The 57,671-nt window shown below is 70.3% G+C and carries 48 protein-coding genes, 2 tRNA genes and 1 other RNA gene (1 of these 51 running past the window's edge); 32 read left to right on the top strand and 19 right to left on the bottom strand.

Annotation, left to right across the window (positions count from 1 at the left end; translation table 11 throughout):
• The 5 genes from G555_RS0110135 to G555_RS21240 form a co-directional block, all read left to right on the top strand.
• Positions 1-456, top strand: partial view of a DUF7059 domain-containing protein gene (locus G555_RS0110135; protein WP_245581257.1) — the end only. Its footprint begins 1,023 nt before the window's first position; 456 of the gene's 1,479 nt are visible here — the last part of the coding sequence; the start codon falls outside the window, past its left edge; the stop codon is at positions 454-456.
• A gap of 70 nt (positions 457-526) precedes the next feature.
• Positions 527-2,425 (top strand): serine/threonine-protein kinase, encoded by a 1,899-nt coding sequence (locus G555_RS21245; protein ID WP_051208749.1) that lies wholly within the window; start codon positions 527-529, stop codon positions 2,423-2,425.
• Between the two features lie 39 nt (positions 2,426-2,464).
• Entirely contained in the window at positions 2,465-3,601 is a 1,137-nt protein-coding gene (locus G555_RS0110125) for a glycerate kinase (RefSeq protein WP_028708793.1), read from the top strand.
• Entirely contained in the window at positions 3,598-4,308 is a 711-nt protein-coding gene (locus G555_RS0110120) for a glycerophosphodiester phosphodiesterase (protein WP_028708792.1), read from the top strand. The genes G555_RS0110125 and G555_RS0110120 overlap by 4 nt, the downstream gene beginning before the upstream one ends.
• A gap of 460 nt (positions 4,309-4,768) precedes the next feature.
• The gene (locus tag G555_RS21240; RefSeq protein ID WP_051208747.1) at positions 4,769-5,290 is read left to right on the top strand and encodes an OsmC family protein; all 522 of its coding nucleotides are present in this window, start codon (positions 4,769-4,771) and stop codon (positions 5,288-5,290) included.
• A gap of 221 nt (positions 5,291-5,511) precedes the next feature.
• Here G555_RS21240 and G555_RS22290 read toward each other — a convergent pair whose 3' ends face one another.
• Genes G555_RS22290 through G555_RS0110100 form a run of 3 tightly spaced genes read right to left on the bottom strand, consistent with a single transcriptional unit; the run spans position 5,512 to position 8,718 of the window.
• On the bottom strand, positions 5,512-7,869 hold the full coding sequence (locus G555_RS22290; protein WP_028708791.1) for a WXG100-like domain-containing protein: 2,358 nt from the start codon (positions 7,867-7,869) through the stop codon (positions 5,512-5,514).
• A complete protein-coding gene (locus G555_RS19160; protein ID WP_036922391.1) occupies positions 7,866-8,180 on the bottom strand; it encodes a hypothetical protein in 315 nt (104 codons plus the stop codon). The genes G555_RS22290 and G555_RS19160 overlap by 4 nt, the downstream gene beginning before the upstream one ends.
• Complete coding sequence (locus G555_RS0110100) at positions 8,170-8,718, bottom strand: YbaB/EbfC family nucleoid-associated protein (protein WP_169337897.1); 549 nt, start codon at positions 8,716-8,718, stop codon at positions 8,170-8,172. Before G555_RS0110100 ends, G555_RS19160 begins: the two co-directional genes overlap by 11 nt.
• 88 nt (positions 8,719-8,806) lie before the next feature.
• Between G555_RS0110100 and G555_RS0110095 the strand changes: the two genes are divergently transcribed.
• Complete coding sequence (locus G555_RS0110095) at positions 8,807-9,703, top strand: 1,4-dihydroxy-2-naphthoyl-CoA synthase (RefSeq protein ID WP_028708789.1); 897 nt, start codon at positions 8,807-8,809, stop codon at positions 9,701-9,703.
• On the opposite strand, the gene G555_RS19155 is transcribed toward G555_RS0110095, so the two are convergent.
• From G555_RS19155 to upp, 4 genes are all read right to left on the bottom strand, one after another.
• A complete protein-coding gene (locus tag G555_RS19155; protein ID WP_084635162.1) occupies positions 9,697-11,637 on the bottom strand; it encodes a heavy metal translocating P-type ATPase in 1,941 nt (646 codons plus the stop codon). The genes G555_RS0110095 and G555_RS19155 overlap by 7 nt on opposite strands.
• Entirely contained in the window at positions 11,634-12,017 is a 384-nt protein-coding gene (locus G555_RS19150; RefSeq protein ID WP_036922389.1) for an ArsR/SmtB family transcription factor, read from the bottom strand. The genes G555_RS19155 and G555_RS19150 overlap by 4 nt, the downstream gene beginning before the upstream one ends.
• A gap of 72 nt (positions 12,018-12,089) precedes the next feature.
• Positions 12,090-13,406 carry a chloride channel protein gene (locus G555_RS19145; RefSeq protein ID WP_211223231.1) on the bottom strand — a complete coding sequence of 439 codons (1,317 nt, stop codon included), beginning with the start codon at positions 13,404-13,406 and terminating at the stop codon, positions 12,090-12,092.
• A gap of 174 nt (positions 13,407-13,580) precedes the next feature.
• Entirely contained in the window at positions 13,581-14,222 is a 642-nt protein-coding gene (upp, locus tag G555_RS0110075; protein WP_028708788.1) for a uracil phosphoribosyltransferase, read from the bottom strand.
• Between the two features lie 144 nt (positions 14,223-14,366).
• Here upp and G555_RS0110070 point away from each other — a divergent pair, with 144 nt between their 5' ends.
• Positions 14,367-14,999, top strand: a complete 633-nt coding sequence (locus tag G555_RS0110070) for a tRNA adenosine deaminase-associated protein (RefSeq protein WP_028708787.1) — start codon at positions 14,367-14,369, stop codon at positions 14,997-14,999.
• Between the two features lie 20 nt (positions 15,000-15,019).
• The gene (locus tag G555_RS0110065; RefSeq protein WP_028708786.1) at positions 15,020-15,481 is read left to right on the top strand and encodes a nucleoside deaminase; all 462 of its coding nucleotides are present in this window, start codon (positions 15,020-15,022) and stop codon (positions 15,479-15,481) included.
• Between the two features lie 116 nt (positions 15,482-15,597).
• Here the strand turns inward: G555_RS0110065 and G555_RS0110060 are convergent, their stop codons facing one another.
• Positions 15,598-16,977, bottom strand: coding sequence for a dicarboxylate/amino acid:cation symporter (locus G555_RS0110060; RefSeq protein WP_245581256.1), 1,380 nt, complete (start codon positions 16,975-16,977; stop codon positions 15,598-15,600).
• 471 nt (positions 16,978-17,448) lie between these two features.
• On the bottom strand, positions 17,449-18,147 hold the full coding sequence (locus G555_RS19140) for an SDR family NAD(P)-dependent oxidoreductase (protein ID WP_051208744.1): 699 nt from the start codon (positions 18,145-18,147) through the stop codon (positions 17,449-17,451).
• A 191-nt stretch (positions 18,148-18,338) separates the two neighbouring features.
• On the opposite strand from G555_RS19140, the gene G555_RS0110050 reads away from it, so the two are divergent.
• Positions 18,339-18,905, top strand: coding sequence for a TetR/AcrR family transcriptional regulator (locus tag G555_RS0110050; protein WP_028708784.1), 567 nt, complete (start codon positions 18,339-18,341; stop codon positions 18,903-18,905).
• 274 nt (positions 18,906-19,179) lie between these two features.
• Here the strand turns inward: G555_RS0110050 and G555_RS0110045 are convergent, their stop codons facing one another.
• Both G555_RS0110045 and G555_RS0110040 read right to left on the bottom strand, forming a co-directional pair.
• Positions 19,180-20,946: a glycoside hydrolase family 3 protein gene (locus G555_RS0110045; protein WP_028708783.1), complete on the bottom strand. Its 1,767-nt coding sequence runs from the start codon at positions 20,944-20,946 to the stop codon at positions 19,180-19,182.
• A gap of 1 nt (position 20,947) precedes the next feature.
• Positions 20,948-22,231 carry an MFS transporter gene (locus G555_RS0110040; RefSeq protein ID WP_051208741.1) on the bottom strand — a complete coding sequence of 428 codons (1,284 nt, stop codon included), beginning with the start codon at positions 22,229-22,231 and terminating at the stop codon, positions 20,948-20,950.
• 173 nt (positions 22,232-22,404) lie between these two features.
• On the opposite strand from G555_RS0110040, the gene G555_RS23215 reads away from it, so the two are divergent.
• Positions 22,405-23,022, top strand: a complete 618-nt coding sequence (locus G555_RS23215) for a TetR/AcrR family transcriptional regulator (RefSeq protein ID WP_028708781.1) — start codon at positions 22,405-22,407, stop codon at positions 23,020-23,022.
• Between the two features lie 397 nt (positions 23,023-23,419).
• On the opposite strand, the gene G555_RS0110030 is transcribed toward G555_RS23215, so the two are convergent.
• Positions 23,420-23,507, bottom strand: a tRNA-Ser gene (locus G555_RS0110030).
• Positions 23,508-23,643: 136 nt separating this feature from the next.
• Here G555_RS0110030 and G555_RS19135 point away from each other — a divergent pair.
• Entirely contained in the window at positions 23,644-25,182 is a 1,539-nt protein-coding gene (locus G555_RS19135) for a potassium/proton antiporter (RefSeq protein ID WP_051208739.1), read from the top strand.
• Between the two features lie 12 nt (positions 25,183-25,194).
• Here the strand turns inward: G555_RS19135 and G555_RS0110020 are convergent, their stop codons facing one another.
• Both G555_RS0110020 and G555_RS0110015 read right to left on the bottom strand, forming a co-directional pair.
• Positions 25,195-25,722, bottom strand: coding sequence for a LytR C-terminal domain-containing protein (locus G555_RS0110020; RefSeq protein ID WP_028708780.1), 528 nt, complete (start codon positions 25,720-25,722; stop codon positions 25,195-25,197).
• 38 nt (positions 25,723-25,760) lie between these two features.
• Entirely contained in the window at positions 25,761-26,054 is a 294-nt protein-coding gene (locus G555_RS0110015) for a type II toxin-antitoxin system VapB family antitoxin (RefSeq protein ID WP_028708779.1), read from the bottom strand.
• 74 nt (positions 26,055-26,128) lie between these two features.
• Here G555_RS0110015 and G555_RS0110010 point away from each other — a divergent pair, with 74 nt between their 5' ends.
• Entirely contained in the window at positions 26,129-27,793 is a 1,665-nt protein-coding gene (locus G555_RS0110010; protein WP_028708778.1) for a helicase HerA-like domain-containing protein, read from the top strand.
• Between the two features lie 44 nt (positions 27,794-27,837).
• On the opposite strand, the gene G555_RS0110005 is transcribed toward G555_RS0110010, so the two are convergent.
• Positions 27,838-28,653, bottom strand: a complete 816-nt coding sequence (locus tag G555_RS0110005; protein ID WP_028708777.1) for an HAD family hydrolase — start codon at positions 28,651-28,653, stop codon at positions 27,838-27,840.
• A gap of 295 nt (positions 28,654-28,948) precedes the next feature.
• Positions 28,949-29,869, bottom strand: a complete 921-nt coding sequence (locus G555_RS19130) for a ketopantoate reductase family protein (protein ID WP_036922386.1) — start codon at positions 29,867-29,869, stop codon at positions 28,949-28,951.
• 172 nt (positions 29,870-30,041) lie between these two features.
• Between G555_RS19130 and G555_RS19125 the strand changes: the two genes are divergently transcribed.
• Complete coding sequence (locus tag G555_RS19125) at positions 30,042-31,154, top strand: hypothetical protein (RefSeq protein WP_051208737.1); 1,113 nt, start codon at positions 30,042-30,044, stop codon at positions 31,152-31,154.
• Positions 31,155-31,269: 115 nt separating this feature from the next.
• Here G555_RS19125 and G555_RS22835 read toward each other — a convergent pair whose 3' ends face one another.
• Together G555_RS22835 and G555_RS0109985 are read right to left on the bottom strand one after the other, a co-directional pair.
• Entirely contained in the window at positions 31,270-31,440 is a 171-nt protein-coding gene (locus tag G555_RS22835) for a hypothetical protein (RefSeq protein WP_156887508.1), read from the bottom strand.
• 281 nt (positions 31,441-31,721) lie between these two features.
• A tRNA-Arg gene (locus tag G555_RS0109985) sits at positions 31,722-31,797 on the bottom strand.
• Between the two features lie 148 nt (positions 31,798-31,945).
• Here G555_RS0109985 and G555_RS0109980 point away from each other — a divergent pair.
• From G555_RS0109980 to G555_RS0109935, 11 genes are all read left to right on the top strand, one after another.
• Positions 31,946-33,817 (top strand): phosphoenolpyruvate carboxykinase (GTP), encoded by a 1,872-nt coding sequence (locus G555_RS0109980; protein ID WP_051208735.1) that lies wholly within the window; start codon positions 31,946-31,948, stop codon positions 33,815-33,817.
• A 172-nt stretch (positions 33,818-33,989) separates the two neighbouring features.
• Complete coding sequence (locus G555_RS19120) at positions 33,990-36,833, top strand: cation-translocating P-type ATPase (RefSeq protein WP_051208733.1); 2,844 nt, start codon at positions 33,990-33,992, stop codon at positions 36,831-36,833.
• Between the two features lie 73 nt (positions 36,834-36,906).
• Positions 36,907-37,003, top strand: an RNA gene (ffs, locus tag G555_RS21850) — signal recognition particle sRNA small type.
• A 42-nt stretch (positions 37,004-37,045) separates the two neighbouring features.
• Positions 37,046-39,274, top strand: a complete 2,229-nt coding sequence (locus tag G555_RS19115; RefSeq protein WP_156887507.1) for a DNA polymerase III subunit gamma and tau — start codon at positions 37,046-37,048, stop codon at positions 39,272-39,274.
• Between the two features lie 91 nt (positions 39,275-39,365).
• Positions 39,366-39,653 (top strand): YbaB/EbfC family nucleoid-associated protein, encoded by a 288-nt coding sequence (locus tag G555_RS0109965; protein WP_245581254.1) that lies wholly within the window; start codon positions 39,366-39,368, stop codon positions 39,651-39,653.
• A 3-nt stretch (positions 39,654-39,656) separates the two neighbouring features.
• Complete coding sequence (gene recR / locus G555_RS0109960; protein ID WP_028708774.1) at positions 39,657-40,262, top strand: recombination mediator RecR; 606 nt, start codon at positions 39,657-39,659, stop codon at positions 40,260-40,262.
• Positions 40,259-41,083: an HAD family hydrolase gene (locus G555_RS0109955; protein ID WP_051208730.1), complete on the top strand. Its 825-nt coding sequence runs from the start codon at positions 40,259-40,261 to the stop codon at positions 41,081-41,083. Before recR ends, G555_RS0109955 begins: the two co-directional genes overlap by 4 nt.
• A gap of 483 nt (positions 41,084-41,566) precedes the next feature.
• Complete coding sequence (locus G555_RS0109950) at positions 41,567-42,355, top strand: SDR family NAD(P)-dependent oxidoreductase (protein WP_169337896.1); 789 nt, start codon at positions 41,567-41,569, stop codon at positions 42,353-42,355.
• A gap of 39 nt (positions 42,356-42,394) precedes the next feature.
• On the top strand, positions 42,395-43,966 hold the full coding sequence (locus tag G555_RS0109945; protein ID WP_028708771.1) for an FGGY-family carbohydrate kinase: 1,572 nt from the start codon (positions 42,395-42,397) through the stop codon (positions 43,964-43,966).
• A 37-nt stretch (positions 43,967-44,003) separates the two neighbouring features.
• Entirely contained in the window at positions 44,004-44,714 is a 711-nt protein-coding gene (gene deoC, locus G555_RS0109940; RefSeq protein WP_028708770.1) for a deoxyribose-phosphate aldolase, read from the top strand.
• A gap of 110 nt (positions 44,715-44,824) precedes the next feature.
• The gene (locus G555_RS0109935) at positions 44,825-45,850 is read left to right on the top strand and encodes a sugar-binding transcriptional regulator (RefSeq protein WP_028708769.1); all 1,026 of its coding nucleotides are present in this window, start codon (positions 44,825-44,827) and stop codon (positions 45,848-45,850) included.
• Positions 45,851-46,046: 196 nt separating this feature from the next.
• On the opposite strand, the gene G555_RS0109930 is transcribed toward G555_RS0109935, so the two are convergent.
• A complete protein-coding gene (locus G555_RS0109930; protein WP_028708768.1) occupies positions 46,047-47,255 on the bottom strand; it encodes a trans-sulfuration enzyme family protein in 1,209 nt (402 codons plus the stop codon).
• 366 nt (positions 47,256-47,621) lie between these two features.
• Between G555_RS0109930 and G555_RS0109925 the strand changes: the two genes are divergently transcribed.
• From G555_RS0109925 to cas2, 8 genes are all read left to right on the top strand, one after another.
• On the top strand, positions 47,622-47,870 hold the full coding sequence (locus G555_RS0109925) for a hypothetical protein (RefSeq protein ID WP_028708767.1): 249 nt from the start codon (positions 47,622-47,624) through the stop codon (positions 47,868-47,870).
• Between the two features lie 346 nt (positions 47,871-48,216).
• The gene (locus G555_RS22280; RefSeq protein WP_156887506.1) at positions 48,217-48,384 is read left to right on the top strand and encodes a hypothetical protein; all 168 of its coding nucleotides are present in this window, start codon (positions 48,217-48,219) and stop codon (positions 48,382-48,384) included.
• Positions 48,385-48,576: 192 nt separating this feature from the next.
• The gene (locus G555_RS0109915; RefSeq protein ID WP_036922382.1) at positions 48,577-50,985 is read left to right on the top strand and encodes a CRISPR-associated helicase/endonuclease Cas3; all 2,409 of its coding nucleotides are present in this window, start codon (positions 48,577-48,579) and stop codon (positions 50,983-50,985) included.
• Positions 50,982-53,129: a type I-G CRISPR-associated protein Cas8g1/Csx17 gene (cas8g1, locus tag G555_RS19110; RefSeq protein ID WP_051208728.1), complete on the top strand. Its 2,148-nt coding sequence runs from the start codon at positions 50,982-50,984 to the stop codon at positions 53,127-53,129. The genes G555_RS0109915 and cas8g1 overlap by 4 nt, the downstream gene beginning before the upstream one ends.
• Positions 53,126-54,061, top strand: a complete 936-nt coding sequence (gene cas7g / locus G555_RS0109905; protein ID WP_028708765.1) for a type I-G CRISPR-associated RAMP protein Csb1/Cas7g — start codon at positions 53,126-53,128, stop codon at positions 54,059-54,061. The genes cas8g1 and cas7g overlap by 4 nt, the downstream gene beginning before the upstream one ends.
• 9 nt (positions 54,062-54,070) lie before the next feature.
• Positions 54,071-55,588 carry a type I-G CRISPR-associated protein Csb2 gene (gene csb2 / locus G555_RS0109900; RefSeq protein WP_028708764.1) on the top strand — a complete coding sequence of 506 codons (1,518 nt, stop codon included), beginning with the start codon at positions 54,071-54,073 and terminating at the stop codon, positions 55,586-55,588.
• A 3-nt stretch (positions 55,589-55,591) separates the two neighbouring features.
• The gene (locus tag G555_RS0109895) at positions 55,592-57,241 is read left to right on the top strand and encodes a CRISPR-associated endonuclease Cas4/Cas1 (protein WP_028708763.1); all 1,650 of its coding nucleotides are present in this window, start codon (positions 55,592-55,594) and stop codon (positions 57,239-57,241) included.
• A gap of 4 nt (positions 57,242-57,245) precedes the next feature.
• Complete coding sequence (cas2, locus tag G555_RS0109890) at positions 57,246-57,530, top strand: CRISPR-associated endonuclease Cas2 (RefSeq protein ID WP_028708762.1); 285 nt, start codon at positions 57,246-57,248, stop codon at positions 57,528-57,530.
• Positions 57,531-57,671 lie beyond the last annotated feature (141 nt).

Here is a 57,671-nt window from a genome sequence, read left to right as displayed (position 1 = left end):
GGCTGGCTGAACCTCCGGCGGACCGGCGTCGACGAGCCCGTCGTCCGCGTCGAGAGCTGGCCCCACCTCGTCCATCAGCCGGTCGGGCCGGCGATCTCCGCGTCGTTCGCCCAGGCACGCACGGCCCGCGAGGACCCCGCCACACTGCTGGGACGACGCTGGATCGTCCCCGCCGATGTGCAGCAGGAGACCCTCGGCCACCCCGCGGCCGCCGACCCCGAGGCGATCGTGCTGCGGTCGACCACCGGGTTCGGCCGCGCGTCCCGGCTGGACACCGCCACGGCGGCGTTCGTCAGCGCGAGCGACGGCGACCTGACCGCCGGTCAACTGGCCGCCGCCATCGCCGACCTGCTCGACGTCCCCACCGCCGAACTGGTGGCCGACCTGCTGCCCCGGCTGCGCGACCTGGCCGCCGACGGGCTCATCGTCCCGGCCCGCACCCCCGTGCAGGCCTGAGAGGCCCCTCAGGGACGCTTCACCTGGCTCGCCTACACTCGACAGAGTCCGTCCGCAGTCGGGAGGTCGCGTGGACGCTCTGGGTTTCGGGCCGCTCATCGCCTGGGTGCGTGGCGTGCTCGCCGACCTCCTCGGTCCGGATCTGGCGTGGCTCGCCCTGCCGCTCACGTACGCGGCGTACGGGTTCGGGCTCGCCGCCCTGCTGACCGCCACCCGCCGCACCTGGCGCCGCGTGACCGACCGCTGGATGCTGGTCCGCCGCCCGTTGCAGCGCATCTGGCACGACTACGGGACCCGCCACCCCGGACATGCGTTCGACCTGTCGCGCCGGCTGCTGCGCGAGACGAACGTCCATCCGCTCTCACCGCTCGCGGGTCTCGTGCAGTCCACACTGTGGTTCTTCGCTGCCCGCAACGCCCTCGTGCCATGGCAGGACGCGTCCTTCCGAACCACCGTCGGGCAGGCGCCGCCGGAGTTCTTCGGGCTGGACGCCGGTGCGGGCGTCTCGGGTCTGACAGCGTGGGTCGTGTTCCTCATCGCGGCCTTGCTCGCCTGGTTCACGTCCTGGTCGATTTTCGGCCAGGTGCGTGCGCGACTGCACCGCAGGGCCTGGTTGACGCAGCGGTTCCCCGCGAAGGGGACGACGCTCGTCCCGCTGCTCTGCGTCGCGGCGTACCTCGGGCTGCTCTACAGGCTGACCGTCTGGCTGCCCGCGCTGCCGACGGTCTGGGCGACGGCGATCCTCGCGCTGCTGCTCATCCCCGCCCAGGCCATGGCGCGGCGTCAGGACCGGCGCCGTGCCCCGTTGGATGTCCGGCTGCCCGACTGGGTGTGGTACGGCGCGCTGCCCGCGCCGCGCGCCAAGCCGCGGACGACGGTCACGCGATCCCCGGCCCGCGAACCCGCTGCCGTCACCGCCTCGTCCGGGGCGACGGCCGTCGAGGAGTTCGCGGAGCCGGAGCGGCCGAAGGCACCCACGCTGCTCCTGTCCGGAATGGTCCGGCGCGTCACGGAGGCGACCGGGCGGGCCCGTGTCACGGAGGCACCCGCGGCCCGAACCCCGGTCGCGCCCACCCGTGTCCTGCCCGCCGAGTGGGCGTCTCTGGCCCCCGTGCCGACCACGCTCGGGCCGCAGGAGCCCCGCACCCTCGGCCCGTACTCGATCATCGGACGCATCGGCTCGGGCGGAATGGCGATCGTGTACCTCGCCTCGAGCCGCCGTCACGACCGGATCGCGCTCAAGGTCGCCAACCCGCTGACCTCGGTGACCGATGCCGGCGAGCGCCTCGTCGCCGAGATCACCGCGCTCGCCCGCGTCGCCGACCCGGCGGTCGTCGAGATCCACGACGCCGGGATCATCGATGACCGGCCCTACCTCGCGATGGCGTACCTGCGAGGACCGTCCCTGCACGAGGCCGTGCGTGCCCTCGGTCCGCTCACCCACCGCGACGCCCTGTGGGCCCTCGGCGAGGCGCTCGCCCAGGGCCTCGCCGCGATCCACCGCGTCGGTGTCCACCGAGATCTCAAGCCGGCCAACGTCATCCTCACCGACGCGGGTCCGGTGATCGTCGACCTCGGCATCGCGAAGCTCCGCGGTGTCACGCTCGAACTCACCCGCGAGGGAACGACACTCGGCACGATCGGCTACACGGGGCCCGAGGTGCTGCGGGCGGAGAAGGCCACCCCGGCGTCGGACGTGTTCGCCTGGGGAGCCTGCCTGGCATTCGCCGCGACCGGCCGTCCCCTGTTCGGCGGGGACACGATCGCAGCCCAGTTGGACGCCGTCCGCACCGGTCGCGCGGAGGTCACGGTGCTGCGCGACCTGGAGGCGGTCGACCCGGCGCTGGCAGCCCTCGTGAAACGCTGCACGCGGCCCGACCCGGCGGCTCGGCCCGCGGATGGGAACGCCGTGCTGCGGGCTCTGCCGCGCGGAACCCGATGGCCGGCGCCCCCGGGTGCGCTCGCCTGAGGTCTGGACGGGTGCCTCGCGTGGCGAGAGACTGCCCATGTGAGGATTGTCGCCGCTCCGGACTCGTTCAAGGAATCCATGACCGCCGCCCGTGCCGCCGCCGCAATGGCAGCCGGCATCCACGACGTGGACCCGGGCATCGACTGCATCGAGATGCCGCTCTCCGACGGAGGCGAGGGGTTCGTCGCGACGGTCGCCGGACCGCTCGGAGCCGAGGTGCGGACAGTGCCGGTCCGTGACGCGCTCGGCCGCCCGCACGACGCACAGTTCGCGCTGTCGGGACGAGTGGCGGTGCTGGAGATCGCCGAGGCTGTCGGACTCGGGCAGATCGCGCCCGCCGACCGGGACATCATGGCGTCGGCGACGTGGGGCGTCGGCGAGCTCATCGCGGCAGCCCTCGACGCCGGCGCCGACGACCTCGTCATCGGCCTCGGCGGCTCGGCCACGTCCGACGGCGGGGCGGGGATGCTCGTGGCGCTGGGCGTGCGCCTGCTGGACGCCGCGGGCGAGCCCCTGTCGGGCACGCCCGCGTCCCTGGCCTCGGTGGAGAGCGTCGATGTCACCGGCCTCGACCGGCGGTTGCGCGAGGCGCGGATCACGATCGCCTCGGACGTCCGCAACCCGCTCCTCGGGCCGACGGGGGCCGCAGCCGTGTTCGGGCCGCAGAAGGGCGCCGACCCCGCCCGCGTCGCGACCATCGACGAGGCGGTCCGTCGGTTCGCGGACATCGCAGGCAGGATCGACGCGGCGGACGCTCCGGGCGCGGGCGCGGCCGGCGGGCTCGGCTTCGCGATGCTGGCGTTCCTCGGCGGCCGGTTCCGCCCGGGCATCGACGTGTCGCTGGACTTGTGCGGTTTCGACGCCGCCGTACGAACGGCCGACTGGGTGTTCACCGGCGAAGGCGGCATGGACGGGCAGACGCTGCAGGGAAAGGCGCCCTGGGGCGTCGCCCAGCGCGCCCGCGGGCTGGGGGCCCGCGTGGTCGGGTTCGCCGGAAGCCTCGGGCAGGGCTGGGAACGCCTGCTCGACGCCGGCTTCACCGCGATCCTGCCCATCTCGAGCGGACCGGCGGAGCTGCAGACGGCCCTGTCGCGGGGCGAGGCCGACCTGCGGCGGGCGGCCGCCGCGGCCGTCCTGCTGCTGCGCGAGCCGGCCGACCGGGAGGACGACCGATGACGCACGTGTGGGGTCACCGCGGCGCCAGCGGGCACGCCCCTGAGAACACCCTCGACGCGTTCGCGGCGGCGATGAAGGTGGGTGCGGCCGGGATCGAGCTCGACGTCCACCTGAGCGCCGACGGTCGTGTGGTCGTCATCCACGACGACACGCTCGACCGGACGTGCGGTGTCCCCGGGACGGTCGCCGCGATGGCTGCCGCCGATCTTGTGTCGACGTCCGCGGCCAACGGGATGAAGGCGTTCCCCGACGCCCGCATCCCGCTGCTGGACGAGGTGTTCGACCTCGTCGCAGGGACGTCGACGATCGTCAACATCGAGTTGAAGGGGCAGCAGCCCGAGCTTCCCGACACGGTCCACCGGATCGTCCGCGATCGGGGGGCGTCCGACTGTGTCGTGTACTCGTCCTTCAATCACTACCATCTGCGGGCGCTGCAGGATCTCGGCGCGGCGTCGCCCGTGGGCGTGCTCATCGACCAGCCGCTGTTCGAGCCGTGGGAGTACGTGGCGTCGCTGGGGGCCGAGGCGCTGCACCCGCCGTACCCGTTGCTCGCGCTGCCGGGGCTCGTCACCCAGTGTCATCGCCGCGGGATCGCGGTGAACGTGTGGACACCCGACACGCCTGTGCAGTGGGAGCAGGCGCGAGCGCTCGGGGTGGACGCGGTCATCACCAACCATCCCGCGGCGGCGGTCGGCGTGCTGTCCTGAGCAGCCCGGAGCGCGCCGCGGACGCGCGGCGTGTGACAGGCTCAACCACCGGGCCCCAAGTCGGTCCTTGAGCTTGTCGAAAGGACCCGAGCGCGCACGCTCCGTCACGCCTCGCGGCTCGGCGGCGCGACCCGGACGTCCAGCTCTCGGACACCGATTTTCCTCTCGCACCCCGAACGCCTACGGTGGTGAGCGTCTGCATGACGGCCGCGCGGTGTGCTCGGGCACGCAACGCGGCGGGCGCGATGGAGGACGCCATGTGTTGTTGTCGAATGATCGCCGCGGCGTGAGGCCGCAGGTGCATCGCCGCTGAGCGACGCACCGCCCCGGGCGGCACAGCGCCCGATCCTCCTCTCCTACGCCGCGTCCACCGGGATCACGAGTACAGAACCGTTCTCGTTTCCCTGTCGGGCCGCATTCCCGACACATCCCCGTACCGCGCAGACACAAGGAACACGACATGACCACCTACGCCACCGGCGCGGAATTCCTCGTCACGCCCGAGAAGCCCTCCGTCGTGGGGCGCAGCGACATCCTGCGTCCCCTGACCCCCACCGTCCGCGGCAGATCGGCCGGCGATCTCCGCAGCGAGGTCGACATCCGTCACAGGACGCTGACCGTCGCCCTGCCCCGCGAGATCGGCGGGGACGACACGGGTCCGTCGCCCTTCGAGTACGTCCTGGGCGGGTTCGCCGGCTGCCTCACGGCCGTGGTCCAGCTCGTCGCCCGCGAGCAGGGTGTCGCCCTCCGGGACGTGGACGTGCTCGTCACCGGCACCATCGATCCGCACGGGCTCCGCGGGCTCCGCCAGGACCATGCGGGCTTCCAGACGATCACCGGGCGGGTCCGGTTGAGCGGCGACATCGACGTCCACGAGCTCTCCGACCTCGTCACCGAGGTGGAGCGGCGCTGCCCGATCCACACGCTGCTGACCGCCGCGGGCGTCCCGCCGCAGTTGCGCTGGATGGTCACGCCCGTGTGACAATCCGCGCCCGGATCAGCGGCCGACAGCCACCACCGACCACCACCACACCTCAACGGAACAAGGTGTCACACCGAGCCCCGCGATGACCGTCGACCACAGCGTGACAACCCGCGCCCGGATCAGCGGCCGGCAGCCACCACCAGCCACCACCACATCTCAACGGAACAAGATGTCACACCGAGCCCCGCGATGACCGCCGACCACAGGCGGGTGGGCGTTCAGAGACCGCGGCCCGGCAGCGGGCCGGGCACGCGGTAGTCACGCTCCGTCTCGCGGACGTCGGTGAGTTCGGCGAAAGGCGCCCACTGCGGCAGCCAGTGTCCTTGGGCGATCTGTCCGAAACCCAGGCCCTGAGCGAGGTCGCGGGGCAGGTCGGCGTAGTCCACGAGGACGCTGTCCCCGTAGCGGTGCAGCAGTTGCACGACCGCGCCCCGCCAGGTCGCCAGCGAGGACACACCGACCATTCCGGCGATGTCGCCGTTGTGCACGACCAGTCGATGCGAGCCGTCCGGGCACGGGAGGAATTGCTCGGGCGCGCCGAGCCCGTGCACCACGAGGACGCTGTGGGTCTCGGTCAGCGTGACCGTCTCGTATCCGGAGCCGTCCTGCATCACGGCGTACAGGCCGTTGTCGACCTTGCGGCCGGGCGTCACCGACAGGTCCCCGTTCGAGCGTGACCACAGCCCGCTGCGCGCGTTGTACGTCGCCACATGATGCTCGCTCCCGTCCGCGTCGAGGCGCCAGATCTCGGCGAGGTGCGGGATCGCCAGCGCGGTGACGCCGAGGATCTCGAACTCCTCGATGGGGCTGTCGGCCGTCGCCCCGGGCGCGCCGCCGGTGCCCAGCCAGGGACGCACGTGGTCGCGCACCGCGGTCGCGAACAAGAGGTCGGGCCGCGAGACGTCGCGAGCGATCGGGACGACGAGATCACGCTGGCGGACCCCGTTGCAGCGCAGCACCTCGACGGACTCCATGGCCCGGTCGAAAGCCCGCGTCCGGTGCCCGCCCGCGTGCATGAGCGTGTACCCGAGGCCCAGCGCGTCGTAGAGCTGCGACGGGGCGACGAGGTGCGCCACCTGCGCCCTCCGGTAGACGAAGCCCCGCAGCGTCCGCACGGACCCGGTGATCATCGCGTCCCCCTCCCCGGGCGCGAGGACCTTCTGGAACACGATGTCCATGTCGATGGGCAGGGGCGCGAGCGGGACGTCGTCGACCCCGAACTGGGTCGGCTGCATCAAGGTCCGGTTGGGATGGATGGGCAGCCGCAGGTCGTGGAGCGCGCCGAGCAGCGGCGTGAGCGACATCGCCATCCCGGAGCCGAGGAGGCTCCCGCCGAAGTGGGCGGAGTCGTCGGCGCTGTTCGTGGACGACGGAGGCGCCGCATCGTGCCCGGTTCCCCCGGGACCGACGACGGCGCCCCGGTCAGCGGCTTCCTGCCCGCCGCCCGGTGTCACGGTGGACGCGGCCTGCTGCCCGGGCGGGATCGCACCGCCGGGCGACGCCGGGCCCGGGGCGCTCGGGCCGGTGGCACCCCCCGGCGGCGCCAGAAGACTGTCGATGCGGGACTGCGCGGCGGCATCGATGCCGTCCGCCACGGTCCACGGCGACGCTGCTCGCCCGTCGCCCGGCTGCATACCGGTCACGCCGCTGCCCGACCTGCTCGCCGAGGCGAGGTCGGACGGATCCGCCGAATCCCCCGGCAGGTCGTCCGCCGAACCGTCCATCCGGCCGGGGACGCCGGCTCCGCTGGTGGGCGCCGCGGCCGGGCCGGTCGGGGCGGGCGCCACCTCCTGAACGGCCACCAGATCGAATGCCCGCGCCGCTGCCGCGCTCAGCCAGGACGCCTCTCCGGCGACACCCGCGACCGGTGACGCGGGCCCGGACTGCATCCGGAGGTGCTCCTCGGCGCCGGTGATCTCGGTGGTGTCCACGGAGGTGTCGAGCAGATACAGGTCACCGCCGGCGTGGCGCTCCGCGTCCACCGGATCGCTCCCGGCCTCGAATTCCGCGGCACCTTCTCCGACTGCGGCCGCCCCGGCGGCCCCTGACATCCCGGCCACGGTGCGCCGGATGTCTGCCGGGAACTGCAGAGCGGAAAACCGATCCACCAGCGCCTTCTCGTACGACACGAGGATCGCGCGCGCCGAGAACTGCAGGCCGCGGAGCTGCACGGCGGCGACCTGCTGGGCCGCCGCGTCCGCCGAGCCGGTGGAGACCAGGCCGAAGGTCGCCTCGCCGAGCCGCAGCAGGACGACGTTCATGGCCAGTTTGGTCGCCCGCACCGCCTCGGCAGCGTCCAGGCACCCCTCCGCCAGCGTCTCGCACGCCGCGGCCGTCGAGGTCAGCAGGGTCGAGATGTTGCGCGCACGCGCCGACGCCGCACGGGCGTCCGGGCCCGACCAGGCGCCCGACAGTGTCCGGAACGCCGCGTCCAGGCCCTCGGCGTCACGGGAACACGATGCGGCCTGGCCGTGCCACGTCGCCGCGAGCGCATCGAGTCCGTCTTCGTCGGCTTGGGGAAACAGTCCTTCATAGACCCAACTCGGAACGCAGGCGGGGGCGGTCACCATGATCATCCGATGTCCCTCGCGGCCTCGATCTCGCTCTGTTCGAGGATCTCCTGGGCGGCGGCGGTCGCGAGCAGGTCGGCTCCGGCGTGGGCGAGTTGGTTCGCGTGCTCGACGGCGCCGATCGCCGCGTCCTGGGCGCTGGTCAGGTAGGCGGCTCCGAACGCCGCGCCGTATCGATCGGAACCCCAGCACACGCCAGCGGCGGCCAGCCCGTTGCGAAACGCCGCGACGGACTCCGCCGCCGCCTGGGCGAGCTCGTCGACCGACGCCCCCACCGACCGTGTAGCCCCCGGATCGAAGGAGATGTCACGGCTCATACGGGCCCGGCCCCTCCCCAGGATCGCGTTTCGCCCGCCGCGCGATGGGCTCGTCGGCGTGCGGGGCCGACTGTCCGCGGAGTCGGGAGATGAGTTCGGGCGGCAGCATACGCGTGACCTCGGGCATCCCGCCGAGGAAGTCGCCCAGCGGGTCGGGGATTCCGTCGGGGCCGACACCGGCGAGGTCTCGATACTGCGCGGCGGCGTCGTCCGCCGCGTCGGCTGCGGCATCCTTCACCGCGTCGCGCAGGCGCTGGACGGATCCGAAGCGGAGGACGGCGGGCGTGAAGTGAATGTCGACAAGGCACCCGGACGCGTCCACCGTCACGCGGACGGCGCCGTGTTCGGCCTCGCCGCGCCCCGCGATGCGTCCGAAGCCGTCGCGTACCCGCTGCGCCCGGTCCATCGCCGCGGCAAGGTCACGCTCGGCGTCCGCGGCGGCGCCGCCGAGTTCGGCGACGCGCCCGGGGAGGTCGCCGTGGACGTGCGCGGCAAAGTCCGCGAGCGGCGGCTCGGCGGGGTGCTCGGAGACGCTCACGGCCATCCTCCTGGTCACAAGTCAGGGCACCGTTCTATCAAGCCTCGGGGTCAGACGTCTCACAGCGCCACGCCACTACGGTGGAGTCATGACTGATCCGTGGCGCCCCGAGCTGTGGGAACCCGTTGCAGGGTTCGAGTTCACCGATATCACCTACCACCGTGCGCTGGACGTCCCGGCCGTGCGGATCGCCTTCGATCGTCCCGAGGTGCGAAACGCCTTCCGCCCGCAGACCGTCGACGAGCTGGCCACGGCGCTCGAGCACGCACGGACGAGTTCGGACATCGGCTGCGTCCTCCTGACCGGCAACGGCCCGTCGCCGAAGGACGGCGGCTGGGCGTTCTGCAGCGGCGGCGACCAGCGCATTCGCGGGCGCGCCGGGTACCAGTACGCGGACGGCGACACTGCCGAGGACGTCGATCCCGCCAGGCTGGGACGGCTGCACATCCTCGAGGTCCAACGCCTCATCCGGTTCATGCCGAAGGTCGTGATCGCTCTCGTCAACGGGTGGGCCGCCGGCGGCGGGCACTCGTTGCACGTCGTGTGCGACCTCAGCCTCGCCTCGCGCGAGCACGCGCGCTTCAAGCAGACCGACGCCGATGTCGGGTCGTTCGACGCCGGGTTCGGCTCGGCGTACCTGGCCCGTCAGGTGGGTCAGAAGTTCGCGCGCGAGATCTTCTTTCTCGGTGACGTGTACGACGCGGAGGCGGCCCACCGGATGGGCATGGTGAACGCCGTCGTCGACCACGCGGAGCTGGAGACGGTCGGGCTCGACTGGGCGGCGAAGGTGTGCGGCAAGTCACCCACCGCGCAGCGGATGCTGAAGTACGCGTTCAACGCGATCGACGACGGCCTGGTCGGACAGCAGGTGTTCGCGGGCGAGACGACCCGGTTGGCGTACATGACCGACGAGGCCGTCGAGGGGAGGGACGCCTTCCTGCAGAAGCGCCCTCCGGACTGGTCGCGGTTCCCCTACTACTACTGAGGCTGCGCTGCGGGCCGCCTCCCGGCCGGCGTCCGGCCGTTCTCGGGGTCCGCCGCGGCCCGGGGCACGAGGCGCGCGGAGTTGAGGATGAAGGCGGACTCGCTGGCGACGTGAACGATCGCGGCGAGCAGCGGTCCGAGGATGCCCAGCGCGGCGAGAACCATGCCGACGAGGTCCACGGCGATCGTCCCCACGACGTTGGTGACGATGATGCGGCGGGCCCTGCGGGCGGTTCGCACGGCCTGCACGAGGTCCCGCAGGTCGGAGCTGATGAGCACGATGTCGGCGCTCTCATGGGCGACGTGCGTGCCCGTCCCCATGGCGATGCCGACCTGTGCCTTCGCGAGGGCGGGGGCGTCGTTCACGCCGTCGCCGACCATCGCCACCCGCCGCCCGGCCCGCCGCAGTTCCTCCACGAGCGCGACCTTCTGGGTGGGCAGGAGGCCGGCGTGGACATCGTCGATGCCGAGGGCGTCGGCCACCGAGCGGGCGTTCGACGCGCTGTCCCCCGTCATCATCACGACCCGGAATCCCAGGCCGTGGAGCTGCTGCACGCATGGTGCCGCGGACTCCCGGAGCGAGTCCGCGAGGAGGATCGTCCCCGCGTAGGAGTTGTCGATCGACACGTGCACGGCCGTCCGCCCGGCGGTCGGCGCATCCGCTGAGGGGGCGTCCTCGACGAGGGCGCTGCTGCCGGCCTGGACCGACCGTCCGTCGACGGTGGCACGGATGCCGAGCCCCGGCCGGTAGTCGAAGTCCTGCGGAGTCCCGGCCGGAAGCCCCAGCGCCCGGGCGTGAGCCACGATCGCCTGCCCGATCGGGTGCTCCGAGTAGGACTCCGCGGTCGCCGCCACGGTCAGGATCTCGTCGGATGTGTGTCCGGGGGCGGCGCGGACGTCCGACACCGCGGGTGCGCCCACGGTCAGCGTCCCGGTCTTGTCGAACACCATCGTGTCGATCCCCGAGAGCGCCTCCAGGTGGGTGCCGTCCTTGACGAACGCTCCCGCACGGGCGGCTCGGGCGATGGCGGCGAGGACGGCCAGCGGGGTGCCCGCGGCGACGCCACAGGCCCCGGCGACGAGCACCACGGAGATGGTCGCGGTCGGGTTCCGCGTGAGGAGGTAGGTGACCGCTGCGCCGCCCAGGGCGATATAGACCAGCCACGCGGCGATCCGGTCGGCGAGGCGCTGGACCGGCGCCCTGGACTCCTGCGCGGCCTGCACCGCCGCCACGATCTGCCCGTAGGACGAGTCGGCGCCGACCCGTTGCGCACGTACCTCGACCGCTCCGTCCTGGTTCACCGATCCGGCGAACACCTCGCTGCCGACGCCGACGTCGACCGGCAGCGGCTCGCCGGTGATGCGGGACTGGTCGACCGACGTCCGGCCCTCCACGACCGTCCCGTCGACGGGGACCCGCCCGCCGGGGAGCACGACGACGACATCGCCGGTCGACACCTGGTCGAGCTCGACGGAGTCGACGCGGTCGCCGGTGCGGATCTGCACCGTCGAGGGGAGGAAACGCACCAACTCGGTGAGCGCATCGCGGCCGCGGTCCATGGAGAGGTCCTCAAGGATCTCGGCGGCGAGGACGAACACGGTGATGACGAGGGCTGTCACCCACTCCCCGATCGCGGCTGCCGCGGCGATCGCGATGAGCATCGAGAGTTCCATGCTCATCCGCCGTGCCCGGATGTCCTCCCATGCCTCGGTCAGGATCGGCCAGCATCCGACGACCAGACCGACCGCCGCGATGGCGACCAGGAGCCACCACGGAGTGGCCAGCCAGGAGACGAGCGCGCCCGCGAGCGCCAGCACGGCGACGACCCCAAGGCGCACGAGGTCGGCGCGATCGATGCGCCGCAGCAGATCGCCGAAGGATTCGGGCGCGTACTCGGCCGAGCCGGGACGCTGCGCGGGCCTGGTGGCGCTCATCGAGGTCCGTCCTGCTGCTCGACGGGGCTCTCGGCCCGATGGTGTCGCGGCCAGAAGTCGACCACGTGCTCTGCCTGGAAGACCGCCTGATGCACCAGTTCGCGTGCGTGTTCGTCGATCAGGCTGTAGTAGACGCGCGTCCCCTCCTGGCGGGTCTGCACGACCTTCGCCCAGCGCAGCTTCGCCAGGTGCTGCGAGACTGCGGTCGGCGCCTTCCCGACCTGGTCGGCGATCTCACCGACCGACAGCTCGCCCGCCTCCAGCGCCAGGATGATTCGGATCCGCGTCGCATCGGACAGCAGGGAGAACACTTCGGCCGCGAGGTCGACGTACTCGGCGTCGACCACCGCGACGAACGAGGGCTGCGTATCTGCATGCATGCGCATATATTAATTGGTAAGGCATCGCTTACCTCACCTGACTACGATGCGGACACCCCCGCCGGGGCCGGTTCAGGAGGCCAGCATCCGCTCGCGCAGCGAGTGATAGATCGGCGGCCCCTTCACGGCGGTCGCGGCGAGGACCGCGGCTGCACACGCGGCGAACATGACGGTGGTAAGAGAGGCGGTATTCGTCATCTCGACGATGAGGACGACAGCCGTCAGCGGCGCCCGCACGGTCGCGGTGAAGAAGGCCGCCATGCCGACGACGGCGAAAGGGACCGCGCTCCCTCCGACGACCCCCGCGGCAGCCGCTCCGCCGACCGCCATCACAGCGTCGTGGAAGAGGACGCCCAGCAGGGCTCCGAGCGCCAGCAGCGGCGCGAACAGCCCTCCCGGCGCTCCCGCGGCGTAGGAGAGCGGACCGGCGACGAAACGGACGGCGGCGTAGAGGAGAAGGGAGCCGACCGCGAGCTGCTGCCCGCCGAGCACCATCTGCGCGATGTCGTCGCCCCCGCCGCCGAAGAGGGGATCGATCCACAGCAACAGCCCGACGGCCGCCCCGATGGCGCCCGCACGCGCCGCGGCGGGCACGCGCAGCCGGTCGGTGCCGCGCAGCATCCCCATCACGACCGCGTTGTACCCCACGCCGAGCAACCCGACGAGCAACCCGAAGACCACATAGATCCACAGCGCCCCCAGCGGCGGTGCCGTGACCGCCGGGACCGAGAACACGAAGTGGCCGGGCTCGACGTAGCGCGAGACCCCCACCGCGACCGACGTCGTCACCAGGGTGAGAAGGACCACCCGCAGCCGGACGGATCGCGTCACCTCCTCCACGGTGAACAGCGCCCCGCCCACCGGGGCGTTGAAGGCGACCGCGAGGCCGGCTCCGCCGACGGTCGTGTACAGGAGTTTGCGTTCGTAGTCGCTGAGGCGAAACCACCGTCCGACCTCGGATCCGATGGATGCCCCCAGGTGGACGCTCGGCCCCTCGCGTCCGAGGACGAGTCCCGACCCGATCGCAACGAGCCCGCCGGCGAAGCGGGCCGGGATCACCCCGGGCCCCGGCAGATCGTGCTCCTCCCGCCAGACGGCCTCGACGTCCTGGATCCCGCTCCCGGCCGCGCGGGGAGTGATTCGCGCGAAGAACTGCCCGACGACCGCGCACACCGCGACGAAGACGACGGGGACGAGCCAGCCGAGGGCCGGGGGCAGGGTGCGCACCCACTCGAGCATCACCGCGCGCAGTTCGCCCAGCCGCTCCAGGCACCAGCGGAAACAGCCGCCGACGACCCCGATCCCGACCGCTGCGACCAGAGCGGCCACGATGAACACGGCCATGGTGCGACGGGACGCGAACGGATCGACGCGCGCCCCGAACTTCACCGTCCTGACCCTACTCCGCGCGGCCGGCGCGCGGCCGGGGTCGCACGACCCACCGTCCCGTGACGAACCGTGCGCCCACCTCGCCGATCCCGGCCCGTCGCGGATCGTGACGCGGAATCGAGGCCGAAAAGTCACACGCCGGGACGGCTCACCGGCGCGGGGCGGAGGACAGCCCTACTCGGCCAGGCCGTACAGCCGGTCGCCGGCGTCCCCGAGGCCGGGCACGATGTACCCGACGTCGTTGAGCTTCTCGTCGATCGCCGCGACGACGAGCGTCGTCGGGACGCCCACCGGGTCGACGAGCGACCGCATGTGCTCGATCCCTTCGGGAGCGGCCAGCAGGCAGATGCACACGATGTCGGTGGCGCCGCGGTCGACGAGGAATTGGACGGTCCCGCCCAGGGAACCGCCCGTGGCGAGCATCGGATCGAGGACGAAGCACTGCCGTCCCGAGAGGTCCCGGGGCAGGCGTTCGGCGTACGTGAACGGCTGCAGCGTCTTCTCGTCCCGCACCATCCCCACGAAGCCGACCTCGGCGGTCGGCACGATCCGGGTCATGCCGTCGAGCATGCCGAGCCCGGCGCGCAGGATCGGGACGACGAGGGGCTTCGGGGCGGCCAGCCGGACGCCGGTCGTCGGGCCGACCGGGGTCTCGATGTCCACGGGTTCCACACGAATCTTGCGGGTCGCCTCGTACGCGAGCAGCGTGACCAGTTGATCCACGAGGCGGCGGAAGGTCGGCGAGTCGGTCCTCTTGTCGCGGAGGACCGTGAGCTTGTGACTCACGAGCGGGTGATCGAGTGCGATGACGTCCACACCGAGCACTGTCCCACATGGTCGCCGCACACGGTGGACGTCCGGCGACATTCCGGCCGCGCGCCGTGGTGGTGGCACGAACGTGCGTCCGAGCAGTCCTTCGGGAGGCGTGTTTCTCGTCGGCGAATCTGACACGATGGACGCATGTCTGCCGACGAGGAGTCCGTGAGCGATTACGAAGACCTGCCCGACTTGGCCGACGGCGACGATCGGCCGGGCATCGAGGACGACCTCGAGTACTTCGACGATTCGCAGGAGTACGACGAGGACGAGGACTACCCGGAGGATGCGACCGAGGACGATCTCGACTTCGCCATCGCGGTGTACCGGGAGGACGGCGAGCCCGCCGCGCAGACTCTCGCGCTCGAGACCGCCAACGATCTGGAGGAGTTGATCGACGCCCTGCGCCGGCTCCCCGGGGACGGGGGTGCGCTCGGCGCCGTCTCCATCGAGGAGGAGTTCTTCGTGCTCGTGCGCGTACGCGGGAAGCATGTACAGACGTTCCTGTCCGACGTGTACGCCGCGAACGACTGGCCCATCGCGCGGGACGTGTGCGACTTCCTGGGCGTGGACCTGCCCGACGAGGACGAGGAGGACGAGGATCCGTCGCCCGTCGGCGACCTCAACATCCTGACCGATCTGGGTCTGAGCGAGCTCGATCTGCAGACCCTCGCGACCGACATCGACGAGTCGACCGACGAGTTGGCGCTCATGGCGCTCGACCGGATCGGGCTCGGCAGCCTGGCCCGCACGGTGGTCGAGGCGGAGTTCAACTGACGACCGGCGACGGTCCCGCAATGACGGGTGGAACGCGCTGGCGCGAGGCGATGTCACTGGCGCTCACCGAGGCGCGGGCCGCGCTGCCGCACGGCGACGTCCCGGTCGGGGCGGTCGTCCTGGACGCCGCGGGCGTGCCGCTCGCGACGGGCCACAACGAGCGTGAGCTCACCGCCGATCCGACGGCCCATGCGGAACTGCTCGCGCTGCGGCGTGCGGCGGATGCGCTCGGCGTGTGGCGGCTGACGGGCTGCACCCTCGTGGTGACGCTGGAGCCCTGCACGATGTGCGCCGGTGCGCTCGTCGCGGCACGCATCGCGACACTCGTGTTCGGCGCGTACGACCCCAAGGCCGGCGCCGTCTCGTCACTGTGGGACGTCGTCCGCGACCCGCGCCTGCCGCACCGGGTGGACGTGGTCGGAGGCGTCGCCGCCGACGCGTGCGGCGAGTTGCTGCGCGCGTTCTTCGCCACCCACCGCTGACGCGCCCTCGGTGTGAGGACACCGGAACCGGGGAGCCGCCGCGAACGGCGACTCCCCGGCCTCAGGGGTTCCTCACTCTGCCGTGGCAGAGCGGATCGGTGACGTCGGTGGTGGATTCAGCTTCGCGATCCGGCCGAGACGAGCGGATCCTGCTCGTTCCGGTCGTCGGCGACGGGCTCGGTCGCATCGTCGTCGGCGAAGAGGTTCTCGGCGTCGGCGGCGTCGTAGCGGGCGCGGTCGAGGATGCCCTCGCGTTCGGCCACGATCACCGGGACGAGCGCCTGCCCGGCCACGTTCACGGCGGTGCGGCCCATGTCGAGGATGGGGTCGATGGCGAGCAGCAGGCCGACTCCCTCCAGGGGCAGCCCCAGGGTGGACAGGGTCAAGGTGAGCATCACGGTGGCGCCCGTGAGTCCCGCGGTGGCAGCGGACCCGACGACGGACACGAAGACGATCAGCAGGTAGTCGGTCACCGACAGGTCCAGCCCGAAGAACTGCGCGACGAAGATGGCCGAGATCGCCGGATAGATGGAGGCGCAGCCGTCCATCTTCGTCGTCGCTCCGAGAGGCACGGCGAAGCTCGCATACGACGAGGGGACGCCCAGGTTGCGCTCGGTGACGCGCTGGGTGACCGGCAGCGTCCCGAGGGACGACCGGGAGACGAAGGCGAGCTGGATGGCCGGCCACGCGCCGCGGAAGAAGCGTGTGATGGACAGCCCGTGTGCGCGCAGCAGGACCGGGTACACGACGAACAGCACGATCGCCAGGCCGGCGTAGATCGCGACCGTGAACCAGCCGAGGCTCGCGACCTTCGCCCAGCCGTAGGTGGCGACCGCGGCGCCGATGAGGCCGAGGGTGCCCAGCGGCGCGAGGCGGATGATCCACCACAGCACCTTCTGCAGGACGGTCAGCAGCGACTGGGAGAACGCGAGGAACGGCTCCGCCTTCGGCCCGGCCTTGATCGCGGCGATCCCGACCACGATGGCGACGACGAGGATCTGCAGTGCGTTGAACGACAGCGATGTGGTGACGTTCCCGAGGCCCCCGTCGGCGCCGGCGGTGGCCGTGCTGGACGCCTGGAGGCCGAGGAAGTTGGCGGGGATGAGGCCCTTCAGGAAGTCCAGCCAGGTGCCGGTGCGGCCGGGTGCCGACGCCGACGACTCGGCGACGGTGGTGTGGCCCTGTGCACCGGGCTGGAGGATCAGCCCGAGCGCGATGCCGATGGTGACCGCGATGAGGGCGGTGATGGCGAACCACAGCAGGGTGCGACCGGCCAGGCGCGCGCCGTTGGCCACGCCGCGGAGGTTGGCGATCGAGGCGACGATGGCGAAGAAGATCAGCGGCGGGACGATCGCCTTCAGCAGGGCGACGAAGCTCGTGCCGATGGTGGACAGTGTCGCGGTGAGCCAGTTCGGCTCGCCCGACGGGGTCTCGCCGAGCGCGAGGGCGGCCCAGCCGAGGGCCACGCCCAGCACGAGGGCGGCGAGGATCTGCACGGAGAAGGAGGGAAACCGGAGGCGGGGCCTTCGCCCGCGTGCGGTGGTTTCAGCACCGGACATGGGTGTGCCTTTCGAGTACGGGGGGTGCCGTAGCGCCGGAGGCGGCGCTCGGCAGGGAAAGACCCTGTGGGGACGGGGCTACGCGGCTGTCACCGACAACAGCGCATGTCCACGCTGCGCACACGGCACAGGTCGGCCACCGGGCGGGTGGTCAGCAACCTACGCGTGGGCACGGAATGACTCCTGTTCGCAGCGGGATCTGCCGGCGAAGACGCCGGACACGAGAAATATCCCCGAGAACTCGGTGAAAGGCAAATGATTCTGCTGAGGTCCCACATCGTGATACCTCCGGATCGTCGGCTGCGGACCCCTCGCCGGGCCGGCGCGAGGCGTCCTCATCGTCACGACGCCGACTGCTGTGCGGAGGCGGCCCGCGGGCCAAGACCTGTGCGGAGCCCGCCTCCCGCCTCATTGCCGCGGTGCGTCGTGTGCCCGTGCGTCGTCCGGGACCAGGCCGAGGGGATTGCGGTCCTGCTCGGTGGCGTCGTCGCGGTCGGTCGATCGGGTGGTCTCGACGAGCGCCTCGTCGGCTGCGAGCCGCGCCCTGGCCTGCGCCGTCGCGTACGCGTATGCGTCGCTGCCGAGCAGGAGCCGGACCGGCGGGCCGACCTCGGACGCGAGCACTTCGGTGAAGCCGCTCGTGGCCCATTTCGCCGACTGGTAGGCGGCCAGGCCGGGGGTCGCGAGGCGTGCCCCGACCGAACTGACGTTGACGATGTGCCCCGAGCCCTGCCGGCGGAGGACCGGGAGTGCCGCCCGGGTCGTGTGGACGGTGCCGAAGAACACGGTCTCCACCTGATCGCGGAAGGACTCCTCCGTGGCGGTCTCGATCGGTTCCACATTGGCGTACCCGGCGTTGTTGACGACGACATCGAGGCGCCCGAACGCCGACAGCGCGAGCGCGACGGCAGCGTCCGCCTGGGCGCGATCCCTCACGTCGTGCGCGATGGTGCGTAGCGTGTCGGGGTGGATCGTCGTGAGATCGTCGAGCGTCTCGGGGCGGCGCGCCGTGGCGACGACGCGATCGCCGTGCCGAAGCGCTGCCTCGACGATCCTGCGGCCGAGCCCGCGCGAGCTGCCGGTGATGAGCCAAACGGTGCTGGTCATGAGCGTGCGTTCCCTTCGCGTGGAGTGGGGCCGGAGCGCCTCCGTGGGCCTCCGGCGGCAACCGGATGCCCTTCCTCGGCACAGAGCCACCGGGCGGAGAGGGCGTCGGCATTACTGAATGAACGTTCATTACCAGGATGCTGCGCCGGCCGCACGTTGTCAAGTGAACGTTCACTCCATAGATTCGGCACATGAGAACCCGCGATCCGGAGGCCAAGCGCCGGCTCCTGCTGGACGGCGCCCTCGCCGAGTTCGCGGAGTTCGGGCTCGCGGGGGCCAGGGTGGACCGGATCGCCCGCCGGGCCGGGATCAGTCCCGGCCTGGTCTACTCATTCCATGGCGGCAAGGCCGAGTTGTTCGATGCCGTCTTCGACGCGGTGGTGGAGGCCGTCATGACGGCCGCACCGTTCGACCCCGACGACCTGCCGGCGTACGCGGGCGCACTCTACGACAGCGGCGTCGCGCATCCCGAGGTGACCCGCTTCCTGCGGTGGTACGAACTCGAGCGCGGAGACACCGCCACCCGCACATCGGCCGGCACGTCCATGGCGTCCAAGGTGGCCGCGCTCGCCGATGCCCAGAGTCGCGGCGTCGTCTCCTCGGCAATGCCCGCGCCCCACCTGCTCGCCCTCGTCCTGACCATCGCGAACATGTGGGCCCAGAACGGCGAGGACGTGCGCACGCTGGCCCCGCCCGAGGATCGTCGGCAGATCGTCACCGACGCCGTCCGGCAGCTCGTCGCCCGACCTCCCGTGTGAGACCGCCCGGCCGACCCTGCCCGAGGGGCGACGCGCCGACCTCGTCCGGTCCCGGTCACCCTCCGGTGATGCCGCCAGGTTGCGAGGCATACCGGCCGGGTCACCCCGCCTGCCGCGGGGTGACCGCCAGGTTGTGCGTGTTATCGGCCACGCGCCCGGTGCCGTATGCCTCGCAACCTGGCGGTCACCATTCACAGACCGCGCCTACGGGACCCGAATGCCGCACAACCTGGCAGTCGGCCTGGCTGCCGGCGAGTCCGGTCCGGCCCGTGGGTCAGTACGACAGGCCGTCACCGAAGCGGTAGACGGGATCGGCCGTGTCGAAGGGCACGTCCTCCCGGGAGGCGACCACGGCCGCCATCGAGCGAGGCAGGTCGAACGGGAGCCGCCCCTCCGGCCTCGCGACCCCGAACAGGACGTCGACCAGGGCCGCGTCGCTCGTGCCGTGCGTGACGGTCAGGGCACCGGCCCACTCGGGCAGCGGCCCGAGCACCGCGGGGCGGTCCAGGTAGACGTCGAGGACGGTCGGCACGGCCTCGCAGACCTCTCGCAGATGCTCCACCTGCTCGGCGGGGAACTCCAGCGATCCGGCGTGGAAGAAGGACTCGAAGCCCTCGCTGCGAGGCTCGAACGGTGCCTTGACCCGGATGATCGCGACATCTGCCTGTGCCGGGTCGGAGACGGGGCGGGCGTGCCCGGCGACGGCGGCGGGATCGATCCCCTCGCAGTAGACGGCGAGCCCAGCGGCCAGCGGCAGGCGCGCCGGCCCGTCGGAGTCGTTGGCGAGGAGCGTGACACTGGCACGCTGCGCCGCGAGGCCCGCCTCCCGGAACTCCGCGTTGCCCACGACGATCTCGGCACCGGCGACGTCCACCTGACGGGCGTCGAACAGGCCGAGGACGAACTTCTCCCGCAGGAGCCTGCGGACCGACACGTCGAGACGATCCTCGGACACCCTGCCGTCGCGGACGACCGCGACCACCACCTCGGGGCACAGTTCGCCGCCGAACTGGTCGACGCCCGCCTCCAGCGCCAGCACGACCCGCTCCTCGCGAGTGAGATGCTCGACGCCCCAGGCACGGGCGGGCATCTCCTGGCCCAGGATGACCGCGTCGGTGAGAAGCCCCCAGTCGGTGCAGATGATGCCCGTGAAACCGAGTCGGTCGCGCAGCAGGTCGGTCAGGACGCCCTTGTTGAAGCCGAAGGCGACCTCGTCGTACGGCGTGCCGACCGGGCGGCCGTAGTACGGCATCATCTGCGAGCTGCCCGCCTCGATCGCGGCGATGAACGGCCGCAGGTGGTACTCGAAGTTGTCGCCCGGGTAGACCTGGTCCTTGCCGTAGTCGAAGTGAGGATCCTCGCCGTCCTTCTGCGGTCCGCCGCCCGGGAAGTGCTTGGTCATGGCCGCCACGGACTCCGTCCCGAGGGCCACGCCCTGGAAGCCGCGGATATAGGCGGCCCCGAGGCGACCGGTCAGCTCGGCGTCCTCCCCGAAGGTGCCGCTGCAGCGGGCCCAGCGTGGCTCCGTCATCACGTCGATCTGCGGATGGAGGGCGACCCGGATCCCGACCGCGAGATACTCCTGCCGCGCGATGTCGGCGAACCGCCGGACGAGCGCCTCGTCGCGAAGGGCGGCCAGGCCGAGCGTCTCGGGCCACTGCGAGAACGGGCCGGCCAGCATCGCCGCACCCGGATTGTCGGTGAACCCGTGGCGGGGGTCGGTGGAGAAGGTGATGGGAATGCCGAAGCCGGTGCCGGCGGCGAGTTCCTGGGCGGCGTTGTGCCAGACCGCCATCTCCCGCGCGGAGGCGGACCCGATCACGTTGAAGTGGTTCATCCGCCGCTTGGTGACCATCGAGGTCAGGGACGGCAGCCCGAAGACCGGATCTCCCTGGGAGATGTCGCCGTATCCGGTCATGGTCTGGAACATCAGGCCGGCCTTGTCCTCCAGCGAGAGCCGGCTCAGCAGGTCGTCGACACGCTGCTCCACGGGCAGCGTCGGATCCTGGTAGGGCAGGCCGGCGGCGATGGTGTTCGTCATGTCACTTCACTCCCTTGATGCGGTAAACCAGAATGCCGCCTGCGACGGCGACGAGCGCGCCGATCCCGAACCACACGGTGTAGCCCGCGCCTCCTGCGGCGACGATGATCGGGCCGGCGAGCATCGGGGCCAGCGACTGCGGGAGGGCGTTGGCGATGTTCAGCACGCCCAGATCCTTGGCGGTGTCCTCGGGGTTGGGCAGGACCTCGGTGCACAGCGCCATGTCGACGGCCAGGAACAGGCCGACTCCGGCACCGATCACCACCTCGGCGAACAGGATGACGCCGAGCCCCGCGGAGCCGAAGAACGGCGAGATCGCCATCACCGCGATGCCGATCCCGGCGATGATCGCGCCGACGGTCACGAACACGCGGCGTTTGCCGACCCGGTCGGAGAGCCTGCCCCCGATCAGGGACATCGCGCTCATGGCGGCCACCATGGCGATGTTGGCGAACATGTTGAACTGCGCCTGCTCCGCGGTGGACATGCCGAACTTCGCGCCCAGGAAGAGCGTGAGATACGTGCCGATGGACGCGTAGCCGAACATGACCATGAACTTGGTCAGCCACGCCCAGCCCAGGTCGGGGAACGCGCGGGGGTTGAAGACGAAGGAGGTGAAGAACTCCTTCACGCTGAGGCGCTCGGCGGGCTTCTCGCGCAGCACCCGGTCGCGCAGCGTCAGCGCGAACCACAGTCCGAGGACCAGCCCGATGACCGCGGGCACGGTGAACCGCAGTGCGTCGCTGCCGAAGGCCGCGAGGCCGACCGCGCCGGTGAGGATCGCCAGCGGCGTGCAGGCGCCGACGATTCCCGAGACGATGCCGCGGCGCTGCGCCGGGACCTGATCGGGGATGGTGGCCGTCTCGGCCGCCTGGGCGAAGTTGGAGAAGACCTGGGCCAGGCACCACGCGACGAGGATCGTGGCGAGGTTCGTCGCGAAGCCGATCGTGATCAGGCACGCCGCCGAGCCGATCACGCCGGCCAGGATCCACGGCTTGCGCATCCCCATGGCGGCCGTCGTCCGGTCGGACAGGCGCCCGACCAGCGGCTGGGCCACGAGCGCGAAGAGGGCTCCGATGCCGGTGACGAGGGCCAACTGGCTCGCGGCGGCCTCCAGGTCGCCGTTGTTGAGGGTCTGGAGCTTGATGGACAGGCCGCCCAGCACGGGCGTGAGGATCGCCAGGAACAGGCCGTACGAGGCGAGGCCGTATTTGAGGATGTAGCCCTTCGGCTCCCTCTCTGCTTCCGCTGAGGGGATACCGGGGTGCACCGGTGTCGTCGTCATGTGCGCGGACTCCTTTGTCTGGCCGCTGTACAGCGGCGCGCTCACGCTAACACAAAAACCGACACATGTGCCGGTTTTTGTTCCGAGGCTTCCGGCTGCGAGAGAATGGACGACGGCGCCGCACCCCCCACGACGGGATCCGCGACGCCGCAGACCGACGACGGAGAGGCACCATGACTGCTGCGGCCGACGGCCGACGGGCCGGCTACGCCAAGGGGCGGGCCAAGCGGCAGGAGATCATCGAGACGGCGATGGTCGTCTTCGGCGAGTCCGGGTACAACAAGTCCTCCATGCTGGAGATCGCCGAGCGTTGCTCGCTGTCCCGCGCCGGGCTCGCCCACCACTTCCCCTCCAAGGAGTCGATCCTCGAAGCCGTCCTCGCCTGGCGCGACCAGGCCGACCGCGACCGGTTCCGCTCCAACGGGTCCGCCGACGGTTCCGGCCTCGGCATCCTCCGCGGCATGGTCGACCTCGCCCGCCACAACTCCACCGTTCCCGGTCTGATCGCGCTGTACTCCGTGCTCGCCGCCGAGGCGTCCACGCCGTCCCACCCGGCCCACGACTACTTCGTGAAGCGCTACGACCGGATCGTGCGCGGCACACAGCGGGCATTGGAGAGGGTCCAGGCCGCCGGATACCTCCGCGACGACGCCGACCCCGAGGCCCTCGGGATCGAGCTCACCGCGCTCATGGACGGCCTCCAGATCCAGTGGCTCCTCAACGCGGAGCGGATCGACATGGCCGCTCGTCTCCGGGCGGCGATCCAGCGGTTCCTCGTCGTGGACCTGTAAGTCCGGCGGCGATCCGCAGCACCTGCCACGGTGCACGCGCGACCCGGCGTGGCCGCTGGGCGCCGATCCGGGGATTCGGCGATGCCGCCGGCCGTCCGGGGCGGGCGGACCGGCGAATGCTGGAGACACCCGAAAACGCCCCGCGGCCGCCTCGACCCGCAGCAGTCGCCGTGATGGCGGCCCGGCGGATGCCGGAGAGCCCCCCGTGCGACGGCCCGAGCCTCGACACCGAGCACCGCCTCGCTACCGCCGGAGAGGCTCCCCGTGCGCACGGCCCGAGCCCGGCGTCCCACCTGCGCCCGACGGCGTCCGGGCCGCCCCGACGCGAAAAGGCCCGCCCCGGAACGACCCGGGACGGACCTTCGTCACTGTCGGCCCTCGATCTCGCGAGGGCCCCTGGCGGTGGCGGCGGGATTTGAACCCGCGGAGGGTTGCCCCTCACGCGCTTTCGAGGCGCGCTCTTTCGGCCGCTCAGACACGCCACCGCAGGCGAGTGTACCGACCGGCGCAGACCGTGGCCAATCGCTTCTCGCCGGAGCCGCCCCGGGGGGCGAGGTCCCGGGAAGTGCGCCCCGGCGCCGCCGGAATCCGTACTCTGTGAACCAAACGGAAGGACGCCGCATGAGCCTCGACAGCATCCTGCTCATCGGGGCCGTCGTGCTGCTGCTCGCCATCGGATCGTCGCGCATCGGGTCGCGGCTCGGCCTTCCCGCCCTGCTGCTGTTCCTCGGGATCGGCATGGCCTTCGCGCTGTTCGGCTTCGGCCTGCGCGATCCCGACCTCGCCCACGCCCTCGGGTTCGCGGCGCTGGTCATCATCCTCTACGAGGGCGGCATCACGACACGCTGGAAGGACATCCGCGGATCGCTCCTGCTGGCCGCACTGCTCGCGACGGTCGGAGTCCTCGTCAGCATCGCCCTCATCGGCGTCTTCGGTTACGTGGCCCTCGGCATGCCCCTCGCCCTGGCGCTGCTGTTCGGGGCGATCACCGCCCCGACAGACTCGGCAGCCGTCTTCTCCGTGTTGCGCAAGGTCCCGCTGCCGGCGCGCGTCCGGGCGACCCTCGAAGCGGAATCGGGCCTCAACGACGCACCCGTCGTGCTGCTGGTGTCCGCCGCGACATCCCTGGCCGCGGGGACGTCCCACGTCAGCGGGCTGCCGGTCACCCTGCTGCTGATCGCCGGCGAGTTCCTCGGCGGCATCCTGCTCGGCGTCGTCTTCGGCTGGGCCGGCGCCCGGGCGCTGCGCGGCGTCGCGCTGCCGTCGTCGGGCCTGTACCCGTTGGCGGCGCTGGGCTGGTCCGTCTTCGCCTACGGCATCGGGACGGCCATCCACCTGTCCGGGTTCGCCGCCGTGTACACCTGCGCGGTCGTCCTCGGGAACGCCAAGCTCCCCCACCGGATGGCCACCCGCTCGTTCGCCGAGGGGCTGGGGTGGGTCGCCCAGATCGGCCTGTTCGTCATGCTCGGTCTGCTCGCGAACCCCTTCGCCATCACCCTCGGCGAGATCGGGATCGGGCTCGCCGCCGGCCTGTTCCTCACCTTCGTCGCACGGCCGCTGTCGGTGATGGCCTGCGCGGTGTGGTTCAAGATCCCATGGCGGGAGCAGGTGTTCCTGTCCTGGGCCGGTCTGCGCGGAGCGGTGCCGATCATCCTCGCCACGGTGCCCATGGCCGCAGGCCTGGCCGGATCGCTCCATCTGTTCAACATCGTCATCGTGTTCGTCATCGCCTTCACACTGCTGCAGGCACCGACGCTGCCGTGGGCGGCCCGTGTCCTGGGGCTCGCCGACGCCGGGCCGACGGACGTCGAGGTCGAGGTCGCCCCGCTCGACCGCATCCAGGCGGACATGATGCAGGTCACCGTGCCGGTCGGGTCCCACCTCGTCGGCCTGGAGATCCTCGAACTGCGCCTGCCGCGCACCGCGGTCGTGTCCCTCATCATCCGCGACGACGAGTACATCGTCCCGTCGCCGTCCACGCGCATCATCGCCGGCGACGCGCTCCTCATCGTGACGTCCAAGCAGGTGCGGCCCGCGACCGAGGAGCGGCTGCGCGTCCTCGGCTACGGAGGACGTCTCGCGCGATGGAGTCAGAAGGTGGACATTCCCGAGGACCCGCCCCCGCGCCTGCCGAGGCTCATCCGGCGAGCCGACGCGTGACCAGCCCGCCCGCTACGCGGTGGCGCTGGCCGTCGCCGTCGGAGTGGCCGACGGAATGCAGGCGACGCCACTCGACACCTTGATCGAGGTCGCGCCCTTGTCGTTGAAACCACCGTAGGTGTCACCCACGACGACATCCACGGTGTTGTCGACACGGCCGTCGGCCGTGATCTGGGCGCCCTTGAACATGCCCGCGACCAGCTTCACCTCGGGGTTGTCGGCGCTCGAGCCGATGATCGTGGTCTTCTCGACCGGGTCGTCGCTGTTCGTGACGGTCGGGACCTTGAAGCCCTTGTTCTTCAGCTCGGTGGAGATCTTCGTGGCGCGCCCGGCGATGCTGCCGCTGTTGTACACGCGGACCGTCACCTGGTTGGCGTGCAGCGTGTTGTCCTTCAGCTTCGTCGTGACGCACGGGGCGGCCGGCGTCGTCGGGATCGGCGCACTGACCTGCTTCCAGCCCCACCAGAACCCGCCCACGAGGATCACCAGCAGGATGATGAGAGTGAGCGGCGTCTTGACGATGTCGAAGACCTTGCGCACGACTCACTCCTCCCCGGGGACCGCTGACTCACCGAAGACTACTGGAGGCGCAGAACCCGCGCGTGCACCGTCAGCCTTTGCTGCAAGGCTGCGCGCAGAGCGCGGTGAAGGCCGTCCTCCAGATACAGCTCGCCCTTCCACTCGATGACGTGGGCGAAGAGGTCGCCGTAGAAGGTCGAATCCTCCTCCAGGAGCGCCTCGAGGTCGAGGTTCCGCTTGGTGGTGACCAGATCGTCCAGACGCACCTGGGACGGGGCGATGAGCGCCCACTGCTTCTGGGTGTACTCATGCGGGGGGTAAGGGCGGGACTCGCCGACACGCTTGAAGATCACCGTGCCAGCTTAATTGAGGGAAGCCGCCTGCCGAAGTCGGCGTGCAGGGCGCCGGTTGTGCCACCCTGTAGCCCATGAGTGAAGACCAGGCCGCTCTCGATCAGATTCTGGCCGGCTACCGGACCGACGAAGCCGTCCTCGATCTCGGGGTGCTCATGGCCGACGGAGAGCCGATCCCCGGCGGACGGATCGCCCTCCCGCTGTCGATGATGAACCGGCACGGACTCGTCGCCGGCGCCACCGGCACGGGCAAGACGAAGACGCTCCAGCTCATGGCCGAGCAGTTGTCGGCCAACGGCGTGGCCGTCTTCGCCGCCGACATCAAGGGTGACCTGTCCGGCATCGCGCTGCCCGGCGAGGCGTCCGAGAAACTCCTCGCCCGGACGCAGAAGATCGGGCAGCAGTGGCAGGGACGCGGCTTCCCGACCGAGTTCTACGCGCTGGGCGGCGAGGGCACCGGCATCCCGCTGCGGGCCACCGTGAGCAGCTTCGGGCCCATCCTGCTGTCGAAGGTGCTGGACCTCAACGACGTCCAGGAGTCGTCCCTGGGGCTGGTCTTCCACTACGCCGACTCCGCCGGGCTCCCGCTCCTGGACCTGTCCGACCTGCAGACGCTGCTGACCTATCTGACGTCGGCCGACGGGAAGGCCGAGCTCGACGGGATCGGCGGCCTGTCCAAGGCGACGGTCGGCGTCATCCTGCGCAAGATCGTCACCCTGTCGGCGCAGGGTGCCGACGCGTTCTTCGGCGAGCCCGAGTTCGACACGCTCGATCTGCTGCGCGTCACACCCGACGGCCGGGGCGTCGTGTCGCTGCTGGAGCTGCCCGGCCTCATGGACCGGCCGGCGCTGTTCTCCACGTTCCTCATGTGGCTCCTGGCTGACCTGTACGCGGCCCTGCCCGAAGTGGGCGATGTCGACAAGCCGAAGCTCGTGTTCTTCTTCGACGAGGCGCACCTGCTGTTCGACGACGCGTCCAAGGCGTTCCTGGAGGCGATCACCCAGACCGTGCGTCTCATCCGGTCAAAGGGGATCGGCGTGTTCTTCGTCACGCAGACGCCCACCGACGTCCCCGAGGACGTCCTCGCCCAGCTCGGGTCGCGCGTGCAGCATCAGATCCGGGCGCACACGCCGAAGGACGCCAAGGCGCTGAAGGCGACGGTCGAGACGTTCCCGACGTCGGGCTACGATCTGGCCGAGACGCTGCAGTCGCTGGGGATCGGCGAGGCGGTCGTCACCGTCCTCAACCCCGATGGCGCGCCGACCCCGGTCGCCTGGACGCGGATGCGCGCGCCGGAGTCGCTGATGGCGGCGATGGATCCGCAGATGATGGCGACCGGCGTGTCCCGCTCGCAGCAGATGGCGACGTACGGCACGGCGATCGATCGCGAGTCGGCCCGCGAGATCCTCACCCGGAAGCTGGAGGCGGGAGCCCAGGCCGCCGCGCAGGAGCAGGAGGCGGCCGCCCAGGACGCGCAGCGCCAGAGGGAGGCGACCGCCACGGCGAAGCAGCGCGAGAAGGAGGAACTCGCGGCGCAGAAGGCCCGTGAGCGCGAGGAGGCGGCGGCCGCCAGGCAGCGGGAGAAGGACGACGCGGCCCGCGCGAAGCAGGCCGCGAAGGCGCGGGACGACGCCGGGAAGATGGTCGGCAGGGTCGCGGGCAATCTGTTCAGCTCGATGGCCCGGTCGGCCGGCAACGCGATCGTGCGCGACCTGTTCGGGACGGCCCGCAAGCGATAGGGATCGACGCCGCCGGTTTCGCGAGTACGACCGGCGTCGGGCGCTCAGGCGGTGGCGTGGCGCCCGAAGAACTCCTCCAGGAAGATCGCGGTGCCGTCCTCGTCGGCGGGGCCGATCTCGATGTCGGCGACGTCCTTGAGGCGCGGGTACGCGTTGGCAACCGCCACACCCAGGCCGACGCCCTCGATGAAGTCGAGGTCGTTCTCGCCGTCGGCGATGCCCACCGTCTGGGCGGAGTCGATGCCGAGGTGGGCCAGGCAGTGGAGCAGCCCCTCCCACTTCGTCGCGCCCGGGGTGGCCGTCTCGAAGAACACGACGGCCGAGCGGCGTACCGCGGGGTGGTGGGCCTCGATGTACGGCTGGACCTCGTCGAGGCGCTCCTTCGAGCCGTACAGATTGAGCTTGTAGATCCGGTCGGTCGGCAGAGAATGCAGATCCCCGACCTGCACGGACTCGCCGGCCATCTCGCCCAGAATCTCGGTGTAGTGGTCCAGGCGCTCGGAGTAGATGCCGTCGGGCGTCCAGACCGCGCGGCCCAGCCCGAACCTGTCGGCCAGCTCGAAGGCGGCGTCACGGAGTTCCGGCGGGGCGAACCGCTGCTCGATGATCTCGCCCGTGCCGGTGTCCAGGATGACCGACCCGTTGTCACTCACCATGGGCCGGGCGATCCCGCACTCGCGCGCGAGGTCGAGGACGAGGTTGGAGCGACGTCCGGTGAGGATGATGACGGGGATGCCGCGACTCTCCAGCCAACGGATCGCCCGGATCGCCCGCGGACGCACCTGATGGGTGTGGTCGGTGAGCGTGCCGTCCACGTCGAGCGCGACGGCACGGAAGTCGGAGGAGTCGAACACGGTCATGGCTCGAAACCTACCGAACGCCGGCCGGGACCCGTACGCCTGCCCGCCGATGGCTCTGCTGCGGGAATCCGCCCGCGGGCGCGGTATGGCCGGGCTCGAGGACCGCTCCGGCGACCGGCGTGACAATCCGTCCCGTCGCGGGGCCGGCGGACCGTCGCGAGCTGCCCGGTGGTCGGATCGCGCGCGAGATGTCACACCGTGTGCGTGGTGGGACGCCGGTCGCGGCTGCCCGCCGGGCGGGACCGTCCTGTCACACCGTGTGTGCGGGACGCGGCCCCGGAGCCCGTCACCGCTGTCAGGCGACGCCCCAGAGTTGGTGTTTGGCAAGGAAGGCCTCGAGGAGGACCCGGTTGACGGGCGTCTCGACGCCGTACCGGTCGCCGAGCGCGACGATCGTGCCGGCGAACTGGTCGACCTCGGTGCGGCGGTGCGCGAGGGCGTCCTGCGCCATGGACGTGTAGTTGCCGGGTCCCAGCTTCGCGAGGACGTCGAGGAACTCGTCGATGTCGGCGGCGGTGAGGTCCACGCCCGACGCCTGGGCGACGGCCACGACCTCCCGCTGGGCGGAGATCATGAGGTCGCGTGCCGGGCCCTCGGCCTGGAACACCCGGTACGGAGCCTCGAGCAGTGCCGACACCTGGTTCACGCCGGTGTTGATGAGGAACTTCCACCACAGTGTGTGGATCATGTCGGGCCGCACGATGTAGGGGATGGCGCACTCGGTGAGGAGCTCCTCCAGGCGACGGACGCCCGTGCTGGGCTCCCCCGCCACCGCGTCCCCGAACTCGACGCGACCGAGCGAGGTGAAGCGCACCCCGTCGGCGTCGCGGACCGCGTCGATGCCGACGCTCACGGCCAGCGGCACGGACGCTTGGGGGTACGCCGCCGCGAGTTCCTCCTCGCTGGTGATGCCGTTGAGGAGGCTGAGCAGGACCGTGCCGGGGCCGACGTGGCCGGCGAGCTGCCCGATCGCCTCGGCCAGGTGATGGTGCTTGACGGCGACGATCACCAGGTCGGCCGGATCCACCGGGTCGCCCGGTTCGACCACGGGGAACAGGTGGCGCGTGCCGTTGACGACGACTCCGTCGGTGCGGAGCCGTTCCGCGCGTGCTCCCGCGGCGACGACGCGCACCTGCGTGGCGGGCGACGAGTCGGCGATCCGGGCCGCGTGCGCCGCCCCGATCGCTCCGAGTCCGATGATGCTGACGACAGTCATGTGGATCCCTTCGGCCAACTCCTCACCGTAGCCCGCGCCGCCGCCGCATGTCTGCGGACCGCTCTCCCGCGTGGACGATGTGTGGATTCTGCCGCGGGGGCGCGTCCCCCGCGCGGGGCACTGAGCAGGGCCGGAGACTCTCGGGTATCCCTTGCATCGTTACGATCCGGGCGTGACCGCTCGCAGATTCACCGGCGCGTCCTTTCAGGGCGATGGGCGGCTCGGCCTTGCCCTCGCTCTCGCGCTCACCCCCACCGGCCGGGTCGTCTCCCCGCGCTTCTTCCGCGGATACACCGCGCACCCGCAGGCGCTCGCCCGGGCGCTCGCCGCGCTCGCCGACGTCAGCGCGACCTATTTCGTGTCGCACACGCGCGCCGGGTTCCGCGATCCGATCCTCACCGCGCACGGGGACCGGCTGCGGGCCGAGGTCTTCTCCGCCTGCGGTGGTGTGTACGCGCGGCTCGACCTGCTGGGCAGCGGCCTCGACGGCGAGTGGATCGACCGCGGCACGTCCAACGCCGACATGGGTCTGAGCATGCGCATGGCCCTCGCCCGTGTCGAAGGGAGCGAGTTCCTCCAGTTGGATGTCGGGTTCGACAGGCACGGCGTCGCGACCCTGACCGGAGCCGCACGGTCGCGTCCGGTCGACATGCCCCGTCGGTGGATCCGGGCACTGGGCACCGCGGCGGACATGCACCGTCACCTCGCTCTTGCGTTCACGGTCAACACCGCGCGCGCCCAGGAGTTCGTGGCGGGCCTGCCCGCTCCGGACGAACGGGGCCCGTCCGGCTGGCTCATGCCCTCGCAGTCCGGGGTCAGGGTGGCGAGCCGGCCGTCGCCCGACGCGGTGTACGTCAACGGGCTCCATCGGCTCGCGGCGCTCAGGCGGGTGCTGCCTCATGTGCACGGGATGACGGTGTACGGGGAGCGGGACGGGCTGCCCGGCCCGATGCTGATCGCGGTGGAGTTGCCTGCAGCGCGGTTCGTGCTGGGGCTGAGCGTCGAGTCCTGGCGTGGGCATTCCGGGGCGAGCCCGCTGCTGTCCGAGTCGGGCGCGCCGGTCGATTCGGACGACGCGGACCTGATCGGCGGGGAGCTGTCCTTCGAATCCGTCGTCGACGTGCAGCAGGTGCAGCAGAGGACCGGGCTCAGCGAAGACCGCGTGCATGCGGGTCTGAGCGTCCTCGCCTCGGCCGGACGCGTCGGGTGGGACGCGCACGACGGGGCGTACTTCCACCGTGAGGTGCCGCCCGACCCGGATCCCGAGGAAGCGGGTTGGCCATGACCACCGCGACCGCGCCTTGGCCACCGCCCGAACGGCCTCGTCGATCCTTGAGGCGGCAGGTTTGGAGGAGGTGGTCAGCGTGACCGCGCCCCGAGAGGAGTCGGCCCACGAGCCATCAGCTTCCCGCGATGACGATGAGGACGTCGCGGATGCGCTCGCGTTCGCCGCTGCGGCACTGGGTGCCGCCGGTCACGAGGTCACCGATCCGACTCTGCGCGGCATCCTCGAGCGCGCAGCCCGCAACGAGCTGACGGGGGATGAGGCGCGCGAGGCGATCCGGCGTCACGCGCAGGGGCTGATGCAGGGCGCGTTTCGTTCCTGGGATGACGACGTCACCCCAGGAGCGTCTGTGTTGAGGATCGACGCGGCATCGCGTCCTTGGAGGACCCCGCACACGGGGAGAGCACTACGTGCCGGGACAAGGACACCCCGATCCACGGGCTCATCCCCGCAGGGGCGGGGCCTGCGGCCATGTCGCGCACGATGGGGTGCTCGGCGTAAGCTCTCCGAACACACGGGCCTGCAGCAAGCGTGAGGGCCCGGGTGTTTCACACCCAGGCCCCGGCTTGGCGCGCTCGGAGGGATTCGAACCCCCAACCTTCTGATCCGTAGTCAGATGCTCTATCCGTTGAGCTACGAACGCAACAGATGGACAGTGTAGTCCTCCCCGTCGGGGCAGTCCAAACGAGTTGACGAAGAAGCGCCCGGAAACTGCGCTCAGGACACGCGACACGCCTGCACACAAGTGCGGCGACGCCCTGGGATCGCGCCCACGCGTGCAACGCGTCACAATGGTTACACGTCAATCAATGGAGACAGACATGACCTTGGACACCGCCACAGAGAGTTCAGCGATCCCGGAGGTACCGGAGCCAGACGTCCATCGTTGGGTGGACACGGTTGCGGCCCTCACCCGCCCCGACAAGATCCAGTGGATCACCGGTTCGGAGGAGGAGCGGAAGGAGATCCTGGCGATCGCGCTCGCCAACGGCTCCCTCATAGAACTCAACCAGGAACTCCGCCCTGGGTGCTATCTCGCCCGGTCGGCACCGTCCGACGTGGCGCGTGTGGAGGCCCGCACGTTCATTTGCTCCCGCGAGGAGTCCGACGCCGGCCCGACCAACAACTGGGTCGACCCGGCCGAGATGAAGGTGACGCTCGCCGCGCACTTCGACGGTTCCATGCGCGGGCGCACGATGTACGTCATCCCCTTCTCGATGGGTCCTGTCGGCGGCGACATCAGCAAGCTGGGGGTCGAGATCACCGACTCCCCCTACGTCGTGCTCAACATGCGCATCATGACCCGGGTCGGCGACGAGGTGCGTGAGCGCATCGAGGCCGGCGAGCAGTGGGTTCCCACGGTTCACACGGTCGGGTACCCGCTGGTCGACGCCGCGGGCAACACGCGCCCCGACATCGCCTGGCCCTGCAACGACGAGAAGTACATCACGCACTTCCCCGAGACCCGCGAGGTCTGGTCGTACGGCTCCGGCTACGGCGGCAACGCGCTGCTGGGCAAGAAGTGCTACGCGCTGCGCATCGCCTCGGTGCTGGCCCACGACGAGGGCTGGCTGGCCGAGCACATGCTGATCCTCAAGATCACCGGGCCCGACGGTCGTGAGTACCACCTGACGGCCGCGTTCCCGTCGGCCTGCGGCAAGACCAACCTGGCGATGCTGCGTCCCACGATTCCCGGCTGGAAGGTCGAGACGATCGGCGACGACATCGCCTGGATGCGCCCCGGCGCCGACGGACGCCTCTACGCGATCAACCCCGAAGCCGGCTTCTTCGGCGTCGCGCCGTTCACCAGCGAGCAGACCAACCCGACCGCGCTCCATGCGCTCAACCACGACACGATCTTCACGAACGTCGCGCTGACCGACGACGGCGACGTGTGGTGGGAGGGCATGACGCCCGAGACGCCCGCGCATCTCATCGACTGGCAGGGCAACGACTGGACGCCCGACTCCGGACGCCCTGCGGCCCACCCGAACAGCCGCTTCACGGTCCGTGCCGACCAGGCCGAATCGATCTCGTCGGACTGGGAGAACCCGAAGGGCGTGCCCATCGACGTCATCCTGTTCGGCGGCCGCCGCGCCACGAACGTCCCGCTCATCGCCGAGACGTATTCGTGGGAGCACGGCGTCTTCGTGGGCGCGACGGTGTCCTCCGAGCAGACCGCCGCGGCCGAAGGGACGGTCGGAGCGCTCCGCCGCGATCCGTTCGCCATGCTCCCGTTCTGCGGGTACAACATGGCCGACTACTGGGGGCACTGGCTGCAGATCGGCAAGACGCTCGGCGACAAGGCGCCGCGGATCTTCCAGGTGAACTGGTTCCGCAAGAGCGCCGACGGGGCGTACCTGTGGCCCGGCTTCGGCGAGAACTCCCGTGCGATCGAGTGGGCGCTGCGCCGTGTCAACGGCGAAGTGGACGCCGTCGACGGCATCTCCGGTCACCTGCCCAAGCTCGAGGATCTGAACGTGACGAACCTCGACATCTCCGACGACGAGCTGCAGCAGCTCTTCGCCTTGGACCCGGACGCGTGGTCGGTCGAGGCCGACCTGACCGAGGAGTACTTCGGCATGTTCGGCGACAAGGTGCCCGCGGACCTGCGCGACCAGTTGGCGCAGTTGCGCGCCCGCATCGCCGCCGCGCGGGGCTGAGGGACGACCCGCCCCCGTCAGCGGGTCGTCATGCGAGGGGCCGGCCGCCGGGCCGGCCCCTTCGTCGTCCGCGGGAGTCCCGGCGATCGCACAGGGGCCGTCCCCGCGGGCCCGCCGGCGGTGACGACCACCTCCCCCACCTGCCGACAGCGGCGCGCGTACGATGCGAATTGTGGCGATCACGCACGTCGGGGCACGGCGCTCCGTCCCGGAAGTGGCCGCCGACTTGGCCGATCGCGCCTATCACGAACCGGCCGGGGATCTGTGTGCCGCGCTCGGCACCGACCCGGTCACCGGCCTCGCCGACGACCGTCTCGAGGCGAGCCGAGAACGCTACGGCCCCAATACCATCGTTGAACTGCACCGCGAGTCGATGCTGGTCAAGTACCTCCGCCAGTACGCCGACGCGATGATCATCCTGCTGATCGGCTGCGCGCTCGTCACGGGCTACCTGGGCGACCTCACCACAGCCGTCGTGCTGGTGGTGCTCGTGCTCGTCAACACCGGCATCGGCTTCGTCCAGGAGTTCCACGCCGAGAAGACCATGGAGGCCCTCGACGAGCTGGTCGAACCCCTGACCCAGGCCTACCGGGACGGTCGGCTGACCGACCTGGACTCCCGCACGCTCGTGGTCGGGGATCTGGTCCGGCTGACCGAGGGCGCCTCGGTGCCGGCCGACGTGCGGCTCGTCCGGGTGCAGGGATTCGCCACCAACGACTTCGCCCTCACCGGCGAGAGCGAACCCACGCGCAAACAGGACGCCGCCATCGGGCACGACGTCCCGCTCGCCAACCGCTACAACATGGCCTACGCCGGCACGACGGTGGCGACCGGCGAGGCGCTCGGAGTCGTGGTGGCGGTGGGCGCGGCCACAGAGCTGGGCCGGATCGCCGCGCTGTCGCAGACCGCGCCGCCCACCCCCGGACCGCTGCAGCACGAGATGTCCACCCTGGCCCGCTACGTGACGATCGCGGTGATCGCCCTGAGCGCGATACTGCTCGTGGTCGCCGTCTCCGCGGACATGCCGCTGCGCCACGCCCTCCTGTTCGCGGTCGGGTTCGCCAGCGCCCTCGTCCCGCAGGGGCTCCCCGCCGAGGTCAACACCGCCCTGGCGTCGGCGGCCGCGGTGCTCGCGCGGCACAAGGCCCTGGTGAAGAAGCTCAGCGCCGTCGAGACGTTGGGCGCCACGCACGTGATCTGCACCGACAAGACCGGGACGCTGACCAAGAACGAGATGACCGTCACCGAGCTGGTGTGCCAGGGCCGCGCGTACGCGCTGACCGGCACGGGCTACCGGCCCGAGGGACGCCTCACCCGCGACGGCGCCGCCGTGCAGGACCCCGACGAGGCGGCCCGGGTCGGGCGAATGCTGACCACGGCGGCGCTGGCCAGCAACGCCCGGCTGCTGCCCGCCGACCATCAGCACCGGGACTGGCACGTGCTCGGCGATCCGACAGAGGGGTGCCTGCTCGCCGCGGCAGGCAAGGTCGGCATCGCGTGGGACACCCTCGACGACCGCGCGCCGGAGGTGACGGAGCTGCCGTTCGACTCGGTCCGCAAGCGGATGACCTCCGTCCGGCGCCGCAGCGACGGCACCCTCGTGGCGTGCGTCAAGGGCGCGCCGGAGAGCGTCCTGTCGCGGTGCACCCGGATCCGCGTCGACGACACCGACCGCGAGCTCACCGAGGACGATCGCAGGACATTCCTGGCCGGCCACACGGACGCCGCGCGCCGGGCCCTGCGCACCCTGGCCGTCGCCGAACGTCCCCTCGCCGCGGGGGAATCCGGCGGCGGCATCGAACGGATCGAGAACGACCTCACCCTGCTGGGCATGGTCGCGATGATGGACCCGTTGCGCGACGAGGTGCCGACGGCCGTCCGGGAGGCGGTCGGAGCCCAGCTCCGCCTCAACATCGTCACCGGGGACTCACCGATCACCGCCCGGGCAATCGCCGAGCAGGCGGGTCTTCCCGACCTCCGCGTGGTGCGCGGCGACGAACTGGCCGCCATGCCCGACGAGGAGGTGGCGCGCCGGGCCATCGCCGGCGGGACCGTCTTCGCCCGCGTGACCCCGGAGGACAAGATGCGCATCGTCGACCTCATCGAGCGGCGCGGCCTGGTGGTCGCGGTCACCGGGGACGGCATCAACGACGCGCCCGCCCTCAAGCACGCCAGCATCGGGGTGGCGATGGGCGTGACCGGCACGGACGTGGCCAAACAGGCATCGTCGGTGGTGTTGCTCGACGACAGCTTTGCGACCCTGATCGAGGCCGTCCGGCAGGGGCGGACCATCTTCGCCAACATCGGCAAGGGGGTGCTGAGCTGCCTCACCTCCAACCTCGCGGAGTTCTTCGTCAACACGGCCAGCCTGGTGCTCGCCCTCGTCGCGGGCGTGCCCCTGGCGCTGGGAGTGCTGCAGATCCTCGCCATCGACCTCCTCGGCGAGATCTTCCCGATCGCCGCGGTGGGCCGCGACCCGGAGGAGGGACGCACCATGCACCAGCCGCCCCGCAGCCCCCACGACCACATCGTCAACCCGCGGTCGATCCTCGACGTGGCATGGACGGGCCTCGTCATCGGCGCGCTGGCGATCGGCAACTACCTGGCCTTCTACCCGCGCCACGGCGTGAACCCCTTCACCGCCGACCTCACGGCGGCGGCCGTCGCCCCGCTGGTGCTCCAGGCCACCACGATGACCTACGCCACGGTGCTGCTGTGCCAGCTCGTCAACATCGTCCAGCGCCGCAGCGCCGCCGGACTGTGGAGCCGCTACCAACTGTCCAATCCGCTGTTCTGGGGGGCGGTCGGCCTCGCGCTGGCGATCCTCGGGGTCATCGTGTACGTGCCGTGGGTCGCCGGGGTGTTCGCCACCGGTCCGCTGGGACCGGCGGACTGGGCGTGGATCGGCGCGGCGGTCGTGTGCTTCGCGCTGATCCGGGAGTCCGCGCGTGTCGCGGGCAGCCGCCGCCGTCCCCGCGAACCCGTCGGGGCGCCGAACCCGGCAGCGTCGCAGTGACGCTCCCCGGCCGCCTCGTCCCCGCCGGGACGAGGCGGATATGCGGTGTTTCCACCGATCCCCTAGACTGGGGAGAGGTTCTCCGCGCGGCGTCACCTCGCCCAACTCCCCCAGGGCCGGAAGGCAGCAAGGGTAAGTGAGCTCTGGCGGGTGCGCGGAGAACCCCTTCTCTCCCCCGCATCCTGTCCGCGGCGACCTCTAGGCTGTGTGACGTGAACGAGAGTCCCGAAGACTTCTTCGCCGAGGAGCCCGACCCGTACGAGCAGGACGGGCCCGGGCTGTTCGACGACGGCGAGACCGCGCCCGGCAGCGACGCCGCGACCGACGTCCGCCCCGACACGTCCGCGGCAGTCGGGTCTCGCGGCAGTCGGAGCCCATCGGACGTTCCCCGGGCCGCGTCGCCTCACCCGGAACAGCCGGAGCCGAATCCGCCCGAGGCACCGCTGGCGCTCTACCGGCGGTACCGTCCCGAGACGTTCGCCGAGGTCATCGGCCAGGAGCACGTCACCGAGCCGCTGCAGCGGGCGCTGCTCAACAACAAGGTCACCCACGCCTACCTGTTCTCCGGCCCGCGGGGCTGCGGGAAGACGACATCGGCACGCATCCTCGCTCGTGCCCTCAACTGTGCCAAGGGCCCGGCGCCGGTTCCCTGCGGCGAATGCGAGTCCTGCATCGGTCTCGGCCGGGGTGGCGCGGGCACCGTCGACGTCATCGAGATCGACGCCGCCAGCCACGGCGGGGTCAACGAGGCACGCGACCTCCGGGAACGGGCGTTCTTCTCCCCCGTCGCCGCCCGCTACAAGATCTACATCATCGACGAGGCCCACATGGTCACCAAAGAGGGCTTCAACGCCCTCCTGAAGGTCGTCGAGGAGCCGCCGCCCCACGTCAAGTTCATCTTCGCCACCACCGAGCCCGACAAGGTGCTCGGCACGATCCGGTCGCGCACCCACCACTACCCGTTCCGGCTGGTCCCCCCGAAGGTGCTCGGCGCCTACCTGAACGACGTGTGCGAGGCCGAGGACGTCCCGATCGACCCGGCGGTGATCCCGCTGGTCGTCCGCGCCGGGGCCGGGTCCGTCCGCGATTCGCTGTCCGTGCTCGACCAGTTGCTGGGCGGCGCATCCGAGGACGGCGTCACGTACCACCAGGCCGTCGGCCTGCTCGGGTTCACCCCCGACAGCCTCCTCGACGAGACGGTCGATGCGGTCTCCGCGGGCGACGCGGCCGGGGTCTTCGCGGCCGTCGAGAAGGTGATGGACGTCGGCCAGGACCCGCGCCGCTTCGCCGAGGATCTGCTCCGGCGCCTCCGCGACCTGCTCATCGTGGCGGCGGTTCCCGAGGCGCTCACCAACGGCCTGATCGCGGTCTCCGCCGACCAGGCGGAGCGGCTGAGGACGCAGGCGGCCGGCCTCGGCGCCGGCGAGCTCACCCGCGCCGCCGAGGTCATCGCCACCGGGCTCACCGAGATGCGCGGCACCACCGCGCCGCGGCTCCATCTCGAGCTGATGCTGGCGCGCGTCCTGCTTCCCGGTGCAGACGTCGACGAGCGTGGCGTCCACGCTCGCCTCGACCGGCTGGAGCGCCGCCTCGCCATGTTCCCGTCCGGCGGCGTCACACCGGTCGAAGACGACGCGACGACCGACGCCGGCAGCGCCCCGCAGCCCGCCGCGCAACGGCCTCGGCCGCTGCGACCGGTTCCCGACGCCGATGCTCCCGCCGCGGAGGGAACGCCCGCGCCGTCGCCGAACCGCGAGCACGGACGTCCGGACGCCGCCCCGCCGGGGCCGTCGCGCCCGGCCGCCGCCGCGGATCCCGCGCCGCAACCCGAGGGCCGCGACGCGAACGTCGTCCCGTTCGAGGCGCGCAAGGAACAGCCGCGTGTCCAGCCCGCGGCACCGCCGCCCGAACCCGCCGCGTCCGCGGGTCCCGGCGACGTGTCGGCGGGCACGCTGCGCGCCCGCTGGCCCGAGGTCCTGGCCGAGGTGAAGAAGCGGCGCCGGTTCACGTGGATCCTGCTGTCGCAGAACGCGCAGGTCGCCGAGGTCCGCGACGGCGTCCTCACGCTCGACATCGCCAACGTCGGTGCACGGGAGTCGTTCGGGCGCGGCGGCAGCGACCAGGTGCTGCGGGACGCCCTCGTCGAGGTTCTCGGGATCGACCTGCGGATCGCGATCGACGGCCAGGGGGCCGCGCCGCCGCCCGCGGCGCCACCCCCACCGGCCGAGAAGGCGACCCCGCGCCGCTCCGAGGCGGCCGCCGCCGCCCGGGAGGCCGCCGCTCGCGCGCGACACACGCCCACCACACCCGAGACTCCGGCCGAGCCCGCCGACGAGGAGCTCGACCCGAACGACCTCGATCTGGACACCACGCTGTCCAGCGACGAACTGCTGGCCTCCCAACTGGGGGCTCAGCTCATCGGCGAGGAGGAGCCCGAGTAGGCCGGGCACCGGCGCGGCATGCCCGCCGGGTACGATCGAGGCGATCCGACCCACACCTGGAGGAACACGAATGCTCCCCGAAGGATTCGACATGCAAGGACTCATGGCCCAGGCGCAGGCCATGCAGGCCCAGATGATGCAGGCGCAGGAGGAACTGACCGCCCTCCGGGTCACGGGCACCGCCGGCGGCGGGCTCGTCGAGGTCGAGGTGAGCGGCACCGGCGAGCTCACCGGCGTGACGATCTCTCCCGAGGCATGGGATCCCGACGACACCGAGGCGCTCGGCGACCTCATCGTCGCGGCCTTCCGTGACGCGCACGGGCGAGCGTCCCAGGTGGCGTCCGCCAAGATGCCGTCCGTGCCGAACCTGGGTATCTGAGCGTTGTACGAAGGTCCCGTCCAAGAGCTGATCGACGAGCTCGGCCGTCTGCCCGGCATCGGGCCGAAGAGCGCACAGCGGATCGCGTTCTTCATCCTGAGCAGCGACCGTGCCGACATCGGGCGACTCATCCACGCCCTCAGCGAGGTGGCCGAGAAGGCGCGCTTCTGCGAGGTGTGCTTCAACGTGTCCGAGGGCGAGGTGTGCCGGGTGTGCACCGACCCGCGCCGCGACCGGTCGGCGATCTGCGTCGTGGAGGAGTCGAAGGACGTCGCCGCGATCGAGCGGACCAACGAGTTCCGCGGCCTGTACCACGTGCTGGGCGGCGCGATCAGCCCCATCGACAACGTCGGGCCGTCCGACCTGCACATCCGCGAGCTGCTGCAGCGGCTGTCCGACGGGGTCGTCACCGAGGTCATCCTCGCCACGGACCCCAATCTGGAGGGCGAGGCGACCGCGACGTACATCAGTCGCCTGCTGCTGCCGATGGGCGTCCGCGTGTCCCGGCTGGCCAGCGGTCTGCCCGTGGGCGGAGATCTCGAGTACGCCGACGAAGTCACCCTCGGCCGGGCGTTCTCCGGCCGCCGCTACATGGAGGCCACCTCGTGATCCGTCTCGTCGCCACCGACCTCGACGGCACGCTGCTGCGCTCCGACAAGACGATCAGCGTCGAGACGTACCGGATCGTCCACGCGCTCGTCGACAGCGGCGTCCTGTTCGTGCCCGCCAGCGGACGGCAGTTCTACAGCATGACCCGCATCCTGCGGCAGCTCGACTTCGCCGGGACGCTGATCTCGGCCAACGGTGCGAACGCCGTCACCCTGCCCGACGAGACCGTCCGGTTCTCCGTCGAGCTGCAGGTGGAGCCGATGCGCGAGCTCGTCGGCAGGCTCAAGCAGCAGGTCCCGACCCTGAAGGTCGCCGCCGTCCGCGACATCGGCCGGACGCTGCTGGGCGAGTACGGCTATGTCGACCTCATGCGGCCCGGCGACCACGACCGCGGCGACCAGGGCGTCCCCGAGGCATCCCTCGCCGAGGTGCTCTCGGAGCCGTCGGTGAAGGTCGTCGCCCGCGCGCCGGGGTGGACGATCCCCGACCTGTACGAGCTGGCGCGGTCGTTCGAGGTGCCCGGGGTCAATGTGACGGATGCGGGCGCCCCGTTCATCGAGATCCTCGGCGAGGGTGTCACCAAGCAGAGCGGCCTGCAGCGGTTGTGCGACCTGGAGGGCATCGACGCCTCCGAGGTGATGGCGTTCGGCGACTGGATCAACGACATCGAGATGCTGCGCTGGGCAGGCACCGGCGTCGCCGTCGCCAACGCCCACCCCGACGCTCTCGCCGCCGCCGACGCGATCACGGCGTCCAACGATGCCGACGGCGTCGCGCAGGTTCTCGCCGAGCTCCTGGAGTCCGTCGAGACCTCCCGCTGACCTCCGTCCGTTCGCCTGCGTCACGCGGGCGTTTTCTCCCCGCTGACACTGGTGACCGCCAGGTTGTGCGGCATACCAGGCGGGTCGTCTCCGCGCCTTCGGTCTGACCGCCACGTTGCAGGGCATACGACGCCTCGGATCGACGGCGTATGCCTCACAACCTGGCGGCCGACCCCGACGTCCGGTCCCCACCGAGCCGGTATGCCTCGCAACGTGGCGGTCAACGCCCCGTACCCACCCCGAGCGCACGACACCGGACCAGCCTCCCTGCACACGACACCGGGCCGACCTCCTGCACACGGCTCGGGGCCTCCGCCGGAGTCGTCATGCGACGCCGCACCGACCCTTCTCGTCGACTCGTGTACATGAATTGAACATTGCGCGATCCGTTGATCACACCATGAACATCCGATAGCGTGCTGAACACGAGTTCCACATCTGACGCTCGAAGCGGAGCGCCAGAGCCACAATCGAGGAGGATTCGTGAGCTGGACCATTGACCTACAAGGGCAGGTGTCGCTCGTCACCGGCGGCGCGACCGGCATCGGCGCGGCCGCCTGCCGGGGATACGCACAAGCCGGCTCCCATGTCGCCGTCAACTACTATCCGAGCGACCGCGACCGCGAAGCGGCCGCGGGCCTGATGACCGAACTGGAGGCGCTCGGGGTCGAATGCCTCGGCCTCGAGTGCGACGTCACCGACGCGGTGGGCGTGCCTCGGATGATCGACCGCGTCATCGACAAATGGGGACGGATCGACAACGTCTTCAGCAACGCCGGCCTGACGATCCCCACCGGCCTCATGCACGAGACCGACTACGAGACCTTCCAGCGCGTCTACAAGATCGCTCTGGACGGCTCCTTCCTCGTCCTGCGCGCCTGCCTGCCGCACATGCTCGAGCAGGGCGCGGGAGACATCGTGCTCATGGGCTCGGGCACCGTCCTCAACGGCGGAGGATCCTCCGTCGCGTACCCGGCCGGAAAGGCCGCCCTCGAAGGGCTCATGGCCGAGATGGTCAACGAGTACGCACCCCGCGGGATCCGCGTCAACCTCATCCGGCCCATGGTGATCGACACCGACTTCATGCGGCAGCGCTACACGCGCGAGGGCTGGGACGCCTACGTGAGCCATCTCCCGGTCAAGCGCGGCGGAACCGCCGAGGACATCGCAAACCTCGTCGTCTTCCTCAGCGACCGCGAGCGGTCGGGCTACATCGTCGGAGAGGCCGTCAACATCGACGGCGGCCGCATCTACCACGTCATCTTCAAGTAGGCACATCGCTGTGCCGCAAACCCTTCTTCAGGAGCATCCATGGCCAACAAGTATCTGGTCGGCGTCGACCTCGGTACCACGGGCACCAAGTCCGTCGTCTTCGATCTGACAGGGCACGTCATCGGCGTGGGCTACCTCGACACGCCCACCTACTTCCCGCGTCCCGGGTGGGTCGCGCAGGACGCGCAGTCGGTTGTCGACCTCATGTTCGAGTCCACCAAGAAGGCGATCGCCAACTCCGGGGTGGACCCCACGGAGATCATCGGCATCGGCTTCACGCACATGTGCACCACCTTCGTCCCGGTGGACAAGGACGGGAACTTCCTCCACACGATTCTGTTGTGGAACGACCTGCGGGGCGGCGAGATGTTCGACTTCGTCCGCGACCGCTGGGCCTCTGCCGGCATCACCGAGCAGGAGGACTACGAGTTCACCGGGTACCCGCTGAACGGACTGTGCACCCTCCCCAAGGTGCTGTGGTTCCAGAAGCACTACCCCGATCTGTACGACAAGACCTACAAGATCGTCGGCATGCAGGCCCTCATGACCAAGGCCTACACCGGCGAGGCGTACTACGACGACAAGCCCGGCATGCCGTACTCGAAGCTGGCGAACGCGTCCACCTTCGAGTTCGACCCGGAGCGGGCGAAGCTGTACGGCGTCGACATCGACAAGTACTGCGACCGCGCCGACCCCGGCTTCCAGGCCGGCGTCGTGAGCAAGGAGGCCGCGGAGAAGTCGGGCCTCGCCGAGGGGACTCCCGTGTTCGTCGGGGCCGGCGATCAGCGGTGCGCCGCCGTCGGTGCCGGCGTCGCCAAGGACGGCATGATGTCGATGTGCTTCGGCACCGCCGGCGTCCTGCACGCCTACACCTCGACCTACAAGGTCCACCCGCAGGGCCGGATCACGATCCTCGGCCACGCGGGCACGGGGCACTGGCAGGTCGAAGGCAACTCCTCGTCCGGCGCGTCCAGTCTCGGCTGGTACGCGAACACGTTCGCCCAGCAGGAGAAGGGATTCGCCTCCCTCATGGACGAGTCCGTGTTCCCTCTCCTGACGCAGGCCGCCGCGAAGTCGCCGGTCGGGTCCCGCGGCGTCCTCTACACGGCGTGGCTGGCGGGGCAGGACTGCCCCAACTTCGACGTCAACGCCTCCGCCACCTTGACGGGGCTCACGTTCTCGCACACGAAGAACGACGTGACGCGCGCCATCATGGAGGGCGTCTGTTTCGAGACCATGACGATGATCGAGGTGGCCGACGAGACGCTGGGCCACAAGCCCCAGGTGATCCGCGCCATCGGCGGCGGAGCGAAGTCGGACTTCTGGAACCAGATCCAGGCCGATGTCTACAACCGGCGCATCGAGACGGTCGAGACCGCCGAGGCCACAGCGCTGGCAGCCGCGATGTTCGCCGCCATCGGAGCGGGCGTCTACAAGGACGTGCATGAGGGCATCGAGAACATGGTGCGGGTCCGGTCCGGATACGACCCGAACCCGGCCAACGCACCCGTCTACGGCGAGCTCTTCGAGCTGTACAAGGAGCTGTACCAGGACATGAGCGCGCGGGTCTTCCCGCGGCTGAAGAAGTTCCAGGACACGCACGTCCAGTGACCCGCAGACACCCCACAACCGCCAGAAGGAGAAGAAAGTGACTCTGCTCGGAACACCAACCATGACCGTCGAGGAGTACGCCAGGCATTACGACATGGCGCTCCTGGCACCGGACGTGACCGAGACCGCCATCCGTGAGGCCGCGCAGCAGGCGGTCGACACCAAGGTCTACGGCTTCGTCTTCAACCCGTGCTGGACGAAGATCGTCGTCGACATCCTGGACGGCAGCGACGTCGTCGCCGGCGCGTGCATCTCGTTCCCCTACGGGACGATGACCTCGACGATGAAGTCCCGTGAGATCGCCGAGGCCCTCGAACAGGGGGCCGGTGGCATCGACATGGTGACGAACATCGGCGCCGTGAAGGAGAACGGCTTCGACCTGGTGCGCGCCGAGGTGGCCGACCTGGCGCGCCAGTGTCGTGCCGCGGGCGCCGACAGCAAGCTCATCTTCGAGGTCGGGTTCCTGACCGACGACGCGATCGCGACGCTGACGAAGATCTGCTGCGACGAGGGCATCACCTACGTCAAGACCGCCACCGGCTCGCAGGCGTTCCCCACCGAGAGCCAGGTCCGGATCATGAAGCAGAACATGACCGGGGACACGAAGCTCAAGGTCTCCGGCGTCCCGCGGACGTTCACGTTGGCAGCCAGCCTCTGGATGCTCGACATGGGCGTCGACCTGATCGGCACCCGGAGCGCTCCGGGACTGGTCGCCGAGTATCGCACCTGGCTGGCGTCGCGGAGCTGACGACCAGCACAGCACCAACGGCCGCCCCACCCCCAGGCCGGCGCCCGGAGACCCCGACTCCGGCGCCGGCCGCGGCGCAGCCGCATCACCGACGTCCAGACGGGAGAGCCATGTTCGTCACCCCCGCCCGTGTGTGCTACCTCTACTACGAGAGGGGCCTCACCCAGCAGCAGATCGCCGCCGCGATGGGCGTGAACCGAGTCCGGGTCTCCCGCATGCTGCGACAGGCTCGCGACGACGGCACCGTCACCATCGGCATCCGGTACCGGGGGTTCTTCCCCGAGATGGAGTCCGCGTTGCGCGTCCTGCACCGCGGCGTCGAGTTCATCATCTGCGATCCCCTCGACGGTTCCTTCACCGAGTCGAAGCATGCCATCGCGGCCACCGCGGCCGACTATCTCGACGGCGCGCTCCATCCCACCGAGAAGGTGGCCATCGGCTGCGGCCGCACCCTGCGTGAGACCGCCGATCTCCTGTCGGCCACGCTTCCCGGCGCCGAGTTCATCCCCCTCATCGGAGGGCAGGAGGACCTCGGGCTGGAGGTCCACGCCAACACCATCGCCGAGCGCATGGCGGAGCTCACGGGGGGACGGGCCCGCCGCATCTTCTGCCCCGCGCTCGCCAAGAGCCCCGAGGAGCGCGATCTCCTCACCCGCACCCCGTCGATCTCGGGCACCCTGGACGAGGCCGCGAAGGCGCAGACATGCCTGTACAGCGTCGAGGACCCCACCCGCAGCGACAGCAGCCTCAGCCTCGCCGGCTACCACACCGAGCACGACGTCGCCACCCTGCGCGAGGCGGGTGCCGCCTGCGACATCCAGTCGATCGTCTTCCTGAACGCGGCCGGGGAGCGGTGCGGGACCAGCGTGTCCGATCGAACCCTGTCGATCACCGAGGACCAGTTCCGTGCCATCCCGCGCAAGATCTGCCTCGCCGGCGGAACGGCGAAGAAGGCGGCCGTCTCCATCGCCTTGGCCGCGGGCTTCATCGATGTCCTCATCACGGATGCCGAAACGGCCCTCCACCTGCTCGGCGACGAGGGGCGCGCCGACGAGCGGGGCGCGCGATGGACCGAGCAGGGGCCGCGCGTCCACGCGATCGCCGCAGATCCGGTCCAGACCCAGGCGTCGGGGTGAGCGGACGGTCTTCTCCAAGACCTCACGGGACGAAGGCATCTGGGTCAGTCGGCACGGGCCGGGTGCCAGTGGGGGCGCGTTACGTGGAGAGTTGATGTTGGACTACCAACACGAATCCTCCACGCTGTGAGAAGGAGCCCCTCATCGAACAGCTCCACCCCGCCGAAGAAGCCGTCTGGCCCGGGCGCGAGACGAGTCAGACCGGCCTGACCGCGTCCAGCGCCTGCCGTAGATCGGCGACGAGATCGTCGGCATCCTCCAGCCCGACCGACAGCCGCAGGTGCCCGTACCGCTGGAAGTGCTCCGGGTAGCGCTCCCAGCCTCCCCGGCCCGTCGGCCCCACGTGGACGATGAGGGACTCGTCGTGGCCGAGCGACACCGCCGAGGTGATGACGCGCAGCCGCGCCACGAAGCGGTTCTGCAACTCACCGTCCCCGTCGAGCGCGAACGCGAGCATCCCGCCGAAGCCACGTCCCCCGAACTGGCGCACGGCGAGCTCGTGCTGGCCGTGGGACGGCAGCCCCGGGTATTCGACGTACGCGACGCGCGGGTCGGCCGCCAGGAACTCCGCGACCCGCTGCGCGTTCGCCTGATGCTGTGTGAGGCGCAGCGGCAGGGTCACCGAACCGCGCGTGATGAGCCAGGCGTTGAACGGAGAGATCACCCCGCCCACGTCGGTGAGCGCGTCGTGGCGGAGTATGGCGACGTGCTCGGCCGAGCCGATGACCGCACCCCCCATCGCGTCCCCGTGTCCGTTGATGTACTTCGTGAGCGAGTGCACCGTGAGATCGGCGCCGTCGGCGAGCGGTCGGTACAGGGGTGGCGGGGAGAAGGTCGAGTCCACACTCAGGAGCGCCCCCACAGCGTGGGCGATGACCGCCAGTTCGGCGACGTCGGCCACCCGCGTCGTCGGGTTGGCGATCGCCTCGGTGTGGATCAGCCGGGTGTTCGGCCGCAGCGCCGCGCGTACGGCGTCCAGGTCGGACGTGTCCACGAAGGTCGCCTCGATGCCGTACTTCGCGGGCAGCAGCTCGGTGAACAGCCGCCATGTCGCCTCGTACGCCACGTCGGAGATGACGGCATGGTCGCCGGAGCGCAGGAAGCAGAAGAACACTCCGTGCAGAGCCGCCACGCCCGAGGCGAAGACGGCGGCCGCCTCGCCGCCGTCCATCGCGGCGAGCTTCGCTTCCAGCGCCTGCTGGTTGGCGCCGGTCGTGCGCGTGTACAGGAGGCGGTCGGGGTTCGACCAGTCGAGGTTGCTCGGATCGTCGGGCAGGGCATAGGCGTTGGCCATGATGATCGGCGTGCGGATCGCCCCCGATCCGGCGTCGACGGCGTTTCCGCCGTGGACCGCCCACGTCGCGTCCCCCACCGTGCGCGGGTCGTGCCTGTCGGGGACGGTCATCTGGCTCCTCCTTCTCCCGGTGCATTCCGTTGTAGCAGACGGCCACCCGCGGCTTGGGGTTTCTCGCCTTGGCGGGCAACCCCAAGCCGCAGCCGGGCTGTTCAAACCGCTACGGTAAGTCATCGAGTCGGCCCAACGACATACGGGGCCGCTCATTCCGCCTGGACGCCCCGGGGGGATTCGAACCGACGAGCCGCGCCCACGCCGTCGAACAACCATGAACTGTGACGGCGAGATCGTGACTGCGGAGGCGCAGGGAGGCGAGGTCTGCGAATGCGACGGCCAGGACATCTACCCTCGTATGGGGGCAACTGCCGGGCGTCAGCGTCAGAACGGTGGCGTGGGACGCCAAGGAGGGAGAATCCTGTGACCGAGGGACGTGCACTGATCGAACACGAGGCTCGCCAGGTGCTGGCCGATAAGCACAGTCAGGCTGCCAGCCGTGACCTGTTCTCAGCCCGCCGAGAAGAGAGCGGCTGGGTGTTCGCCTGGTCCGACCGCACGACGCCCGCGCCGATGGGCGTGGGGTCCGTCGTCGTCACGGACTCGGGGCAGGTCGGCAGACTCAAGATCGGCGAGACGGCCGAGCAAGCCTTTCAGAGGCTGTCCGACTGACGTGGTTCGTTCCTACGCGTTCCCTCGACCGGCGAGCGCCGGCTGGGCTGGCCAGATGGAGGTCGGTACCACGCCACGCTCAAGCAGCCCATCCGAGGTCACAGTCCGGTAACAACGCGTGATCCGTCCGCGCGAAGCCCCTTGTGTCTCACACCTTCGTCCGAATGGTGGACAGCGGGTCCCGAACCGCGACGAGCGACTGTTCCGCCCGACGCCCGTTTGACGAAAGAATCTCCTGCAATACGGCGCTGACAAGCGCAGATTGCGTCGCAATCGGACCCCGATCGGTCTAGGATTGGTAGCAGAGATCCCTCAGCGAGGGGGACCATCCGACGAAAGAGCAACAATGAGCACCACCACTGCCTCGACCGTTCACGACGAGGCCGTCGCGATCGTCCGCGAGGCCGTCAACGAGTACCTTCCGATCGCGCGCGTACGTCGAATCGACCTGGACACGAAGACGTGGGAGGACCTCATGCACGAGGTCCGCGATGTCGTCGAACACGCCAACTGAGTTACTCCACCTGAATATCTGACGAAGAGACACGAGGACGCCCGCCGGCCGGCGGGCGTCCTCGTGTCGTCCGGGCATGGCGCGTGACGAGCAGCATGCCCGGCACCGCGCCGTCCCCTCATCGACGTGTTGGGCCAACTCACAGAAAGCGTCGGTGGCCTGTGGTTCCCTTGTTTGCAGGAGGTAGCCGAAGTGGACTACGCGGAGTTCTTCGAGACGGCAACGGGTTTCTGGCCGTACCCCTTCCAGTGCCGGGTGGCCGACGTCGGCTTCCCTGACATCATCACCGCGCCGACGGGCGCGGGAAAGACCGAAGCCGTGGTGGTCCCCTGGCTGTGGCGCGCGTTTCGCGGATCCGCGGGCACGCAGGCGGCTACCCCACGGCGACTCATCATCGCCTTGCCCATGCGCACCCTCGTCGAACAGACCGAGCGGCGGGTGGCGGACATGCTGGAGAGGCTGGGTGTTGCCGACGCCGTGCATGTTCAGGTTCTGATGGGCGGTCGGCTCTCTCGCGACGACCTCAGCGCCTGGCGCACGACGCCCGACGAGCGCTCCATCGTCATCGGAACCGTGGACGGCGTGGTGTCGCGAGCACTGAATCGGGGCTATGGGGCGACGCGAGGTGCGTACCCGATCGACTTCGCCCTCCTCACCAACGGGGCGCAGATCGTGGTCGACGAGGTGCAACTGTGCGTCCAGGCGACCGCGACCCTCCGCCAGATCAGCGCATTCCAGTCCGGCTGGCAGACGGCTGAACCCGCCGGGCTGACGTGCATGTCCGCCACGATCCTGCCCGAGGCGCTCGACGTCGTGGACAACCCCTACGACGAGAAGACGACGAGCGTCATCCGCCTCGAGGCCGACGACGAAACCGACCCGATCCTGCGGCAGCGGTTGGCTGCGGCAAAGACCGTGGAACAACTGCATGGCTGCGACAAGCCGAAAGTCCTCGCGGAGAGGATCATCGATGCCCATATGCCGGGGTCCTTGACCCTGGTCATGGTCAACACGGTCAAACGCGCCGTCGAGACCTACCGGGCGTTGAAGGGCAAGACCCAGGCCGACCTCCTTCTCCTCCACTCCCATTTCCGCGGTGTGGAACGGGCCGACATCGTCGACCGGGTCCTCTCGGAGGTGCCGCCCGAAGGGCGGATCGTCGTGGCGACGCAGACCCTGGAGGCCGGTGTCGACCTCGACGCCCGGACCCTGGTGACCGAGGCGGCCCCGTGGAGCTCCCTCGTCCAGCGCGCCGGTCGCCTCAACCGCAAGGGCAGACAACCAGACGCCCGGCTGTTGTGGTTCGAAGCCATGAAAGACAGCCCCTACGACGCCCACGACACGGCAGCGACCGCCGACGCCCTGCGAGCGATCGAGGGCCGCCAGGTGTCCGGGCACGTTCTCCTGACGACGCGAGTGGCCCAGGTGCCGACGGACCTGGCAGTCATCCGCCGGTCCGAGATGGAAGACCTCTTCGAGACCGCCGCCGACCAGGCGGGCCGAGACATCGACATCAGCCGCTACATTCGCGGCGACGAGCCGCTGGACATCCAGATCGCCTGGGTCGACACGGCGAGCTACGAGGGAGTGGGGCGGTCCGTGACCGTGCCGCCCGAGCCCTTGCGCTGCGCCGCGAAGGCCGCCGACGTCCGTAGCCTCCTCTCGCGTGATCCTCGCCCACGGGTGCTCATGTTCTCCACCACGGATGACCGCTGGGTCCGGGTGACGAGCGGGGCTCAGGTCAAGCCACAGCAGCTCCTGCTGGTCGACCGCGCCGATGGCGGCTACGACACCGAGGCGGGCTTCTCGCCGTCGTCGAGGACGCCGGTTGCGATCACCGAGGCCGAGGCCTCGGCCCGGGCCGACGACGTTCCGAGACCCGACACCGATGGCGTGGGCAACGAGCCCGGGGCCCAGTCGAGTGTGTGGCTGCCGCTCGCGACCCACCTCGCTGAGACCCGGGAACAGGCAGAAACCCTGATCGAGGAGATCGCGCGGACGGTCTCTCTTGACCCGGACATGCGCGCGGCCGTCGTCGGCGCTGCGGCTCTTCACGACATCGGGAAAGCACATCCCATCTGGCAAGGAGCGCTGCTTGCGACCTCGCCCGACCACCCGACGGCCGGTGTCTTCGCGAAATCGCCCGGGTCGAAGGGGCAGTTGATCTGCAAGGACGAGAACGGTCGACGCCGCCGCAACTTCCGCCACGAACTGGTGTCGGCGCTGATGCTGATGAGCCCCGACGGCGCGGACGCCATGACCGACGCCGGCGTCCCCGAGGCCGCCCACGACCTGTGCCGCTACCTGGTCGCAGCCCATCACGGCATCGTTCGTGTCAGTCCGCAGGATCCGACGGTGGAAGGCCGGTCCGGACGCACGCTGTTCGGCCTGCTGCAGGCAGACCTGATTCCGACGGTCACCGGCGGCAAGAGCTCCGTGGATCTCGCCCGCGTCTTCGGTGGCGGCCCCGGCTCGTGGACCGACCGAAGCCTGGCGCTGCTCGACCACTGGGGCCCGTTCCGCCTCGCATATGCCGAGATGCTCGTCCGCATGGCCGACTGGCGAGCCAGTGCCCTGCCCCACCCGGAGGTGACCCCGTGATCCTGGAGATGCCCGGGCTGCGACCCGACAACCTGATGACCTACTTGGCAGGGCTCGGCCTCGTCCGGGTGGTGACCACCCAGTTCGACCCCGCCGCGATGTCGTGGTGGGAAGGGTCGACTCTCATGGTCGACGTCGCCCGCGACGACCTTGTCGACTTCCTCATCGACGCGTACCGCCCGACGCCGATCCTGAGCCCGTGGAACGGCGGCAGTGGATACGGAGAGAAGGACAAAGCCCCGCGCCAGGCGTTGAACAAGCTCCTCACGTCGGGTTCACCGAGGCTGCAGGCCTTCGTCGCGACCGATGCCGTGATCCGCGCAGTCGACCAGGACAAGGACAAGGGCACCTACGTCCAGCGTCTCCGCAACAGCGTCCCCGACGCGGCGCTGCCGTGGATCGATGCAGCGGTCGTCCTGACCACCGGACCGCAGGGCGAACGCCGCGCCGTTTTTCCCCCGCTCCTCGGGACCGGTGGGAACGACGGGCGCTACGACTTCTCCACGAACTTCCATCAACGGCTGGCCGATGTGCTGCCCGACCTGGGGGCACGTCGGCCCGCCTCCCGCACATGGCTCGAGTCGGCGCTCGACGGCAGGTCGGTGGCACTCGCCGCCGCGACGATCGGCCAGTTCGACCCCGCAGCCGCCGGCGGCCCGGGAACATCCGCGTTCGACGACGCCGTTTCGTTCGTCAACCCCTGGCCGTTCGTTCTCATGGTCGAAGGACTCGTGAGCTTCGCCTCTGCCCCGGTGCGGCGGTTCGGCGAGGTCGCGGGTCGCGCCGCGATGCCGTTCACCGTGACGGCGAGTCCCGCAGGGCCCACCCCCGGCTCCGAAGAGGAGGAGGCGCGGGGCGAGCTGTGGGCGCCGGTGTGGAACCACCCCCTGGGCTCCCGCGACATCCACCACCTGTTCACGTCGTCCCGGGCGAGCTGGGACGGCCGCACCGCCGTCGGCGCGGCCCACATGTATGCGGCGCTGAGGTCATCGGGAATCGACCGCCGCGCGGACCGGTTCTTCCGCTACGGGTTCGTCCAGCGCAACGGCCTGTCCTACAGCGCGGTTCTCCTCGACGAGGTCACCGTCGAGGCACGCCCCGAGGTGGAGGTCGGAATCGCCATAGAGCACAGGGCGAACCCGTTCCTGCGCGTGAGCGCGACGAACCGGCTGGCACCGGTCTTCGCGGGCTACGAGCGGGCACGGGTCCGCTTCTATCGCGACCCGGGCGAAGCGGAGCACCTTCTCGCCGTCCTCGCAGCAGCAACGGAGTCCGAAAGGGCTGTCGCGCTTACCGAGGGAGGTCGAGACGCGGTGTCGTTCGCCGAGCGCAAGCTCCGGGCGTCCGAGGCACTGCCCCTGTTCGCGAGCCTCCTCGCGGATGTCCCGGAGTATCGGATCGCGGCCGGTCTGGCGAGCGGCACCGTGACCGTCGCGGAGCGCGAGTGGTCCATGGCCGACCTCCTCATCGGGCGGCCGCCTGCCCGAGCCCGTGAGCCCTTCCAGAAGGCGGTCGTGGCCGGTTTCGGGCCGCGATCCCTCCGTTCGGTGCTGTCGGAGCTGCTCGTGTGGAGGCTTGCCCATCGCAGCGACACCCGCGCCCCCGAGTCGGCGGGCGTGGCGGTCATGGACCGCTACGCACTCTCCGTGCCCTGGCAGGACGTCCACGCGTGGGCGAGCGGAGCCCTCGACGACCGTCTCGTCGAGACGGCGCTCATGTCGATGCTGGCGCTCGACTGGCATGGCCGCCTCGAGCGTGAGCCCTGGGCCCCGGCCGACGCGGTTCCCGTGCCCGCTCTGGCCATCCTCCAGCCGTTCGCTCGCCAGGCCGTCAGCGCGACCGGTCTGCTCGACGAGGCAAGCCAGCGGGGCATCGCCCCGGGCTGGCCCGCGCAGTTGGCGGCAGGGACCACCTCGCACGTGGTGGCGGAGGCCGCCGCCCTCCTGCAGCGCAGCTACGTGATCCAGCGCGGTGCGGGGGGGACGGTCGCGTTCCTCAAGCCGATCGGTCAGGTGGGCCCGATCGCTTCGTCGGATGGGCAACGGCTCGCGGCGGCACTGTGGGTGCCGACCAACCACACGCACGCATTGAAGCGCGTTACCCGGCTCGCTTCGCAGAACAGCAACGAGGAGATCGCATCATGACCCGACGCACGACCCTGACCCTGCCCCTGGTGCCTGTTGCCGGTGCACGGTTCCAGCCGACCGGTTTCCCGAACCTCGGCGCGGCCGTCTTCCCCCGGCTCGAGGACGGTGTGGAGATACCCTGCCTCCACGTCGAGTCGCCCCAATCGATGGCCAACCGCTTCGAAGAGACCACTTGGCGCGTCGCCGAGCAGCGGCCCGTCGAGGCGTTCGACGCCATTCCGTACGTGGAGGTGGTCGATCCCGACGGCGAGTTCCTCACCTCCTCGCGGCTTGAGGCCCACCGGCTCGCCTCGGCCTACATCATGGACGGAAGCATCGACGGTGAGGACGCTGAGAAGGTGATCGAGCGCAAGCTCGGGCTGGTGGCCGGCAAACCGACCAACCACCGCGAGGTCGCACGCGCCATCTTCGACCTGGACCCGCTGTCGCTGGTCCACGGCGTGTTCTTCGCCCGGAAGAGCTGGCCGACCCAGCCCAAGGTGGCGCGGGCGATCACGAGCTTCATCGATGCCGACGACGTGCGGGTCGCGGCGTCGGGCGGAGTGAAGACGGACGGTGTCAACCAGAAGACGGCCGAGGGACGCGGGGCGGAGTCCGGCTACGGGATGGTCCCGCATCTTCGGACCGAGTACACCGCGCGCGCCATCACGGCATACGTGACCGTCGACCACGAGCAGTTGCGCTCGTACGGGCTCGGGGACGAGCGCACCGAGCTTCTCGAGGCGATCATCGACTACGAGCTGTCCCACTTCTTCAACGACGAGGGTATGCGGCTGCGCACGGCCTGCGATCTCAAGGTGGTCGACCTCACGAGCCTGCCGACGCCGACGAGCGCCAGCACCCGGCTCGAAGCCGCGGTCGCAGCACTCGGCGGACAGTTCGCGCCCCGCACCGTGGTCGTGTGGAGCGGCCCCAAGGGCAAGGCATAGGTCACCGTCGTGAGCGTCGTCCTCAAACTGACGTTTCCGCATCGCCGTTACCACGCGACGCCGTGGGATCAGGCGGTGAACAACGGAGTCGTCGAATGGCCTCCCTCACCGTGGCGGATCGTGCGAGCGCTGATCGCCGTCGCGTACACCCGCTACCCGAACGTGCCGATGTCGCAGGTGCTGGAGGCGGTGAAGCCGCTGGCGCAGCCTCCGACCTACTTCGTGCCTCCGTTCCGGCGTGGACACACCCGCCACTACATGCCCAAGGGCAAGCAGCGGACGGGACTGAACGCCACGGAGCTCACCTTCGACCCCTACGTCTCGGTGTCTCCCCTGGACGCGCTCGTCGTCGAGTGGGGTGAGGCCGAACTGGCGGAGGACGCGCTGCGCCTGCTGGGCGAGCTCGTGGCGTCCATGCCCTATCTGGGTCGCGCGGAGTCAGCCGTCGTGGGCTCGATCATCGACGCGCCGCCACAAGCGCACGACTGGACCGGATCGATCTGGCGGCCGAGCACCCACGGACTGCAGCGGCTCATGTGTCCGACGGCGGACGCTTCTCGCGAACAGCTCGAGGTGACCGTGCACCAGATGCGGAAGGGCCGTCGGCTGCTCCCCGAGGGGGCTCGATGGGTGTCCTACGAGGAGGCGGCCGGCGCGGCCTCGGCCCCACGCCGCAGAGCCCGTGCCGACTCTCGCGTGGAGGTGATGAGGTGGCATTTCTCCTCGCCCGAGCCCTTCCAGGGCGTCAACGCCGTGCTCGCCACCGACCGTCTGCGCATGATCGCGCTCAGTGTCACCAAGCCCGCCGACGATCGCGAGGATGGTACCGCCGAGGACCGTCACCCCGAGCCGGTCGAAGAACGCGACCGATGCCTGCTGAGCGGTCACCAGACAGGCGAGACGCGGCAGCATCAGCATGCCCACTGGCTCTGGACGGAGAAGGAGGGACGGGTGTCCGATCTCGTCCTGTGGGTGCCGGCGACGAACGAGAACGGCGTCGCCGGTGTCTCCTACGAGACGGCCGCCCGTGTCGCCTCCGTCGTCGGCGCGATCGGCCTTCGTCCACGAGAAGACCGCGGCTACGTCCCCACGGGTTTCGTGGCGGGCGACCTCAACCTTGTCGGTTGGGGCGGGCGTGATGTCATCGGCGACCTGCTGACACGTCCTGGCGGTCATCGTGGCGGGACGGTGTGGGAGTCCGCGACCCCTCATCTTCTCGTGCGACGAGGCAAGAAGAACCAGACGCTGGCCAGCCTCGCGTTGGAGGATGTGCAGAGCGAGCTGGCGTTCCGCTTCGCGAAGCCGCCGGCCGTCCGCTCCATCGCGGTGACATCGCGGCCGGTCGAGGCACGCCTGTACCGGAGGCTGCGGTGGGGGGCCAAGCTGTCGCGCACCTTGGGGCGAGGCGCAATTCACGATCGCGTCCCGGTGTGGCTGCGGGTCGAGTTCGCCGAGCCGGTCGTCGGGCCGCTGGTCCTCGGCGGGTTGAGCCACTTCGGGTTCGGTCGCCTTGCACCCGTGGAGTGACCCGTGACCGACTACGCGGACGCCCCCGCCGTGATTCCCGCGCGAATGCTCAACGAGTTCGTGTACTGCCCCCGCCTGTTCTACATCGAATGGGTCGACGGTCAGTGGGCGGACAACGCCGACACCACACGGGGAGACCTGAGCCATGCGTCCGTCGACGCTCGGGGAGGCCGGATGCCTGCCCCGGGCGACGAGGATCGTCCGTACACGACGTCCTCGGTGCGGTTGTCCGACGAGGAACTCGGCGTCCTGGCGGTCATCGACCGGGTGGACCATGTCGACGGCGGGTGCTCCTCGGTGGACTACAAGGTGGGGCATCCGGGCCCTGACGGTGAGCCGTGGCCTGCTGACCGAGCCCAGGCCCTCGTGCAGGCCACGCTGCTGCATCGCGCGGGCTACGAGGTGGTGTCGGCCGACCTCTACTACCGCGAGACGCATTCTCGGGTGTCGATCCCCTGGCGGGACGACCTGGAGGACGAGGTCCGGGAGTTGGTGACGCGGGCGAGGGAGACGGCGGCGACGCTGGTCCCCCCGCCTCCGCTGGTCGACTCCCCGCGATGCCCGAGGTGCTCTTTGGTGGGGCTGTGCCTGCCTGACGAGAAGAATGCCCTGCTGGGCAGGGTGAGTCAGCCCAAGCGCCTCATGGTCCGTAACCCTGACCAGCAGCCTCTGTACGTGACGGAGCAAGGCTCGTACGTCGGCTGCAGGGGCGGTCAGATCCTCGTCACGCAGAAGGGCGAAACACTCGCGCGACACCGTGTCCTGGACGTGTCGAGCCTGTGCGTGTTCGGCCATGTCCAGGTTACGACCGAAGCGCTGTGGAAGCTCTGGGAGGCCGGGGCGAACGTGATGTGGTTCTCATACGGCGGGTGGCTGAACGGCTGGGCGCAGGGTAAACCGTCCGGCTATTCGGAACTCCGCCGACGGCAGGTCGCGGCGCACGCCCAGGGATCCGCTGTGGCGGCAGCCATGATCAGCGGCAAGATCCGCAACCAACGGACCTTGCTGAGGCGCAATGCGAAGTCAGACGTGAGCGGAGCGGTCGCGGGACTGGGAAGGCTGGCGGCGAAAGCGACGACGGCGACAGCGCGGGAGGATCTACTGGGGTTCGAGGGCGCGGCCGCCCGGACGTACTTCGACCGCTTCGCCTCCATGCTCTCGTGCGATCAGGCGATCTCCGATGCCTTCCGCGCGAACGGCCGCAACCGACGTCCTCCTCTCGACCCTGTGAACGCGTCACTGAGCTTCTGCTACTCGCTGCTCGTCCGTGACGTGGTCGCCACATGCCTCGCCGTGGGCCTCGACCCATACATCGGCGTTCTGCATCGCAATCGATACGGGCGCCCCGCCATGGCGTTGGATCTCGCTGAGGAGTTTCGTCCCCTCGTGGCCGAGTCCGTCACGGTGTCCCTGCTCAACACAGGGCAACTGCGGAGCAGCGACTTCAGGAGTTCATCGGTCGGGACTGCGCTGACCCAGCAGGGCCGAAGAACGCTGATCGCCGGGTATGAACGACGCATGGCGACCGAGCTGAAGCATCCCGTTTTCGGCTACAGCGTCAGCTACCGACGAGCCCTCGAGGTCCAAACGAGGATCCTTGCCGCCGTGCTGATCGGCGAACTCGACGCGTACACACCCCTCACAACGAGGTGATGTCGTGACGCGTCGGCGGTACCTGATCGCATACGACATCCGTGACGAACGGCGCCTACGGCGCGTCTGCAAACTCATGGAGGGGCACGGGACACGGCTGCAGTACTCGGTGTTTCTCTGCGATCTCAGCGACCGCGAGCTCTTGATCTGGAGGTCGGATATCGTGCAACTCATGGAACTCGAGCTCGACTCGGTGGTCTACGTGGACCTGGGAGGCGTCGGAGCGACGAACGTCGAGGTGATCGGCGCTCCGCGGCAGTTCCCACACACGGGCCCCATGATCGTCTAGCGAGCGCGACGGTGCTGCAGACCGTCCACACGAGTGCTCGCGTCCTAGCCAGGACCGCATTGACACTTGAGAACTCCATAGTGAAGACTTCGTTGGGCGGATGCGGACCTTGCCTCTCGCGAAGCGACTCATCTTTCCTTG

The sequence above is a fragment of the Propionicicella superfundia DSM 22317 genome (assembly GCF_000423465.1).
Classification (GTDB): Bacteria; Actinomycetota; Actinomycetes; order Propionibacteriales; family Propionibacteriaceae; genus Propionicicella; species Propionicicella superfundia.
This window is presented reverse-complemented; position numbering and strand designations above follow the sequence as displayed.

Bases quoted from the DNA above. Each gene is read 5' to 3' on its own strand.
- G555_RS0110120 (WP_028708792.1), top strand. From the start codon at position 3,598: ATGACGCACGTGTGGGGTCACCGCGGCGCCAGCGGGCACGCCCCTGAG.
- G555_RS21240 (WP_051208747.1), top strand. From the start codon at position 4,769: ATGACCACCTACGCCACCGGCGCGGAATTCCTCGTCACGCCCGAGAAG.
- G555_RS22290 (WP_028708791.1), bottom strand. From the start codon at position 7,869: ATGATCATGGTGACCGCCCCCGCCTGCGTTCCGAGTTGGGTCTATGAA.
- G555_RS19160 (WP_036922391.1), bottom strand. From the start codon at position 8,180: ATGAGCCGTGACATCTCCTTCGATCCGGGGGCTACACGGTCGGTGGGG.
- G555_RS0110095 (WP_028708789.1), top strand. From the start codon at position 8,807: ATGACTGATCCGTGGCGCCCCGAGCTGTGGGAACCCGTTGCAGGGTTC.
- G555_RS19155 (WP_084635162.1), bottom strand. From the start codon at position 11,637: ATGAGCGCCACCAGGCCCGCGCAGCGTCCCGGCTCGGCCGAGTACGCG.
- G555_RS19150 (WP_036922389.1), bottom strand. From the start codon at position 12,017: ATGCATGCAGATACGCAGCCCTCGTTCGTCGCGGTGGTCGACGCCGAG.
- G555_RS0110070 (WP_028708787.1), top strand. From the start codon at position 14,367: ATGTCTGCCGACGAGGAGTCCGTGAGCGATTACGAAGACCTGCCCGAC.
- G555_RS0110065 (WP_028708786.1), top strand. From the start codon at position 15,020: ATGACGGGTGGAACGCGCTGGCGCGAGGCGATGTCACTGGCGCTCACC.
- G555_RS19140 (WP_051208744.1), bottom strand. From the start codon at position 18,147: ATGACCAGCACCGTTTGGCTCATCACCGGCAGCTCGCGCGGGCTCGGC.
- G555_RS0110050 (WP_028708784.1), top strand. From the start codon at position 18,339: ATGAGAACCCGCGATCCGGAGGCCAAGCGCCGGCTCCTGCTGGACGGC.
- G555_RS0110045 (WP_028708783.1), bottom strand. From the start codon at position 20,946: ATGACGAACACCATCGCCGCCGGCCTGCCCTACCAGGATCCGACGCTG.
- G555_RS0110040 (WP_051208741.1), bottom strand. From the start codon at position 22,231: ATGACGACGACACCGGTGCACCCCGGTATCCCCTCAGCGGAAGCAGAG.
- G555_RS23215 (WP_028708781.1), top strand. From the start codon at position 22,405: ATGACTGCTGCGGCCGACGGCCGACGGGCCGGCTACGCCAAGGGGCGG.
- G555_RS19135 (WP_051208739.1), top strand. From the start codon at position 23,644: ATGAGCCTCGACAGCATCCTGCTCATCGGGGCCGTCGTGCTGCTGCTC.
- G555_RS0110010 (WP_028708778.1), top strand. From the start codon at position 26,129: ATGAGTGAAGACCAGGCCGCTCTCGATCAGATTCTGGCCGGCTACCGG.
- G555_RS0110005 (WP_028708777.1), bottom strand. From the start codon at position 28,653: ATGACCGTGTTCGACTCCTCCGACTTCCGTGCCGTCGCGCTCGACGTG.
- G555_RS19130 (WP_036922386.1), bottom strand. From the start codon at position 29,869: ATGACTGTCGTCAGCATCATCGGACTCGGAGCGATCGGGGCGGCGCAC.
- G555_RS0109980 (WP_051208735.1), top strand. From the start codon at position 31,946: ATGGTTACACGTCAATCAATGGAGACAGACATGACCTTGGACACCGCC.
- G555_RS0109965 (WP_245581254.1), top strand. From the start codon at position 39,366: ATGCAAGGACTCATGGCCCAGGCGCAGGCCATGCAGGCCCAGATGATG.
- G555_RS0109945 (WP_028708771.1), top strand. From the start codon at position 42,395: ATGGCCAACAAGTATCTGGTCGGCGTCGACCTCGGTACCACGGGCACC.
- G555_RS0109935 (WP_028708769.1), top strand. From the start codon at position 44,825: ATGTTCGTCACCCCCGCCCGTGTGTGCTACCTCTACTACGAGAGGGGC.
- G555_RS0109930 (WP_028708768.1), bottom strand. From the start codon at position 47,255: ATGACCGTCCCCGACAGGCACGACCCGCGCACGGTGGGGGACGCGACG.
- G555_RS22280 (WP_156887506.1), top strand. From the start codon at position 48,217: ATGAGCACCACCACTGCCTCGACCGTTCACGACGAGGCCGTCGCGATC.
- cas7g (WP_028708765.1), top strand. From the start codon at position 53,126: ATGACCCGACGCACGACCCTGACCCTGCCCCTGGTGCCTGTTGCCGGT.